General features: G+C 69.0%; 47 protein-coding genes, 2 pseudogenes and 1 riboswitch. Of the genes and pseudogenes, 22 read left to right on the top strand and 27 right to left on the bottom strand.

Annotated features, from left to right (window positions below; all coding sequences use genetic code 11):
* Positions 1-333 precede the first annotated feature (333 nt).
* A pseudogene (locus AB0J90_RS29795) lies at positions 334-552 on the top strand (IS3 family transposase); the annotation flags it as partial.
* Between the two features lie 73 nt (positions 553-625).
* Here AB0J90_RS29795 and AB0J90_RS29790 read toward each other — a convergent pair.
* Positions 626-1,369, bottom strand: a pseudogene (locus tag AB0J90_RS29790) (transposase); the annotation flags it as partial.
* Between the two features lie 148 nt (positions 1,370-1,517).
* Here AB0J90_RS29790 and AB0J90_RS29785 point away from each other — a divergent pair.
* The gene (locus AB0J90_RS29785; RefSeq protein ID WP_363601483.1) at positions 1,518-1,934 is read left to right on the top strand and encodes a hypothetical protein; all 417 of its coding nucleotides are present in this window, start codon (positions 1,518-1,520) and stop codon (positions 1,932-1,934) included.
* Between the two features lie 364 nt (positions 1,935-2,298).
* Here AB0J90_RS29785 and AB0J90_RS29780 read toward each other — a convergent pair whose 3' ends face one another.
* The 3 genes from AB0J90_RS29780 to AB0J90_RS29770 all read right to left on the bottom strand — a co-directional run bounded on the left by AB0J90_RS29780 (position 2,299) and on the right by AB0J90_RS29770 (position 5,149).
* Positions 2,299-2,781 (bottom strand): PD-(D/E)XK nuclease family protein, encoded by a 483-nt coding sequence (locus AB0J90_RS29780; protein ID WP_363601481.1) that lies wholly within the window; start codon positions 2,779-2,781, stop codon positions 2,299-2,301.
* A 581-nt stretch (positions 2,782-3,362) separates the two neighbouring features.
* A complete protein-coding gene (locus AB0J90_RS29775; protein WP_363601479.1) occupies positions 3,363-4,475 on the bottom strand; it encodes an XRE family transcriptional regulator in 1,113 nt (370 codons plus the stop codon).
* On the bottom strand, positions 4,472-5,149 hold the full coding sequence (locus AB0J90_RS29770; RefSeq protein WP_363601477.1) for a hypothetical protein: 678 nt from the start codon (positions 5,147-5,149) through the stop codon (positions 4,472-4,474). The genes AB0J90_RS29775 and AB0J90_RS29770 overlap by 4 nt, the downstream gene beginning before the upstream one ends.
* A 159-nt stretch (positions 5,150-5,308) precedes the next feature.
* On the opposite strand from AB0J90_RS29770, the gene AB0J90_RS29765 reads away from it, so the two are divergent.
* Complete coding sequence (locus AB0J90_RS29765; RefSeq protein WP_363601475.1) at positions 5,309-6,853, top strand: protein kinase; 1,545 nt, start codon at positions 5,309-5,311, stop codon at positions 6,851-6,853.
* A gap of 75 nt (positions 6,854-6,928) precedes the next feature.
* Here AB0J90_RS29765 and AB0J90_RS29760 read toward each other — a convergent pair whose 3' ends face one another.
* The 11 genes from AB0J90_RS29760 to AB0J90_RS29710 form a co-directional block, all read right to left on the bottom strand.
* Complete coding sequence (locus AB0J90_RS29760; RefSeq protein ID WP_363601473.1) at positions 6,929-8,236, bottom strand: hypothetical protein; 1,308 nt, start codon at positions 8,234-8,236, stop codon at positions 6,929-6,931.
* 3 nt (positions 8,237-8,239) lie between these two features.
* Positions 8,240-8,824, bottom strand: coding sequence for a SigE family RNA polymerase sigma factor (locus AB0J90_RS29755; RefSeq protein WP_363601471.1), 585 nt, complete (start codon positions 8,822-8,824; stop codon positions 8,240-8,242).
* 150 nt (positions 8,825-8,974) lie between these two features.
* Positions 8,975-10,798, bottom strand: coding sequence for an adenylyl cyclase (locus AB0J90_RS29750; protein ID WP_363601469.1), 1,824 nt, complete (start codon positions 10,796-10,798; stop codon positions 8,975-8,977).
* A gap of 211 nt (positions 10,799-11,009) precedes the next feature.
* Positions 11,010-12,035, bottom strand: coding sequence for a Dyp-type peroxidase (locus tag AB0J90_RS29745; protein WP_363601467.1), 1,026 nt, complete (start codon positions 12,033-12,035; stop codon positions 11,010-11,012).
* Between the two features lie 14 nt (positions 12,036-12,049).
* A complete protein-coding gene (locus AB0J90_RS29740; RefSeq protein WP_363601465.1) occupies positions 12,050-12,880 on the bottom strand; it encodes a glycosyltransferase family 2 protein in 831 nt (276 codons plus the stop codon).
* The gene (locus tag AB0J90_RS29735) at positions 12,877-13,791 is read right to left on the bottom strand and encodes a glycosyltransferase family 2 protein (RefSeq protein WP_363601463.1); all 915 of its coding nucleotides are present in this window, start codon (positions 13,789-13,791) and stop codon (positions 12,877-12,879) included. Before AB0J90_RS29735 ends, AB0J90_RS29740 begins: the two co-directional genes overlap by 4 nt.
* Complete coding sequence (locus tag AB0J90_RS29730; RefSeq protein WP_363601555.1) at positions 13,779-15,197, bottom strand: O-antigen polymerase; 1,419 nt, start codon at positions 15,195-15,197, stop codon at positions 13,779-13,781. Before AB0J90_RS29730 ends, AB0J90_RS29735 begins: the two co-directional genes overlap by 13 nt.
* 62 nt (positions 15,198-15,259) lie before the next feature.
* The gene (locus AB0J90_RS29725) at positions 15,260-16,336 is read right to left on the bottom strand and encodes a glycosyltransferase family 4 protein (RefSeq protein WP_363601461.1); all 1,077 of its coding nucleotides are present in this window, start codon (positions 16,334-16,336) and stop codon (positions 15,260-15,262) included.
* A complete protein-coding gene (locus AB0J90_RS29720) occupies positions 16,333-17,184 on the bottom strand; it encodes a glycosyltransferase family 2 protein (protein WP_363601459.1) in 852 nt (283 codons plus the stop codon). The genes AB0J90_RS29725 and AB0J90_RS29720 overlap by 4 nt, the downstream gene beginning before the upstream one ends.
* 1 nt (position 17,185) lies before the next feature.
* The gene (locus AB0J90_RS29715; protein ID WP_363601457.1) at positions 17,186-18,454 is read right to left on the bottom strand and encodes a hypothetical protein; all 1,269 of its coding nucleotides are present in this window, start codon (positions 18,452-18,454) and stop codon (positions 17,186-17,188) included.
* A gap of 281 nt (positions 18,455-18,735) precedes the next feature.
* Positions 18,736-19,767, bottom strand: coding sequence for an LCP family protein (locus tag AB0J90_RS29710; RefSeq protein WP_363601455.1), 1,032 nt, complete (start codon positions 19,765-19,767; stop codon positions 18,736-18,738).
* A 580-nt stretch (positions 19,768-20,347) separates the two neighbouring features.
* On the opposite strand from AB0J90_RS29710, the gene AB0J90_RS29705 reads away from it, so the two are divergent.
* Together AB0J90_RS29705 and AB0J90_RS29700 are read left to right on the top strand one after the other, a co-directional pair.
* The gene (locus AB0J90_RS29705) at positions 20,348-20,905 is read left to right on the top strand and encodes a hypothetical protein (RefSeq protein ID WP_363601453.1); all 558 of its coding nucleotides are present in this window, start codon (positions 20,348-20,350) and stop codon (positions 20,903-20,905) included.
* A gap of 110 nt (positions 20,906-21,015) precedes the next feature.
* Complete coding sequence (locus AB0J90_RS29700) at positions 21,016-23,106, top strand: glycosyltransferase (RefSeq protein ID WP_363601451.1); 2,091 nt, start codon at positions 21,016-21,018, stop codon at positions 23,104-23,106.
* Here AB0J90_RS29700 and AB0J90_RS29695 read toward each other — a convergent pair.
* Entirely contained in the window at positions 23,095-23,778 is a 684-nt protein-coding gene (locus tag AB0J90_RS29695) for a class I SAM-dependent methyltransferase (protein ID WP_363601449.1), read from the bottom strand. The two genes, AB0J90_RS29700 and AB0J90_RS29695, sit on opposite strands and share 12 nt — an antisense overlap.
* Positions 23,779-23,790: 12 nt before the next feature.
* Positions 23,791-24,963, bottom strand: a complete 1,173-nt coding sequence (locus AB0J90_RS29690) for a DUF371 domain-containing protein (RefSeq protein ID WP_363601447.1) — start codon at positions 24,961-24,963, stop codon at positions 23,791-23,793.
* Between the two features lie 240 nt (positions 24,964-25,203).
* On the opposite strand from AB0J90_RS29690, the gene AB0J90_RS29685 reads away from it, so the two are divergent.
* The 8 genes from AB0J90_RS29685 to AB0J90_RS29650 all read left to right on the top strand — a co-directional run bounded on the left by AB0J90_RS29685 (position 25,204) and on the right by AB0J90_RS29650 (position 34,767).
* Entirely contained in the window at positions 25,204-26,949 is a 1,746-nt protein-coding gene (locus AB0J90_RS29685) for an ATP-binding cassette domain-containing protein (RefSeq protein ID WP_363601445.1), read from the top strand.
* Positions 26,936-28,381: an aminotransferase class V-fold PLP-dependent enzyme gene (locus AB0J90_RS29680; RefSeq protein WP_363601443.1), complete on the top strand. Its 1,446-nt coding sequence runs from the start codon at positions 26,936-26,938 to the stop codon at positions 28,379-28,381. Before AB0J90_RS29685 ends, AB0J90_RS29680 begins: the two co-directional genes overlap by 14 nt.
* 130 nt (positions 28,382-28,511) lie before the next feature.
* Complete coding sequence (locus tag AB0J90_RS29675) at positions 28,512-29,216, top strand: Crp/Fnr family transcriptional regulator (protein ID WP_363601441.1); 705 nt, start codon at positions 28,512-28,514, stop codon at positions 29,214-29,216.
* 195 nt (positions 29,217-29,411) lie between these two features.
* Positions 29,412-30,269, top strand: a complete 858-nt coding sequence (locus tag AB0J90_RS29670) for a hypothetical protein (protein ID WP_363601439.1) — start codon at positions 29,412-29,414, stop codon at positions 30,267-30,269.
* A complete protein-coding gene (locus AB0J90_RS29665) occupies positions 30,266-32,557 on the top strand; it encodes a hypothetical protein (RefSeq protein ID WP_363601437.1) in 2,292 nt (763 codons plus the stop codon). Before AB0J90_RS29670 ends, AB0J90_RS29665 begins: the two co-directional genes overlap by 4 nt.
* Positions 32,547-33,716, top strand: coding sequence for a hypothetical protein (locus AB0J90_RS29660; RefSeq protein ID WP_363601435.1), 1,170 nt, complete (start codon positions 32,547-32,549; stop codon positions 33,714-33,716). Before AB0J90_RS29665 ends, AB0J90_RS29660 begins: the two co-directional genes overlap by 11 nt.
* Complete coding sequence (locus tag AB0J90_RS29655; RefSeq protein ID WP_363601433.1) at positions 33,709-34,248, top strand: hypothetical protein; 540 nt, start codon at positions 33,709-33,711, stop codon at positions 34,246-34,248. The genes AB0J90_RS29660 and AB0J90_RS29655 overlap by 8 nt, the downstream gene beginning before the upstream one ends.
* Before the next feature lie 21 nt (positions 34,249-34,269).
* Positions 34,270-34,767 (top strand): Pycsar system effector family protein, encoded by a 498-nt coding sequence (locus AB0J90_RS29650; RefSeq protein ID WP_363601431.1) that lies wholly within the window; start codon positions 34,270-34,272, stop codon positions 34,765-34,767.
* A 12-nt stretch (positions 34,768-34,779) separates the two neighbouring features.
* Here the strand turns inward: AB0J90_RS29650 and AB0J90_RS29645 are convergent, their stop codons facing one another.
* Positions 34,780-35,460, bottom strand: coding sequence for a hemerythrin domain-containing protein (locus AB0J90_RS29645; RefSeq protein WP_363601429.1), 681 nt, complete (start codon positions 35,458-35,460; stop codon positions 34,780-34,782).
* Between the two features lie 577 nt (positions 35,461-36,037).
* On the opposite strand from AB0J90_RS29645, the gene AB0J90_RS29640 reads away from it, so the two are divergent.
* The 4 genes from AB0J90_RS29640 to AB0J90_RS29625 are packed head-to-tail and all read left to right on the top strand — an operon-like array spanning position 36,038 to position 37,643.
* Positions 36,038-36,301 (top strand): hypothetical protein, encoded by a 264-nt coding sequence (locus AB0J90_RS29640; protein WP_363601427.1) that lies wholly within the window; start codon positions 36,038-36,040, stop codon positions 36,299-36,301.
* A gap of 13 nt (positions 36,302-36,314) precedes the next feature.
* Complete coding sequence (locus tag AB0J90_RS29635; protein ID WP_363601425.1) at positions 36,315-36,575, top strand: hypothetical protein; 261 nt, start codon at positions 36,315-36,317, stop codon at positions 36,573-36,575.
* Entirely contained in the window at positions 36,572-37,294 is a 723-nt protein-coding gene (locus AB0J90_RS29630; protein WP_363601424.1) for a hypothetical protein, read from the top strand. Before AB0J90_RS29635 ends, AB0J90_RS29630 begins: the two co-directional genes overlap by 4 nt.
* A complete protein-coding gene (locus AB0J90_RS29625; RefSeq protein WP_363601422.1) occupies positions 37,218-37,643 on the top strand; it encodes a hypothetical protein in 426 nt (141 codons plus the stop codon). Before AB0J90_RS29630 ends, AB0J90_RS29625 begins: the two co-directional genes overlap by 77 nt.
* A 255-nt stretch (positions 37,644-37,898) precedes the next feature.
* Here the strand turns inward: AB0J90_RS29625 and AB0J90_RS29620 are convergent, their stop codons facing one another.
* Positions 37,899-39,761: a DUF2075 domain-containing protein gene (locus tag AB0J90_RS29620; RefSeq protein ID WP_363601420.1), complete on the bottom strand. Its 1,863-nt coding sequence runs from the start codon at positions 39,759-39,761 to the stop codon at positions 37,899-37,901.
* Between the two features lie 185 nt (positions 39,762-39,946).
* Entirely contained in the window at positions 39,947-40,354 is a 408-nt protein-coding gene (locus AB0J90_RS29615) for a nucleotide pyrophosphohydrolase (protein ID WP_363601418.1), read from the bottom strand.
* Positions 40,355-40,682: 328 nt separating this feature from the next.
* On the opposite strand from AB0J90_RS29615, the gene AB0J90_RS29610 reads away from it, so the two are divergent.
* The 3 genes from AB0J90_RS29610 to AB0J90_RS29600 all read left to right on the top strand — a co-directional run bounded on the left by AB0J90_RS29610 (position 40,683) and on the right by AB0J90_RS29600 (position 44,401).
* Entirely contained in the window at positions 40,683-41,987 is a 1,305-nt protein-coding gene (locus AB0J90_RS29610) for a family 16 glycosylhydrolase (RefSeq protein ID WP_363601416.1), read from the top strand.
* Positions 41,988-42,103: 116 nt separating this feature from the next.
* On the top strand, positions 42,104-42,988 hold the full coding sequence (locus AB0J90_RS29605) for a DUF1996 domain-containing protein (protein WP_363601414.1): 885 nt from the start codon (positions 42,104-42,106) through the stop codon (positions 42,986-42,988).
* A 243-nt stretch (positions 42,989-43,231) separates the two neighbouring features.
* Positions 43,232-44,401 carry an AI-2E family transporter gene (locus AB0J90_RS29600; protein ID WP_363601412.1) on the top strand — a complete coding sequence of 390 codons (1,170 nt, stop codon included), beginning with the start codon at positions 43,232-43,234 and terminating at the stop codon, positions 44,399-44,401.
* A gap of 12 nt (positions 44,402-44,413) precedes the next feature.
* Here the strand turns inward: AB0J90_RS29600 and AB0J90_RS29595 are convergent, their stop codons facing one another.
* Positions 44,414-45,046 (bottom strand): NAD(P)-binding domain-containing protein, encoded by a 633-nt coding sequence (locus AB0J90_RS29595; RefSeq protein WP_363601410.1) that lies wholly within the window; start codon positions 45,044-45,046, stop codon positions 44,414-44,416.
* A gap of 76 nt (positions 45,047-45,122) precedes the next feature.
* Positions 45,123-45,794 (bottom strand): hydrolase, encoded by a 672-nt coding sequence (locus tag AB0J90_RS29590; RefSeq protein WP_363601408.1) that lies wholly within the window; start codon positions 45,792-45,794, stop codon positions 45,123-45,125.
* A gap of 522 nt (positions 45,795-46,316) precedes the next feature.
* Positions 46,317-46,446: riboswitch (cyclic di-AMP (ydaO/yuaA leader) on the top strand.
* Between the two features lie 3 nt (positions 46,447-46,449).
* On the opposite strand from AB0J90_RS29590, the gene AB0J90_RS29585 reads away from it, so the two are divergent.
* Positions 46,450-47,484, top strand: a complete 1,035-nt coding sequence (locus AB0J90_RS29585) for a hypothetical protein (protein WP_363601406.1) — start codon at positions 46,450-46,452, stop codon at positions 47,482-47,484.
* A gap of 17 nt (positions 47,485-47,501) precedes the next feature.
* On the opposite strand, the gene AB0J90_RS29580 is transcribed toward AB0J90_RS29585, so the two are convergent.
* From AB0J90_RS29580 to AB0J90_RS29560, 5 genes are all read right to left on the bottom strand, one after another.
* Positions 47,502-49,931, bottom strand: a complete 2,430-nt coding sequence (locus AB0J90_RS29580) for a glycoside hydrolase family 65 protein (RefSeq protein WP_363601404.1) — start codon at positions 49,929-49,931, stop codon at positions 47,502-47,504.
* Positions 49,928-50,680 (bottom strand): beta-phosphoglucomutase family hydrolase, encoded by a 753-nt coding sequence (locus AB0J90_RS29575; RefSeq protein ID WP_363601402.1) that lies wholly within the window; start codon positions 50,678-50,680, stop codon positions 49,928-49,930. Before AB0J90_RS29575 ends, AB0J90_RS29580 begins: the two co-directional genes overlap by 4 nt.
* A 296-nt stretch (positions 50,681-50,976) precedes the next feature.
* Positions 50,977-51,966, bottom strand: a complete 990-nt coding sequence (locus AB0J90_RS29570) for a hypothetical protein (RefSeq protein WP_363601400.1) — start codon at positions 51,964-51,966, stop codon at positions 50,977-50,979.
* Between the two features lie 62 nt (positions 51,967-52,028).
* Positions 52,029-53,345 carry an ABC transporter ATP-binding protein gene (locus AB0J90_RS29565; protein WP_363601398.1) on the bottom strand — a complete coding sequence of 439 codons (1,317 nt, stop codon included), beginning with the start codon at positions 53,343-53,345 and terminating at the stop codon, positions 52,029-52,031.
* 215 nt (positions 53,346-53,560) lie between these two features.
* Positions 53,561-55,573: a glycosyltransferase gene (locus AB0J90_RS29560; RefSeq protein ID WP_363601396.1), complete on the bottom strand. Its 2,013-nt coding sequence runs from the start codon at positions 55,571-55,573 to the stop codon at positions 53,561-53,563.
* Positions 55,574-55,932: 359 nt separating this feature from the next.
* Here AB0J90_RS29560 and AB0J90_RS29555 point away from each other — a divergent pair, with 359 nt between their 5' ends.
* On the top strand, positions 55,933-57,537 hold the full coding sequence (locus AB0J90_RS29555) for a glycosyltransferase (protein WP_363601394.1): 1,605 nt from the start codon (positions 55,933-55,935) through the stop codon (positions 57,535-57,537).
* The last annotated feature ends 134 nt before the right edge of the window (positions 57,538-57,671 follow it).

The following is a 57,671-nucleotide window of genomic DNA, read 5'->3' as shown; positions in this document are numbered from 1 at the left end:
CGTGGCGGCACCTGGCCGCAGCGGGTCTTCTACATAGCTATATCCAACGTCGGTCCGAAGTGTGCGGCTCCGGGGCGAACTGGGGTGGACGTCGGTGTAGGTCCTGGTCATCGCTACCGCCGATCACCTGCGCAGGGTGACCCGCCCAGGCTTTCCGCAACGCCGTGACCAGCCACAGTCGGATCAGCCACTGATCCTTCAAGGTTGTGGGTGAAGCCAGCGGGTGGGCCGAAACCGCCCGGACCTCCTAGAGACTTCCCCCAGTTTTGCGAAAGATCGAGAGGTGGCAGGAACGAAGCCGTTCCGCAGGAGTTGCGGGAGGGGGCGGTGCGGATGGTCACGGAGGTGCGGCCGACCTACGAGTCGAACTGGCTGGCGATCACCTCGCTGGCGGCCCGGCTGGGTATCGGCACGGCCGAAACGCTGCGCGAGTGGGCCCGTCAGGCGCACGCCGACGATGGCCGGCGGCCGGGGGTGACGTCGGAGTGGTCGGCGGAGCCCAAGCGGCTGCGGCCGGAGAACGCCGAGCTGCGTCGGGCGAATGAAGTCTTGTCGCGTCTGGGCACGTGACCAGGTAGGTAAGGATGAACGGGGCTACCACAGCGCTCGCCGAGAACCACGCAACACCGTGACGGGGTGGGCGGCCGGTCGTGCTTGGGGTGCGGGGTGGTGCGGGTCGGCGCAGGACGCGGTCGGACCGCATTCTCACCAGGACTTTCACCGGCAGGTCGGCGAGCAGGAACGCCAGCCGGGGCTCGTCGTAGCCGGCGTCCGCGACGATCCACAGGTCCGGGTCGTTGGGCTGCCACTGCCCGGCCGTGTCGAGCCGTTCGATCACGTCGCGGAGTTGGTTGGCGATGACCGTGGCGGTGTCGTCGCCGGGTGCCAGCCGGCGGGCGTCCAGCGGCGCGGTCCAGGAGCTGCGGCCGATCTCCAACGCCGTGACCAGCGAGTACGGCCAGCCCGGGACCACGATGTGGGTGTCCTTGCCACGCCCGTAGGTGTGACAGAGCACCCGCTGCGGCACGGTGTGCGCTTCCGGCCGCAGCCAGCAGGTCGCGTCCACGGCGAGGACGATCCGCCCGTCCGCGGCCTGCGGCACCGGCACTGTCGCCAGAGCGGTCCGCAACCGGTCAACATCGATGCGGCCCTGGTGCAGTGCTGCGTACAGCGAACTGTGGCCCCGCCGGTGTTCACCGGCCAGGGTCAGCTCCACCGGCGACCGCATCGCCGTGTCTCCGCACAGCAACGCGTCTACCAGCTCGAACAACGCGTCCGACCGCGCGGTCAGGCACCGGTAGAACTCGTCCCGGAACCCGGCCAGCCGCCTGACCGCGCCTGCCAGCCCAGCATCATGCACACTGATCACCAGACAGCCCTTGATGTGGATCTCTTCCCTCGACAAGAAGATGATCGATCAAGGGGTGTCTTCATGATCAGCCAGGGTCGAGGTCACCCAGCCGCACGTTAAAACTCAAGCTAGAACCAGCGAGGGTAGGGCGTAGGCTTGAGTTCCAGTGATCGCTGTGTTCAAGATCGGAGAACGCACCGTGGGCGAGGCACCAATCTCGCAAGACGTCCAAAAGGTACGTGAGCGGGTGGCGGGCAAGAAGATTGGGTCTTTCCGGGTGTACGGGATCAATTCGCTGAAGACCCTGGACCCTCCGCTGGATGCTCTCGTCGGCGACCAGGTCGTGGATCTCCTCGCCAAAGACGACGTCCGCCGGGTCGAGCTCGTCTGCCTTGATCACATCATCGACATCGATCTCGCGCGGACCGGGAGACTGACAGCCTTGGGCGAGGCCGGCGCCTGGAGCCCGGCTGGCGGCGGCTCCATGCCGACCGGACGACTAATATTCGACGACGGCACTGGACTCGACTTCAAGGAACCGGCAAAGACCAAGCGGGTGACGTTCGCCGTGCGTCGTCGGTGACCGTTCCTTGCCTGTCCACCGCCTCCGATCCAGATACGCCACCGATCGGCCACGGTCACGCCAGCACGCCGCGCCCGCCTCGATTTAACCTGACGATTCATCTTTGTAGTCCCTCTCGCCGACGACGAACAACTCCGACCTGGTCGTAAGCATCGACACTGGCGCGTTTATCTCGGATTCCTCGTCCCGTCGGATACCAAGGATGCGGAGTCTCTGGCCGGGTAACAGCGGACGCCGCGGTGGGGTGCGGACCAGCATCCGCTGGCGGCCACGAGCATTCTCCATCCACCAACTCTTCACGCCGTTCTGCGCACTCACGACGCCTTCGTAGTCGAACCACGCTCCGTTCCCAAGGCCGGCTGGATCAGGAACGGCCTCGTTCCAGTAGGCGTCGCAGAGGCTTCGGACCGAGCAGAAAGCGCAGTGTTCCCCGAGCGTCGCATCGGGGACCTCCGCCAACACCTTGCTGTCCGCCTCGGCGAACCCGCTCACCGGTGTTGGTGGCGAGCGCCACCAACTCCTCGGCACTAAGCGCGGAGATCATGACCTCGGCGGTGGGGTAGGACGCCGCGAGGGCCCCGACAGGAGTTAGATCCTGATTAGCGACCTCGTCTTGGTCCCAGAGCATCGCGTAGAACCGCAGTTGGTCCAGATGGCTCGGATCCTCAGCGCCGGTCTTATGGTCAACAATGTCGGCCCGTTCGGCCGTGACGTTGATGAGGTCAACGCGTCCTTTGACCCGCAACTCGTCCGAACACAGCAATGCCTCCGGATGTGAACCGACACCGAGCGCACGGCGCTCCGCCATAAGACCGCCACCGGTGCCAAGAACACCGGCGGGCTTCACACCAACCCTATTATCCTGCGTAGGCGGGGTTCTCGACGTGGTACAGAACCAGGATCGGGCCTGTCTCGTGAAGAATGTGAGACGGAGCCCCAAAATCCACAGACCCAGCGCTCGCTATGTACGAGTGGCTTATGGCCAGACGCGTCGACCTCTACGTGATGCAAGGGCGGCGGCAGTCGACGCCCAACCATGACCCGGCCGTCGTGATTCCGATGGACGTGGCCCCACGACGCCGACGACGAGTCGGCGAGTTGATCCACTAGTACCATCAGGCAGGCTTGATCGATCTCCGGAATTCCAGGCCATGCCGTTGAGCGAGTTGGGCACGGCACAGAACATCGTCCAACTATTGCGAGAGAGCACGCAACGACCATCGTTGCCCGCGAATGTGAGACATGGGCTCCGAAATTGCAGGTTGTTCGGCAACGATGCTTTATCGGGTTCCTGTTAGGAAACCGATGCTCTATCCCCTGAGCTACGGGGGCGCGAGTCATCAGGGTACCCGGCTGCGGTCGGTAGCCGTCATCAGGGAGCGGTGGCGTCGTGAGCCGCCGCTGACCATCGCGCCCCCACCCAGGAGCTTATGCAGACGTGAGCCGCAGCTCGGGGACGTGTTCGGTGGCGGCGTCGATGACCGTACGGGCGAGCATCGGCGGTAGCGCCGCCTGCGCCGCCAGCCAGGCAGGGGTGACCTGCTGTTGGTCGAGGAGTTCGACCGCCTTGCCGAGCAGTGACGGCTGTTCGCGTGGGCCGAGGTCGCCGGGTTCCGGGAACCCCCACTGGGCGAGCAAGCTCATCCCCCGCCGGTACGTGTGGTCCCGGTAGATTCCCAGCTCGTGCCCCCGATACACGAGCGCCTTGAGGCTGATCCCCCACCGGCGTTTGAGTTCGTGCAGCCGGTCGAAGTCGAGCCGGGCGGGCAGTTCGTCGCGCAGCACGGTGCCGGGTGCGAGGAACTCGGACGCGAACGCGGTCGCCTCCCGTTCGAGGATCTGGCTGCCCGGCTCCGCGTCGTGGTGCATCAGCAGGTGGCCAAGTTCGTGCGCGGTGTCCATTCGGGAGCGGGCCTTGTCGTCCTTGGCTGGACTCAGGAACACGAACGGGCGCTGCCCGTACCAGTGGGAGAAGGCGTCGACCCGTTCGGAGACATCGGGCAGGGCGAGCACGATCACCCCGTACGATTCCAGCAGCCGGACCATGTGCGCGACCGGAGCCTGTCCGAGGCCGAAGGCCTCCCGGGCGGTCGACGCGGCCGCGCGTACGTCCTCGGGGCTGGCTGGCTCGGCCAGGTCCAGGTGCGGTAACCGCAGCTCGGGCAGTCGCAGGTGCCGCTCGACCACCTCGACCACCCGCCAGGCGATTTCCCCGAACGCCTCCGCCTGGTCCCGCTCGGCCTGGGTGGCCGTACGGAGGCTGCGGAAATGTGCGTGCCCGGGAGTCACCGGGACGGGAAACCCACCGGCGAAGAACTCCACCGGCATCGCCAACGCCAACGCCAACCTGGCCAGCACCGACGCGGACGGGCGTACCTGGCCCAGTTCGTACTGGCTGACCGCGGCGGCGGTCACCCCGACCTGCCGGGCGAGTTCGTTCTTGCGCATCCGCCGCCATCGGCGGGCGAGCGCCAGGGCGTGGGGCTCGAACGCCGCGGCGGCGACGGCTGTGGGAACCGGCGGTCGTAGTGCCCGCGTCACGCCGATCGGCCGGAAGCCCGGCCGGGCTGCAGGGTGAGCAGGTCAAGCTCGGGAAGCGGCAACTCGTCGTGCCGCGGCTGCGGTACCGCCGTGGCGCTGTCCGCGACCGGCAACGGCGTATTCGGCAGGGCAGCCTCACCGAACCAGAGGGTCACCTCGAACCAGGGTGAGCCACCGTCACGGTTGTCCCTGGGCAGGCCGATGTACGCGACCGCCTCGCCCGTGTTGATGTCCCCCGTGTGCGCGATCCGCACGTGCCGCTTCGGTGGCACCACCCCCGCGAACACCTCCGGGAACTGGCCCTCGTCGTCGAACGCCAGCTGTCGGTCGCGGCTGTTCTCCACCGCCCCACCTAGCCGGGCCTCGCTGCCCTCCCACCGGATCGACTCGATCCCGCCCTGCAACGAGTAGAGCCGCACCACGTACCCCGCGCAGAGGATTTCCAGCGAGTTGTCGTCGAGCCGGGCCCGGACCCCGTCGACGCCGTTGAACTCGGCCTGACCGAGGTGGACCAGGTTGCGCCACACGGTGGTCCCGAAGCTCATCGCGTCGTCGCCGAGTTCGGGCTCGTGCCGGTCGGCCGCCCGCCGGTACACCTGCTGGATCAACCGGCCCAGTCGGTCCAGCACCCCGCGCTCGTCCAGCACCGCCACCGCGTCACCCAGCAAGCCCATCCCGAAAACCTAGCCGATCCACCAGTTGATATTGCCGAAATCAAGTGTCCGACACGCCACGGAGCCGAACACGGTTCACGACCGGCGGTTGCGGCATCGCCGAGGACGTCAGCCCGCCCCGGCAGCGGGCTGTCCGGGCGATGTGTCAGGGTGGGCCTCGTGGCCGGGCGTGTGATAGCTGACCGTTACGAACTACAGACGATGCTGGGCCGGGGCGGCATGGCGGTGGTCTGGCGCGGCGTCGATCTCCGGTTGGGCAGGTCGGTCGCCGTCAAGCTGCTCAACCCGGCCGGGATGGCCGACCCGAGCATGCTGGAGCGGTTCGACCGCGAGGCCCGTACGGCCGCTCGTCTGGGTCATCCCAACATCGTGGCGGTGCACGACGTGGGCAGCGACGGTGGCGAACCGTACCTGGTGATGGAGTTGGTCGACGGGCCGAACCTGGCGACGTTGCTCGGCAACGGCCCGCTCCCGCTCGATCGGGCGCTGGAGATCGCCGGCCAGGTCTGCGGCGCCCTCGCCACGGCTCACGCGGCGGGGGTGGTGCACCGCGACATCAAGCCGGCGAACATCCTGATCGACCCGGCCGGCACGGTGAAGGTGTGCGATTTCGGCATCGCCCGCCTCCTGCACGCCGGTCAGGCGACGTTGACCGCTCCGGCCACCACCGTGGGCACCAGCCAGTACATGGCGCCCGAGCAGGCCGCGGGCGATCCGGTGGACGCGCGAACCGACCTGTACGCGCTCGGCTGCCTGCTGTACGCGATGCTCACCGGCCAGCCCCCTTTCACCGGCGACAACCCGCTCCGCGTGCTGTGGCAGCACCTGCACGAACCCGCGCCGGCACTCGCCTCGGTCCGTCCCGGCACTCCGCCCGAACTGGATCGCCTGGTCGGGCAACTGTTGGCGAAGGATCCCGCCGACCGCCCGACGAGTGCCACCGAGGTACGGGACCGATTGGCAGCCGTGTCGTCCGTCGAACAGCGGACGGTGGTGGTGGAAGCACCGCCCCTGCCACCCGTGGCCCAGTCATCCGCGCCCGGACCGGCGGGACCGGTACGCGGTGCGGCGTCGGTGGTGGCCCGTACCCGAAAGATGCCGGCCCTCGACGACGGTGCCGGTCACACGATGGTCACGTCCCGTGATGGCGGCTCCGGCTCCCGCCGCGTGCTGACGGCGACGCTCGGCGCGATCCTGCTCGCCGTCATCGTGGTCGGCATACTGCTGGCCACCCGGGGCGGCGATGGGAACACCGGCCCCGAGGCCGGCGCGGTGTCCCCCAGCGCATCCTCCGACGCGTCCGCCGCGGCAGGCGCACCCACCACCGCCGCCGGCAACCCGGTCAGCCCGACCAGCCCCGCCAGCCCTACCAGCCCTACCAGCCGTCCGGCCGGGGGCACCACGGCGCGTCTGGTGGCCCTGCAGACGTCGCTCGACCGTCAGGTCCAGGCGCAGGAGGTGGACGCCGACGCGGCCGAGGATCTGAACGACAAGCTGGACGACGTCGCCCGCAAGCTCATCGAGGGTGACACGGAGGATGCCGCGAAGAAGCTCGCCGACGTACGCGACCGGCTCGCCGAGCTCCGCGATGACAACAAGGTCAGCTCGGACGCGTACGACGTTCTGCTGGCCAACCTCGACAGTCTCGCCGAAAGCCTGCCACCGACCGGGAAGAGGCGGGGCAACGGGGACGACGAGAACTGACCAGCCCCGCCCGGATCCCGAACCTGTCCCGTGGCGGACAGGACAGGCTCGGGACCGGTACGCGAACCACGCCCCTCAGCGGCAGTTCCAGACGACCGCCTGGATCACGTTGTCGGAGTCCTCACTCTGGCCGACGACGATCCGCCCGTCGTCGCTCATCGTCAGGGCTCGGTCCCCGTGCATCGGCTTGTGCGGCTCGATCAAGGGCAGCTCGACCGTGGTGGTGTCGGTGACCAGCGCCAGGCGTCCGTCCGGCAGCGAACCGTTGGCCCAGCCCTGCCCGTTGCCGTAGTCCGGGCCGAACGCGCCGGTCGGGAAGTCGACGAACTCGTTCGTCGGCAGGTAGTAGCGGGCGGCGGTCATGGCCTGGTCGCCGTTCTCGTCATAGCGGACCGCTGTGCCGATGATCCAGCCGTTGCGGATGCTCCTCGGTCGGAACTCGTCCGCCGGCTGGCCCTGCACGGTCGGCTTCGGCAGTTCCCGTACCGAACCGTCGGGCAGCCACAGGTAGCCCGACGCGCGACTCATGCCGGATCGAGGGTTCTTCGGCGTACCCGGATCCTGTGACGCGGGCGAGCCGGGGTTTCGGGGGATCTCCCACACCACACCGGCGACGGTGCCGTCCTCGTCGATGCCGGCGACCTGGCCTACCCAGCCGGCACCGGGCAGCGGCAGGTCGACCGGCTGGGCCGACGCGTTGGGCCAGAGGATCGGTTGTGAACCCACCACGGCCTCGCCTCGTACCCCGACGATCTGCCCGGCGTCGTTGATCCCCCGTGCCTGCGCGCTGCCCTTCGCGGGCAGCGGACTGACCTTCCCGTCCCGGTAGACGTAAGCGTGCGGCCCGTCGCCGAGCCAACCCGAGCCGACGGCCACGCCGGACGAGTTGATGTCGTCCAGGGCCTGGTCGGCGCCGGGTAGGACGACCCGGTGCGGTACCCCGTTGTCCCAGATCAGGATCGGATAGCCGGCCCGCTGCTTTTCCGGGTAGGTCCGGCCGGCGATGAAGCGCCCGCTCGGGTCGGCGCCGGTGACCAGGCTCATCGGTTCCTTGTCCGGCAGCGGCAGCCGTTTCACGGAGCAGCCCGTGGGCGGCGCCACGCTCGGCGCCGGCCGGGTCGCGGCGGGCGTGCTGGCCGCGGGCTCGGCGGCCTGCTTTCGCGGCGCGGACGGCTCCGGGCGCAGCGCGGTCAGCGCGACGGGCACGGTCGCGACCATGACCGCTACCAGTACGACCGCGCCCCCTCCGCCGAGCGCGCGTCGGGTCCGGCGGCGTCGTCCCCCTTCGATGATCGCCCTGTCGAGGTCCACCCGACTCGGGGTGCTCGGCTCGTCGTCGAGCCGGCGCAGCAGGGCGATCGCGTACTCGTCTTCGTTGTCCATCTCTCATCCTTCCCGTGTCGTTGCGACTGCTCCGCATGGGACTGGGACTGCTCCGCGTGGGACTGGGACTGCTCCGCGTGGCACCGTGACGGCGCCGGCGATCTCCTGGTCGCCCAGGAGTCGGCGCAGCGCTTTCAGCCCGTGCGAGGCCTGGCTCTTGACCGTGCCCGCGGAACAGCCGAGCATCTCGGCCACCTCGTTCACCGGCAGGTCGTGCAGGTAGCGCAGGACCAGGACGGCTCGCTGCCGCGGGGGCACCTTGGCCAGCGCGGCGTGCAGTATGGTCCGGTCCTCGGTGGGCTGGTCGACGCTGGCGTGCACGTCGGGTGTCGTGCCGAAGAGGCGGACCTTCCACCAGCCCTTGCGCTGACTGTCGAGGAAGACGCGTACGAGGATCACCCGTACCCAGGCGTCGAGCGAATTCGCCCTCGACGACTTCGCCCAGCTCAGGTAGAGCTTGGTGATCGCCTCCTGGACCAGGTCGTCGGCCTGGTGCTCGTCCCCGCAGAGCGAGTACGCCAGTCGGCGCAGTGCGGGCAGCCGTGCGGTGACGTACTCGACGTATTCCCGTTCCGATCCATCGCGCATCCGGCGCTACCTCCCTGGCATCCCCTCTTCTGACGGGCGCCACCGGGAATCGGTTGTACGGCTCCGCCACACACGACGGCCAACAGCAGCGGCGGCCGACCCGGTTGGTTCCGGGCCGGCCGCCGCCGGTTGTGCTGACCGCTGTCCCGGTCAGCCTTCGGGGTAGTTGACGATGGTGCTGGTGCCGTACGAGCCGACGACCGGGGTGCCGGCGTCGTTGATGGTCCGCTCGATGCCGCCGCTGCCGTCGAGGAAGACGGTGATCATGTTGTGGAACTTGACCTTCGGGGTCTGCGGGACCTCGATGCCCCGGTCCGCGCGGATGTCCACTTCCTGGTTGAAGTACGAGTAGACGCCGAGACCCCAGGCTTCGTGTTCGCGTACGTGCCGGCCGACCTTGTACGAGGCGTAGCCCTTGCCGGTGGGGCTGGTCCAGGCGGCCTGGCTCGGCGGGTCGTAGGGCAGTTCGCTCTGGTAGAAGATGGTCCGGCCGTCCTCGCCGTTCCAGATGGTCTGGTACTTCTGGTAGTGCTCGACGAAGAGCCCGTACGCGGTGACGTCGTCACCGTTGATCACGACACCGGTGTCGGCGGTGTTCTGCGACCAGCCGATGCCGTTGCCGTGGTCGCCGCGCCAGGCCCAGATGTTGTCGATGATGGTGTCGTCGCTGTTCACCACGAGGCTGGTCTTGGCCTTGCCGACCCAGGGCCCGCCGATGCGGAAGAAGACGTCCTGCAACGAGATCGGGTTGCTGGAGTGGTTCTTGCGGCTGTGCTTGTCACCGATCTCGACCAGTACGTCGGACTCGCGGGCACCGGCGTCGACCAGCACACCGGCGATCCGTACGCCGTCGACGTCGTCGACCCGCAGCGCGGCGTCACCGCGGTCCGGGGCGAGGCTCGGCATGCCGAGGCCGAGCACGATGGTGTTCTTGTGCTTGACCCGCAGGGCCCGGTCGAGGTGGTAGACGCCGGGGGTGAGCAGCAGGTGCTTGCCCCGGGCCAGCGCCTTGTTGATGGTGTGTTCGCTGTCGGACGGCTTGGCGATGTAGAAGTCGCCGATCGGCAGCGAGTAGCCCTGCTGGCGCTGTCCGTCGCCCCAGGTGGTGCCGGAGGTGTTGTGCCGCAGGGTCGGTACGAAGACCCGGTAGTCGCCCCGGGCGTCGACGTACAGGTAGGGCTTCTCGCGGGTGACCGGGCTGGTCGGCAGCGTGGTGTACGGCGGGTTCGGGAAGCCCGTCTCGGGTGCGCCGACGACGCCGGAGAAGACCTGGTTCCAGACGCCGTTGGTCCAGACGTCGCCGAGTTGGCTGTCGCGGGTGAGCCACTGCTGCTGGGAGCCGTTGATGGTGACCCCGTCGACCTTCGAGTCGGCGATGTAGCCGCCGCTGGAGAAGCCGGCGTTGCCGGGTTCGAGCCAGAGTACGCCCTTGATGTGCACCCGGCGCATCGGCGACGCCTGCGACACCGCCCACTGGTTGGACCAGTCGGTCGGCGTCACGGACAGGTTCTCCGCCGACCGCCAGAAGTTCGTCAGGGCGGAGATGCCGGCGGCGGAGCCGGGGTCGGGCTGGCCGATGACGCGTACGGCGCCGCGGATGTCGACGTCGTCCGGCGACTGGCCGAGGCCGGCGACGGTGGTGTAGTAGCCGAGTTTGCCGTTGACGTCGTACTGGCCGGGCTTGAACAGGATGGCGTACCTGTTCGTACCCATCTCGTTCTCTTCCTGCTGCGCGAAGAGTTCGTCGAACTTGGCCTGGATCTGGGCGACCGGGGTCGACGGGTCGTAGACGAAGACGTTGGGTCCGAAGTCGGGGCGTCCGCCCCCGTGTGCGGCGGCGCTGCCGGCCAGCGGCACGAGGCCGCCGGCGGTGAGCAGCGCGGCCGAGGAGATGACGGTGCCGAGGCGGCGCAGGGTGCCACCGGTACGCGGGCGCGCGGTCGTGCGTACGCCCTGGTCTTGAATGGGTTTCATCGACCTGCCTGTCGGGGACGGCGGCGAGTCGTCACCGGTCGACGGAGAGAGCGCTCTCTCCGTCGGCCCGGCCCGGTCCAAGCCGCGAAGGAAGGGATCGGTGTGTTTCTACCCCGTCGATCGTGTCCCGCGCTATAGCTGGCACGACCATTTGCCAACCCGATTCACGAACCGCCCGTGTCCACAGGGGACAGAGCTGCCATTAATCGCGCTATATCCGGCGGTGCTCCGCCGTGGCCTGGGTCGGCACCAGTCCGTCGGTCCGCTCCGCGGCCACGTACCCCGGGGCGTCGGGCAGATCGTCCAGGAAGTCGAGCGACGGTACGAAGAAGAGGTTTCCGGTCACCGCGGTCGAGAAGTCCAGGATCCGGTCGTAGTTGCCCGGCGGGTCGCCGACGAACATGTTCGTCAGCATCCGCTCGGTGACGTCCGGCGTGGCCGAGTACGCGATGTAGTACGTCCCGAACTCGCCTCGCCCCGGCGACCCGAATGCCATGTTGTCCCGCAGGACCTGCTGCTGCTGGCCGTCCGGCCCGGTGATCACGTTCAGTGCGACGTGCGAGTTGGCCGGCTTGACCGCCTCGTCCAGCTCGATGTTGTCGAGCTTGGTCCGCCCGATCACCTTCTCCTGCGCCTCGACCGGCAGCGCGTTCCACGCGGTCAGGTCGTGCAGGTACTTCTGCACCATCACGTAACTGCCACCGGCGAAGTCCGCGTCCTCGTCGCCGATCACCACCGCCCGGTGCGCGGCCGTACCGGTGGGGTTCTCCGTACCGTCGACGAAGCCGAGCAGGTCCCGCCCGTCGAAGTACTTGAACCCGTACACCTCGTCGACCATCCGCGCCGCACCGTCGAGCCGCTTCATGATCTGCGCGGCCAGTTCGAAGCAGAGGTCGAGCTGCCCGGCCCGCAGGTGGAACAGCAGATCGCCGGGGGTGGCCACGGCACGGTGCCGGGAGCCGGCGATCTCCCGGAACGGGTGCAGCCCGGCGGGTCGCGGCCCGGTGAAGAGCCGGTCCCAGGCAAGCGAGCCGATGCCGGTCACGCAGGAGAGCGCGGCCGACTCGGCGCGGGAGCCGACCGACCGTTGCAGCCCGGCGATGCCGCCGAGCAGGTCCCGTACGGCCTGCTCCCCGCCGGCGTCGATGGTGACGACGAGGAACATCGCCGAACTGGTCAGCGGGCTGAGTACCGACTGCGGCGTGACCGGCTCGACCGGATGTTCCGGCATCGTCATCGACGCTTCCTTCCCTACGCGCCGGCCGGGATGTGGGTGGCCCGGACCGGTGATCCGATCAGTGCCGCCGCGCGGGGATGCCGACGCGGCGCCGGTGGCATGCCGACCACGAATTCGGGGAACATGCCGTAGAACGTACGGGCGCTCTCGATCTCGAAGGTGTGTGCCTTCGACCAGCGGAACGAGTTGGTGGCGCGGGCCCAGTGGTGGGTCCACCGGACGTCGCCGATCAGCGCCACCGGTTCCCCGTGCCGCCAGGCGCGCAGACCGAGTTCGTGGTCCTCGTAGTAGAGGAAGAACCGCTCGTTCCAGCCGCCGATGCGCATGAAGTCCGCCGTACGCGCGGCGACCGCGGCGCCCATCACCCAGGCGACCCAGATCGCCTCGCCGGGGTCGGCGATCAACCGGTACGAGGCGTGCATCTGCGACAGCGGCCAGATCTTCCGGTTGCCCAGCTTCGCCGTGGCGTACGGGAAACCGCGCCCGTTGGGCTGCAGGGTGCCCGCCGAGGAGAGCAGCTGCGGGGCGGCCAGTCCGCCGTGCACCTCGAGATGCGCCCGCAGTACGTCGAGCCCGTCCGGGCCGACCTCCAGGTCCGGGTTGGCGAACAGGACGTACTCGGTGGTCACCTGACGTACGGCGACGTTGTTCGCCTTGGAGAAGCCGACGTTCTCCGGCAGCTTGATCACCCGCGCGCCCAGCTCCTGCGCGACCTCGACCGAGTCGTCGGTCGAGTTGTTGTCGACGACGATCCACTCGTACGGCTTCGCGCCACCCCAGCACTGCCTCAGCGCGTCCGCCGAGTTGTAGGTGACGGTCACGACACTCCACAGGTGACTGGTCATCCCGCTCTCCGAACCCTCAGGTAGCCCAACAGGGAGACGATCCCGAACCGTGCTCCGGTCCACTGCCGACGCGCACCCGGCCCCTCCCGGAGGCCGTGCAGCACGCCGCGCAGGAACGGCCGCAGCAGACCCTGCCGGATCCGCCGCAGGGCCAGGCCGCAGTGCGCCACCACGATCAGCGGGATCGCGAAGACCATCAGTGGCCAGGTGAAGGTCCTGGACGCGACCAGGACCCGATTGCGGGCGAGCAGGAAGGCCCGGAACCCGAGCAGCTTGTTGTCGCCCTCGACGCTGTGGCCGCCCGCGTGCGGCAGCACCAGGTCCATCTTCCGGGTACGCAGACCGCTGGCGTACAGCCGGAACGCCAGGTCGGCGTCCTCGCCCCAGGCGAACAGGTGCTCGTAGAAGCCGCCGAAGCGGCGGAAGAGTTCGGTCGGGAAGACGGCGGCGCCACCGGAGGGTCCCAGTGGTCCGCGCGCCGCCCCGGCCGGCCGGTCGATGAACAGCGAGATCGGGTTGAGGTCTATGCCGACGTACTCGCCGCCGTGCATGGCGAGACCGACCGCGATCGGTACGCCGGGGTCCTCCGCGATCGCGGCGCAGATCCTGGCCAGCGCGTCCTCGGGCAGCCACACGTCAGGGTTCAGCAGCAGCACGTGCCCGTCCGGTACGGCGGCGACCGCCCGGTTGCAGCCGGCCGCGAAGCCCGGGTTCGACGAGTCGGGCAGGTAGGTGTACCGGTCCTCGTCGAGACAGCCGGCGATCACCTTCTCGCAGCCGTCCTCGGGCCAGTTGTCGGCGAAGATGAAGTTCACCGGGAGCCCGGCGGCACTGCGTACCCAGGTTGGCAGCGTGTCGGCGAGCATGTCCGCGGAGCGGTAGAGCACCGTGACGACGGTCAGCGCTTCCACGCGGGCATCCTCAATCTCGTCCGGCTGCTGACCAGATAGAGCGCCACGAGTACGGGCACGATGGTCAGCCAGATGGGCTGCAACAGCGGGTAGTACTCGTACACCCCGAAGGTGGCGTAGTAGATGACGATCGCTCGGGCGATCTGCAGGGCCGGGTTGACCGAACCTTCGAGTCGACGATCGACGACACCGACGAGCAGACCGGTAAGGGCCAGGAAGACGGCCGCTCCGATCGGCCCGTAGTCCATCAACGGTATGGCGACGAACGTGGCGGTGTTCATGTAGAACGGCCGGCTCTGCTGGGCGGTGATCGCGTACAGGTCGGCGTGACCCCACAGGCGGTCGCCGATCGATCCGGTGAACGTCAGCGAGTAGCGCCCCCAGGCCGGCTCGTGCCGGTTACGGTCCTCCCACAGCCGGCCGAACGTCTCGGTGGACGAGCTGAGTGACAGATCCAGGGAGCCGACGCTGGTCGAGATCGCGCTGCCGCCGTACTGCGAACGGAACTGGTCCTCGAACTTGCCGGTGCCGGCGAGGGTGCGCTGACCACCGAGATAGACCGCCGCGCCGAGCGCGACCAGCCCGATCAGCAGCACCACGAGCGATGCCTTGAGCGGCGGTTTCCGTATCGCCGACGGACGCCGGGTGGAGAGCGCGGCCACCAGGGCGGGCACGATGCCGACTAGGACCGAGTTCTTGCTCGCGCCGAGGGCCGCACCGAAGGTGAAGACCACCACGAGCAGGAAGAACGCCACCCGGTTGTGACGCGGACCGCTCAGCGCCCGCAGCAGCGAGATCGCCATGCCGAGCGTCCATGCCTCCGAGAACACCCCGACGAAGATGTTCGACCGCAGCCGCACGATTTCCCGCGCCGCGTCCGGGTTTTCGGCGAACACCGGGGGCAGTTCGCCGCGGAACTTCAGCGCCGCCCCGATCAGGGCCATCACGAAGAGGACCAGCAGGAAGGCGGCCAACTGACGGTCGGTCGGCCAGCTCAGTTCGGGTCGCGGCAGACCGGCGAACATCCGGCGTCGCGGAGCGACAGCCGGTGCCCGCTCCGCCGGCTCGGCTTCGGGCGCTGCCGAACCGTGCGCGGTCGTACCGGGCCACGTCGCCGCCTCGGCCGGTGCCGCCAAGGGCTGCGCCCGGCGCCGGTCGGCGAGCCGCCGGCCGACGTACCAGGCGACCAGGAAACAGGCGACGAAGACGCCCAGCACCGGGATCGCGGCAGGTCCGGACGGGGAGTCGTACGGTCCCGGGATCCGCAGTACGAAGGTGAAGACCAACGCCCAGGCGGCCGTGCACACGGCCAGCCAGATGCTCGTACGGACGGCGATGATCGCCCCGGCGACGAACGCGGCCACCACACCGGCACCGGCGTCGAACAGGTAGATGGGGACAACCACCAAGACTGCCACCACCCAGAGGGCGATGTGCAGACCGCGCGCCGAGCTGGCTCCGATGGTCTTCACAGGAGCGACCGGTAAAGACTCTGCCATCGCTCCACGCATCGATCGAAGGCGTATTCTTTCGCGTACCATTCGGCGACCGCTCTTCTCCGCTCCGGCGGTGCCGTCGTGACCGCCTCGCGAATCCCGACAGCGATCGACGCGGGTGCCAGGTCGGTCCGGAAGGCCAGGGTTCCGGTGCCTTCCCGGGTGACCTCCGCCAAGCCGCCGACGCCCGAGTGGACAACCGGCACCCCGAGTGACATCGCCTCCAGCGCGCTGAGACCGAAGGCCTCGACGCGGGAGGGGACAACCAGGCAGTCGACCTGGCGCAGGAACTCCGCGGCGTTGACCCGGCCGACCAGTTCCAGATTCGGCTGGTCGGCGATGGGTAGCGCGCCGTTACCAGCGATCTTGAAGTCGAATTCGGGCATCAGCGCCGCGACCTCGGGCATCAGGTCGGCGCCCTTCTCCGGCTCCACCCTGCCCAGGTAGCCGACGACGAGCCGTCGGGACGGCGTCGAATCCCGCGGCTGCGGGCTCGGCCAACTGTCCGGCAGCGGGTTCGGGATCAGGTGCACGTTGCTGACCCGGCCCCGGTTGCGCAACTCCTCGGCCTCGAACTCCGACACCGCGACCGTCGCGTGCGGTCGCAGACGGCGCATCGCCAGATCGAGGCTGATATTGGACTGGATCGCGACCTTCCGCTTCAGCGAGGGTGCGGTGTCCCGGAACTGCCAGAGGCTGGTGTGCATGGTGACCACCAGCGGCGTGCGTCGGCGCTCGATGGTCAGCGCGGCCCTGGAGTGCATCGCGGCCGAGAGCAAGTGCGCACAGACCACGTCCGGCTTCACCTCGTTGACCAGACGACGCAACTCCCGTACGTAGGTCAGGTCGATCCGGCTCGCCGCGCTCAGATCCACCCACGGCACCCCGGCATCCCGCAGCGAGGCGCCCACCTCGTCGTCGGAGGTGGCGGCGACGACGTCGACGTTCGTTCGCGCGTGCGCCGGAATGATCTCCGTCAGGATGCGCTCCGCTCCGCCGAACTGGCGCCTCCCGGAGCCACCGGTGGTGCAGACGAACAACACCTTCATCGGGCGCGGAGCCCTTCGATCGCTCCACGGGCGATCGCCCGGCGCACCGAATTACGGCCCACCGCCGCCCGCAGGAGCACCCCGCCCACGAAGGCGGTGCTGGCGACCCGGCCCCGACGGCCGCCCATCTGGCGGCTGGCCCGGATGAACTCCCGCGTCCGGCGCTCTGAGATCTCCTCCTCGGACCAGCGTCGCTTCGCTGTGACGTCGTCCTCGTGCATGATCACGGCATCCGGCAGGTACGCGAGCCGCAGGCCGCGTTGCCGTACCGCCCAGCAGAGACGCATGTCCTCGGCATAAAAGAACGAGGTCTCGTCGACGCCGCCGATGAGGTCGAAGGTGCTCCGGCGGAGCGCCACGAACGGACCGGTCAACCAGTCCGCCTTCTCCGGCTCCGCGATGATGCGCAGGCTCGGCACGACCAGACTCAACCCGGTGGCGTGGGCGAAGCCGACGCGCATGCTCAGGAAGCGACCGCCCTCCGTCTGCGACACCCCCTGCGGCGTCACGACACCCGGGAACGCCGCCCCGACGGTGTCGTCTTCGAGGGCCTCCAGCAGCCGTGCCACGGCGCCGTCGTGGACGATGATGTCGTTGTTCGACAGAATGACGTTCGCCCGGTTTGTATGGCGTACACCCAGGTTCATACCCCGGGCGTACCCTAGGTTCGAACCGGACTGGACGTACGTCACACCCTGCTCGGCGCAGAATTCGCTGAGCGCCTGCCTGATTTCCTCGGAACTGCCGTTGTCGACCACGACGATCTCGGCCTCGGGCGGCAGCGACAGGACGCACCGTCGGGTCCGCTCGAAGTCCTCCCAGGCGAGGACAACAATCGAGACATCCATCTCAAACCGTCCCATGGCTAGGCGGCTGCGGCTTCCGCAGTCCCGCTCGCGAGGCATATGCGTGTACGGCGTAGGCGAACGACGATGCGAGCGCCGCCGCGACCACGCCGCCCCAGGGGATGACCGCGAAGTACGCGGGCACCGCCGCGGCGAGCGTGATGACGGCCACGACCGTGGTCGCGTGCTCGCCACGCTTCTTGAGCAGCATGGCGCTCCAGGTCTTGCCGGCCGAGGTGGCCAGCGAGCCCGGCAGCAGGCAGAGCCCGAGAATCCAGGCGTGCCGGTATTCCGGGTTCAGGAAGCCGAGTACGGCGAGCCCGACGACGGCCGCCAGCGCAATGGGTAGGGCCGCCTTGACCACCGCACCGGTCCGGTCCGGCCCGTTCTCGGCGTCCCGGTCGGCGAGGATCTGCTGGGCCCGTACAACGGCTCCGGCCTGCGCGAATTCCAACGCGGCCACCGCCAGGGCGTAGATACCGAGCGGTCCGGCTCCGACGAACCTGGCCACCAGGATCTGGTTGAACCGGAGCGTCAGCATCTGTGCGAAGACCCCTACGTGAAGCTTGCCCACCGCGACCAGATCAGCGCGGTAATCCGCGCCGGTGGCAGTTGCCGCCGGCATCGGTCCGGCGCGCCACGCCAAGCGCAGTACGACACCACATACCGCGATGGCGCCGAGCCACTGAACCGCGAGCCAGACGATACTCCACAGGCCACCGTCGACCTGTCCCCGGGCATAGAGGATCGCGTACCCACCGACCAGGATCGCGCCGCTGATCGCGCGCATCGAATAGACCAGCCAGAAGTGTTTCTGGCGCAGCGCGAACGACGAGACGGTGTTGAAAATCGTCAGACCGATTGCTGCGCCGACACCGATCACATAGCTGCCGATGCCGGCGGCCGCGGTGAGTATCCCGGCGGCCACGCCGGACAGCACCACCGACGCGGCGAGGATCGCGAGCACCCAGTTGCGGCCACGGGAGAAGACCCAGCCACCTGGACGGGACAACATGTAGGTGTCGAGGGACAAGCCGCCGATGGCCGCACCGAGGGTGGCGCTGACCATGTTGGCGGCGAGTTCACCCCGCTCCGCCGCCGGCAGCGTGACCGACACGACCGCAGCCAGGCCGGTGAGACCGAGGGCGGCGATGTAGAGGCGTTCGGGGGAAAGCAGCCGCAGAGGCCGTCGGGACTTCGGCGTGGAACCTTCTGGTTCGCCGTCCTGGGCCGTGGTGGCGCGGCGCCTTTTGAGCAGGGTAACGCCCCCCACCGGGTCCTCCCCTACCAGAAGCGCGACGTAACTGTGTTTGGAACTTGGGATACGACGCAGTTCCGTCGTATGTCGCTCGCACTTTCTACCCGACCGCGCGAAGCCCTGCAACCGCCCCCCGAGCAAGTTCACTCGGTCACCGTTACCATCGCCCCGCCTGGCGACCCGGACGTTCCGAACGATCCGCGACCCAGGCAACCACCGTACGGGTTGCCTCGGTCACGTACCGCACATGGACGCTCTTTGACGGGGTTCGGGAACCACTCCGTCGAAGCGGCGCCTTATTTCTTGACGCCGGCCGCCAGGATCTCGGGGACCGAGTCACGGCGCATGGCGTCGTAGAGAAGCTTTGCCTGCTCCGTATTTGCCAGCACGACACTCTCGGTGCCCCGCGTACCGGTGCCCTCGGTGGGACTCGTCATGAACGTCAGGTTGCTGCTGCGCAGGTGCCGCAGGCTCATCGCCATGTCGGTGAGGGAGAGGGTGTCGTCCACCTTCACCGTGTCCGAGGACGCCTTGACGAAGGAGTTGAGTTTCGCCGGGTTGGTGAGCAGACCGCCGGACGCGGCCTTGTCCAGGATGCCCTTGATGACGTCCTGCTGGTGCCGGATCCGGGCCAGGTCACCGTCGGCGAAGGCGTGCCGCTCACGGGCGTAGTCCAGAGCCGCCGCACCGTCGAGGGTCTGCAATCCCTTCGTGAAGGTCCGCTTTCCGCTCGGGCTCAGCGAATAGGCGGTGGTGAAGCTCTTCTCCACGTCGACCTTGACCCCGTCGAGCGCGTCGACGATGTCCTTGAAGCCGGCGAAGTCGATGACCGCGACGTGGTCGACGCGTACGCCGGTGAACGACTCGACCGTCTGCACCATCAGCGGAATGCCGCCCCAGGCGAACGAGGCATTGATCTTCGCCTCCTTGTTACCACGGCGGCCGTCCTTTGACGCCGGCACGTGCACCCACGTGTCACGGGGGATCGAGACTAACTGCGCACTCGACTTGTCACCCGTCAGGTGGGCGAGAATGATCGTGTCGGTCCGGGAACCGGATTCGCTGCTGGGGTCACGGGTGTCACTGCCCAGTAGGAGGATGTTCATCGCGCCGTCGGCGACCTTCTCCGGCCGGGACTCCTCCGGCACCTCGTTGAACGCGTCGACCCGGGCGATGCCCGACTCGAGCGAGCGGAGGTAGAGGCCCGCGGCCATCGCGCCGCCGCCACCGAGCAGCGCGAACACCAGCGCGGTGATGAGGATGATCCGCTTCGTGCGTTGGTGCTTGGAGGGGGCTTTCTTGGTCTTCGCCCCTCCCCCTCCGGACATGTCGATAACCTGTGTCGAGTCGCGCTCCGCAAGCGGCGTACGGCGTGGCATGGACCCGATGCTACTGACTCCGTTCGCAGGACGCGTACCCTCGGTCCGCCCGTAGCACGACACTGGCGCTTATACGACTTTCGGTTCACGCAATGCCACCTTGGCGACACTGTCCGAACGCGGATCGGGGCGGCGGATTCGCCTGCCACGCAATGGAAACACGACCGTCACGACCTCTGGCGACCGGTCGTCAACCGCCAGGTGGGGAACGGCCGCGGGCCGGCTGCCATCCCCCACCTGGTCGGCGTACGGACAACAATTCACCCATCGACGGGTGACGTGACGTACTCGGTGTGCGACCGTGCGGAGCGATCTCCGCCGTCGCGCAGGAGGCGGTGCGGACCGGGACGTCGACGTCGAGGCGGCGGGCACCATCGAATAACCCGGTTCACTGCACTTAACCCGACAGACAGACGATCCGTGTGGACATGATCGGACTCCGCTCGGCGACGTCGGGCCCCGTACGGGCATTTGGACCAACCGATTTTGTTGATCACGAGCCACGACCTCCTGATTAGGCTCGCCGGACGTGACCGAATCCCACACCGTCGTACTCGCCGCCGTAACCGAACCCCCTCCGGTGTTCGTCGATACGACCGGGCGGCGGCGGCGATTCGTGCGCTACTTCGCGTACGGCGTGGGCGGGCTGGCCCTCACGTACACCGCCCTGGTCGGGGTCAGCCTGGCCGGCGGGCCGGTGAATCCCGGCTCCGTGCTGCCCTTCGCGGAACTGGTGGGACGACCACAACCGCCGCTGCCGAACCCGGTCCCCACCGCACCGGCCGACGCGACACCGACGGCGCAGCCGAGCACCAGCGGTGGCTCGGCCGTCCCCGACCGCTCGGTTCGACCGAGCGGGACCGCCACCGGCACCCCCGCCCGCACCGCGACCGCAACCGGCGGTCCGACCGTCACCCCGCCGGGAGCGACGGCGCCGGACCCCCACCCGCCGGTGATACCGGTGGTGCCGGTCGAGCCCACGCCGGCCGTCCCCGAGCCGCCCACCGAGCCGGACCCGACCCCGCCGACCGTGACCGAGCCGACCGGAGAGCCGCTCACCGACCCGGTGGCCGAGTCGGCCGCGTGATGTCCACTGCCCCGACCACGTCCGGCCGCCGCAAGCACACCGCATCGCCGGCATCCTCGAACACACCGAATCGGCGCATGGTGCCCCGCCCCAGCCGCGTCGTCCCCGCCATGCTGCTCGTCGTCCTCGTCAGCCTGCTGGCCGTCGAGGCGTACGTGAACGCGCAGTTCACGCCGGACGGCACCCACGACCGCCAGGGCCAGACCTCCGTCCCGGACGCGGTACGAACCGGCGGCCCGATCATCAACACCGGGTACGAATCGGTCCAGTCCTACCGGTTGCCGGCCAAGACGATCGCGCTCACCTTCGACGACGGCCCTGATCCACTGTGGACGCCGAAGATCCTCGACCTGCTCCACGAGCACCAGGTGCCGGCCACCTTCTTCGTCGTCGGCTCGCAGGTCGGCCGCTACCCCGAGCTGACCGCACGGATCGCGGACGGCGGTCACGAACTCGGCGTGCACACCTTCACCCACCCGAACCTGGCCGAGTTGCCGAGCTGGCGTCGGCGGATGGAGTACAACCAGACCCAGTTGGCGATCGCCAAGGCGACCGGGGTGAAGACCTCCTTGATCCGCTTCCCGTACTCGTCCCGAGCCGACGCTATCGACGACCGCAACTGGCCGCTCGTCCGCGAGGCCGGGGAGCTGGGCTACCTGACGGTGGTGAACGACACCGACAGCGTGGACTGGGCCCGTCCCGGTGTCGACGCCATCGTCCGCAACGCCACCCCCACCGGTGACAACGGCGCCATCGTCCTGTTCCACGATGCCGGTGGCGACCGTGCGCAGACCGTCGCCGCGCTGCACCGCTTCATCCCGGAGCTGAAGGCAAAGGGCTACCGGTTCACCACCGTCAGCCAGGGGCTCAACCTGAGCCTGGCGGAAACGACCACCCCACAGCAGGTGGTCGGGCACACCTCCGCACCGAGCGCCGACCGCTGGCGGGGCGCGGCACTGGTCTGGGCGGTTCAGATAGCCGACGGCACCATCGACGTACTCGGTGTGCTCTTTGTCGTCGTGGGCGTGCTGGCCATCGGGCGTACGGCGCTGCTCTTCCTGCTCGCCGGCCGGCACGCGCGCCGCCGGCGCTCCCCCGACTGGTCCTGGGGTCCGCCCGTGACCGAACCGGTCTCGGTGATCGTCCCGGCCTACAACGAGAAGGAGGGAATCGCCGCCGCGGTCCGGTCGCTCGCCACCGGCGACCATCCCGGCATCGAGGTCGTGGTGGTGGACGACGGTTCGACCGACGACACCGCCGACATCGCCGCCGCGCTCCGGCTACCCAACGTCCGGGTGGTCCGCAAGCCCAACGGCGGCAAGCCGAGCGCGTTGAACACGGGTGTGGCCCTGGCCCGGCACGACCTGATCGTGATGGTGGACGGCGACACCGTCTTCGAGCCCGACTCGATCCGGCACCTGGTCCAGCCGTTCGCCGACCCCCAGGTGGGCGCGGTGGCCGGCAACGTCAAGGTGGGCAATCGGCGCAGCCTGGTCGCGAAGTGGCAACACATCGAGTACGTCATCGGCTTCAACCTCGACCGCCGGCTCTACGAGACGCTGCGCTGCATGCCGACCGTACCCGGGGCGATCGGCGCGTTCCGTCGCTCCGCGCTGATGGGTGCCGGCGGCATGACCGACGACACCCTCGCCGAGGACACCGACATCACCATGGCCCTGTGCCGGGCCGGCTGGAAGGTCGTGTACGAGGAGAAGGCGCGTGCCTGGACCGAGGCACCGTCGACCCTCGGGCAGTTGTGGAAGCAGCGCTACCGGTGGAGTTACGGCACCATGCAGGCGATGTGGAAACACCGGCACTCGGTCACCGAACACGGCGCGTCCGGCCGGTTCGGCCGACGCGGACTGCCGTTCCTGGCCCTGTTCGGGGTGGCGTTGCCGCTGCTCGCCCCCGTGATCGACCTGCTCGCGATCTACGGCCTGTTCTTCTTCAACAGCATCGAGACGCTGCTCGCCTGGTCGGCCATGCTCGGGCTGCAACTCGTCACCGCGGTGGTGGCGTTCCGGCTCGACCGGGAGAAGCTCGGCCCGCTCTGGGCCCTGCCGCTGCAGCAGTTCGTCTACCGGCAGATGATGTACCTGGTGCTGATCCAGTCACTGGCCACCGCACTGACCGGGGCACGGTTGCGCTGGCACAAACTGCACCGTACGGGCCAGGCACTCGGCGCCGGCTCAGCCGGGTGAGCCGGCGGCGACCTCGGCGGGGGTGACGGCGGTGGCCCGTACGTGGATGACCACCTCGGGGTTGCCGGAGCCGAGCCGCCGGGCCCAGGAGGAACTCATCCGGTCCATCTCGGCACCACTGATCACCTCCGCCCCGGTGACCTGCCAGCCGTAGCCGGCCAGCCGCCCGGCGAGAACGGTGTCGACGTACTCGGGGGTGAGTTCGGGCAGCTCACGGATTTCCAACGGCACCGGGTCCCGCCAGATGCTGGTGCCGACGGTGATGTCGAGGCTCGCCCCGGGCCGGGCTACCGCCCGCAGCCCGGCGCAGACGTCCCCGTCGCCGTGCACGACGCCGCGCAGCAGCTTGCCCCAGGGCATCAGCACGGACACCTCGTCGGCGATCCCGTGCAGCTCGGCCGGCACGGTCTCGATCGCGGAGTTGACCAGGAGCAGGTTCGGCGCACCGCCCTTGGCCGGCTTGCGGCTGGCCCGCACGCTGGTCGGCGACATCCGCTGCCAGGCCGGGTCGATCCCGACCACCAGCCACTCCGGCTGGGCCTTGGCGAGCCGGTACGCGGTGCGCGCGTCGCCCGTACCGACGTCGACGATCACCCGAGCGGCTCGGGACCGGAGTTCGTCGAGAACCTCGCCGTCGGGCGTGACCAGGTGCTTGCCCTGTACGACCTGCATCCGACGATTCTGTCAGGTGCGTACGCCCGGTCCCGCCGCACCGCCCGCGGACCGGTCCGAGCCGAGCGCGTCGTACACCCGGCGCCGGTTGAGCCCGAACGGCGCCAGCGCCTCACTGAGCGTCCTCGGCGACACCCCGGCGGTGGCGAGCGCCCGGACCAGGGCGTCCAGGTCGACCGGCTCGTCGGTGGCCGGCGAGGACGCCAGCACGATGGTGACCTCCGGGGTACCGAGCCGGCGTACGGCGGCACCGGCACGCTCGGCGGTGGTCCACCGCATCGCGGTGCCGACATCCGCCTGCCCGTCCGGTACGGCGACCCGGCGCGCGGGTGTCGCCGCGACCACGTTTTCGAGCACCGCGTCGACCTCGTCGGCCGGCACCACCAGCACGGTCGGCGCCAGGGCGGAACGCAGCGACACCTCGACCTCGGGACGGCGTACCGCCCGCCGGTCCACTCGCCCCAGCAGCAGCGCCGGGGTCGGCGGCAGGCCGGCGGCGAACAGCGCCTCGGCCGGACCGCCCGCCGCGCCGAGCAGGGCGAACCGGGCATCGGCCCCGGCGGCGGCGGAGAGCCAGCGCAGCGCCGAGGGCGACACTGCCTCCTGCGCCGCGGGCAGCGTCACGGCGACGATCCCGGCCCGGTCGAGAACCGCCCCGGCGGACACCGGCTCCCGCGACCCGCCGAGGTCGACCGCCGCCTCGGCGTGCCGCCAGAGCAGATCGAGCCGACCCGCGGGTACGGCCTGACCGGCCGGCCGGAGCAGGACCAGCGGCGCGGGCGGGGTCAACTCGACCAGGGTCAGGGTCACCGCCGTCGCCGGGTCGGTCAGCGCGGCGGCCAGGTCGCGGTCGAGGTCCTCGGCGGTCAGCGTGGCCGCCACGGCCAAGGTGCCGGAGTCGGTGTGGTGGCTGCGGCGCAGCACCAGCCCGTCGCGTACGGCATGGTCGGGGTTGATCGTCGCCTCGCCGGTCGCCTCGTGCCCGGCGGCCTCGACGGTGAAACGCACCCGGCCGCGCAGCAGGCCGAGCTCGCTCGGATCCAGCTCCGCGGCGACCCCGACCACGCAGGTGGCCCGTTCGGTCACCTCGGTGTCGTGGGTGAACTCCAGCGTCTTGGCGTGGGTGGCCCGGATCCGGGGATGCCCGTGGCCCCGTACCAGCGCATGGCGCCTCGTCCTCGCCACCGGTCAGCTCCTCCTCGATCGCCGCCCCGACACGGGCGAGCCAACGCCAAACGATATCCCGTACGGATCGACGACCTGCGGCGTTACCGCGCACGCCGATATCCGACTCCGATGGACGCTGACGAAATGTGAACGACGTGCCATATTCGGCAGACCGCAGGCCGGCGGTCGACAGACCGTGGGTCCGTATTAACCACACCGCAAACTGAACTGATCCACCCCTCGCAGAAATCGACGGACATGAAGCCCTCCGAACCGATCACGGCGCCACCGGCCGGCGTACGCATCACCTCGTCCCGACTGGGCCAGACCGTTCGCGGCGGTCGGCAGACCCTGCGCGACGTGTCACTCACCATCGAACCGGGCGAACTGGTGGCGATCATCGGTGCCAGCGGTGCCGGCAAGACCACGCTGCTGGAGACCCTCGCCGGGATACGACCGGCGAATTCCGGCACAGTGGACAGACGGCACAGCACGGACCGTGCCCAGGACCACGACACGGCCCGTCCACAGGACACGGACACCGACCGGGCCGACGGACCGGCCACCGTCGGTTACGTGCCGCAGGACGACATCATCCACCACGAGCTGCCGCTGGAACGGACCCTGCGGTACGCCGCCCGGCTCCGGTTGGCACCGGGGACCGACCCGACCGCACTCGACCGGCGGGTCCACGAGGTGATGGCCGAACTGGGCCTGACCGAGCGGGCCGGAGTGCCGGTCGGGCGGCTCAGCGGCGGCGAACGCAAACGGGCCAGCATCGCGGTCGAACTGCTGACCCGGCCGGGGGTGTTCTTCCTGGACGAACCGACCTCCGGGCTGGACCCGGCGATCGCCGTCGAGCTGTTGCGCGTACTGCGGGGGCTGGCCGACTCGGCCGCCACGGTGGTGCTGACCACGCACCAGGTCACCGACGTGGAGTTCTGCGACCGGGTGGTCGTACTGACCCGGCAGGGTGCGCTGGCGTTCGCCGGCACCCCGGCCGCGGCACGGGAGTTCTTCGGGGTGACCACGCTCGCCGAGGTCTACCTCAGGCTTGACGAGGAAACCGAGCCGGCCACCTGGCCCGACCGGTTCGCCGCCGGCAACGAGCAGCCGGCCCCGGAGCCGCCCGTCACCACATCGGCGGCGGTTCGCCGACCGGGCCGGCGGGTCGGGCCGCTGCACCAGTGGGTGGTGCTGACCGGCCGCAACCTGGAGATCGTCGGCCGTAACCGGCTCACCCTGGCCATCCTGCTCGGCTCGCCGCTGATGGTGCTCGGCATGTTCGCGCTGCTGTTCCGGCCCGGTGCGTTCGAACCGGCCGACCCGAGCCCGAACGTGATGGTGATGATCCTGTTCTGGATCGCGTTCGGCGGCTTCTTCTTCGGGCTCACCTACGGGCTGCTCCAGATCTGCACCGAACTGCCGATCGTACGGCGGGAACGGCTGGCCGGCGTACGCGTCGGACCGTACCTGTTGGCCAAGGTCGCGGTGCTGCTGCCGCTGCTGGCCCTGGTCGACCTGGCCCTGCTCGGGGTGTTGCGCGGCATCGACCGGTTGCCGGCGGCCGGCGGCGGCGCGTTCGCCGCCCTCTACCTCACCCTGCTCCTCTCGTCGGCCGGCGCGCTCGCCCTCGGCCTGCTCTGCTCCGCGTCGGTGGCCGACGCCGCCCAGGCGACCCTGCTGCTGCCGATGCTCTGCTTCCCGCAGGTGCTGTTCGTCGGCGCGATCCTGCCGGTGCCGGAGATGGCCGCCGGAGGTCGGTGGCTCAGCTACGCCATGTCGAACCGGTGGGCGTTCGAGGGGCTCGGCCACACCGCCGAGCTGGAACGGATCTGGCGTGACGGCGCGTCCCCGCTCGGCCCGCCGCTGCTGGCCAGTTACGGCGACAGCTTCGCCCGCCCGGTCTGGGTGGACTGGGTGATCCTCGCCGGATTCCTGGTCGCCTTCCTCGCCGCGGCCTGGGCCGTGCTGGCCCGGAGGGACTCCCGTGGCACGGCCTGACCTGCTGACGGCGGACAACCCGGCGTACGCGGCCACCCGCCGCATCGACGAGCTGCGCGCGACCGAGTACGCCCACCTCGACCAGGACGGGCAGGTCTACCTCGACTACGCGGGAGCGGGGGTGCCCGCGCGGGCCCAGATCGAGGCGCACCACCGGCGGCTGACCTCGGGGCTGTACAGCAACCCGCACTCGGAGAACCCGACCTCGATGGCGGCCGGCACCCTGGTCGAATCGGCCCGGCGCGCGATCCTCGCCTTCTTCGACGCAGACCCGGCGCAGTACGCGGTGATCTTCACCCCGAACGCCAGCGGCGCCTGCCGGCTGGTCGGTGAGGCGTACCCGTTCGGGCGGGGTATGCCGCTGGTGCTGACCGCGGACAACCACAACTCGGTCAACGGCATTCGCGAGTACGCCCGTACCGCCGGTGCCGCCTTCCGCTACGTGCCCCTACGCGGAGAGGCGTTACGGGTCGAGCAAACCGACGTGGAGTCCGCGCTGGCCCGCCGGAGCATCCGGTGGGGGCGACGACAGCAACGGCGGGGGCTGTTCGCCTTCCCGGCGCAGAGCAACTTCAGCGGAGTGCAGCATCCCCTGGAGTGGGTCGGGCTGGCTCAGCAACACGGGTACGACGTACTGCTCGACGCGGCCGCGTTCGTACCGACGAGCCGGCTGGACCTGAATGCGGTGCAGCCCGAGTTCGTCTGCCTGAGCTGGTACAAACTGTTCGGATACCCGACCGGCATCGGCGCGCTGATCGCCCGCCGGGACGCGCTGGCGCGGCTGCGCCGGCCGTGGTTCGCCGGCGGCACCATCCGGGCGGTCAGCGTGCAGGGCGACTGGTACGAGTCAATGGACGACGAGTCCGCGTTCGAGGACGGCACGCTCAACTTCCTCGGCATCCCCGACGTCGAGTTCGGCCTGAAGTGGGTCGACGGAATCGGGATCGACGTCGTCCACGCCCGGGTCGACGCGCTGACCGGCTGGCTGCTGGACAACCTGACCGCGCTGCGGCACCGCACCGGCGAGCCCCTGGTGCGGGTCTACGGCCCGGCGACCAACGACCGCCGAGGCGGCACGATCTCGTTCAACTTCCTCCACCCGGACGGCACCCTGGTCGACGAGCGGCTGGTCGCGGCCGAGTCGACCGCCGCCGGCCTCTCTTTGCGTACGGGCTGCTTCTGCAATCCCGGCGCGGGCGAGGGCGCGTTCGGCATCACGAAGTGGCGGCTGGCCCGGACGCTAATGCGCAACATCACCACCGTCGACGAGTATCTCGACGTGATGCGGGTGCCGACCGGTGGCGCGATCCGGGTCTCGTTCGGCCTGGCGTCGAACGCCGCCGACGCGCAACGGTTCCTCGCCTTCGCCGAGTCCACCTACCTGGACCGGGACCGGCCCGATGTGGCCCTACCGCCGCGGCTGCGCTGCTGAACTCTCTGACCGGAGTCGGCAGAAATACTGCACGATCGGGTCGTGGCACCGCAGTACGCTGCTGAAACACTTGAATCTCGGCTGACTTCAGGTGAAATCCAAATCTGGACCGCATTGTCCGGAGGTCGTTGTGGACAACCAGCAGCAGGATGATCGGCCCCGCCGGTCGGGCAAGCCCTCGGAACTCGATCAGGTGCTGTTCCGGGAGTTGTTGCGCGAGGGCCGCAAACGGACCTACGCCCGGGGAGCCGTCCTGTTCCATCAGGGCGCGCACTCGGATCACGTGCTACTGATCGAGGAAGGACTGGCCAAGGTCACCTCGATGTCCATGAGCGGATATGTCTCGGTCCTCGCGTTTCGCGGTCCGGGTGAACTCGTCGGCGAATTCGCCGCCATTGACGGCAAGCCGCGCGCGGCCACGTGCACGGCGGTCGAGCCCCTGGTCACCACGGTCGTGACCGCCCGACGGTTCCTGTCCAGCCTCGCGTCCCGACCCGAACTCGCACTGGCCCTGTTGCGTCGTACGGTCAGCAGGATCCGGGAGGCCGACAATTGGCGAAGCGAGTTCGGTGGCTGCTCGGCCACCGACCGGGTGGTACTGGTACTGGACTCGAGGGCGCGCCATCATGGGCGGCCAGTGCCCGGGGAGCCGAAAGCGGTGGCCGTGATGGCCTCGCATCGGGAGATCGCAGGTGCCGCGGGCACCTCGCGTGACTCCGTCATTCGGACGCTTCGCACCCTGCAAGCGGAGAAGATTCTCTACACCCGACGTGAATGTGTGGTCGTGACCGACCTGCCCGCGTTGGCTGCTCGGGCAGCGCCGCATCGCTTCTGATCCATTGGCCCGGGCCATTCCGTTGATCCTCGGTGTGCGTTCCGGCACATCACCGTGGCTCAGCAGCATTTGCTACTCAGGCCGGCCGGGCGCTGCCCTACCAAGGAGGGGTGCACTGACGGGCGTACTTCCGCAGCAGCGGTAGTTCGTACGCAGGCCCGCACGATCCTTCCGATTCGTCAGGGAGCGTCCTTTATGGCCGAGTCGTATTACTACGCCATCCTCGTGTTTGACATCGAGCGCTTCGGTCGTCGCAGCGACGTCGACCAGCATTGGCTGCGCACCCAGCTCCGGCAGATCATCGGCCGGGTGTGCGCCGAGTCCGGCGTGCCCCAGTCCGATCTCGGCTGGCAGGACACCGGGGACGGCGGCTTCTTCCTCGTACCGGCGGCGCTGCCCAAGCGACTGCTGGTCGATCCGCTGGTGCCCCGACTGCACGCCGCGCTCCGCGAACACAACGTCCGGTCGTCGAGTGAGGGCCAACTGCGGCTGCGGGTCGCGCTGCACGCCGGAGACGTCGCGACCGACGTCAGCATCGACGGCAGCACCGGGTACGTCGGCAGGGACCTGAACTTCGCCTGCCGCCTCGTCGACGCCACACCGCTGCGGGAGCGCCTGCAGGCCCATCCCGAGGCGCAACTCGTCTTCATCGTCTCCGGCGTGGTGCACCGCTCCGTCATCCAGCGGGGCGACGGAGCGATCGACGCCTCCCGCTACGTGCCCGTACGCGTCAAGGCCAAGGAGGTCGACGAGATCGCCTGGATACACGTACCCGGTGTGGTCGAGACGGCCCAGGTCCCGTCCGATACGACCCGGTCGAGCCAGGCCCCGCCCGCCGACCCGCAGGTTCCGCCCGCCGACCCGCAGGTTCCGCCTGTCGGCCCGCCCTCCGCTCGTACCGCCGGAGACGGGTCCACCGGTGGTACCGCCGCTCACGACAGCCGGCCCGCCGATCCGCCGAGCGCGGGGGTCCACATCCACGGTCCCGTGACCGCCGGCAACGACGTCGTGATGCGCGACAAGATCGAGTACCACCACGAGGCCCGACGATGAGCGGCGAAACGAATACCGGGCCCGCTGCGGCCGGCGCCAGCCCTGCTTCGGTCGGCACCGACCAGCAGCTCTCCGAGGCGCTGGTCGAGGGGCTGCGTGGCGGCCATGGCGGGGCGGAATCCCTGGCCGGCTCCGACACGGGCGCTCTGCCCGGGGACGGATACGGCGGCCGGGGCGAACGCCTCGTGATGGCGGGCGGGACCCACATCGACGAGGTCGCCGCCGAGCAAGACGTGGTCATGCGGGACAAGAAGGTCAACAACAACCACTACTACGGCAGCGGCCCTCCCGGTGGAGGACGGGAGCCCGCCCCACTGGCCGTCAGCCGGGAGATCCTGGACGAGGTCCGGCACGCCTTCGTACCCCCGGCGGGCTTCGACGACCTGGTCGTCAAGCAACGGCTGCTCATCCTGCGGGTGCCCTCCGGTCGAGGCGGCGGGACCGCCGGTACCCGGCTGCTGCTCGACGCCGGCGCGGTCGCCGTCAACGAACTCGCGCCGGACACCGCGCTGCGCCGACTCACCGTCGACCAGCTCGAACAGGGCGCCGGTTACCTGCTGCGCAACGCGGCCACGCCGGTGATCGCCGAACTTCAGGAGTTCGAGATCGGGCGGCTCTGCGAGGACCTCACCAAGCGCGGGAGCTGGCTGGTGATCACCGTCGACCCCCGGAACCGGTTCCCCGACGGTCTGCTCTCCCGATACCTCGCCGAACTGGGCGACTCACCGGCGGCCGTGGAGGTACTCACCTCACATCTGCGCCGCCGCCTCGGAGACCACGAGTCGGGCAGCGAGCGGGCGAACGAGATCCTCAACGACGCCGAGGTGCTCGCACTGCTGGGTGATTCGTTCGACCGTGAGGACCGGGTTTCCCGGATGGCGGGCTTCTCCCGGATCCTCGCCGACGCGGCGAAGGCCGACGACTTCTCGCTGGAACGGATCCGGTCCCAGCTCACCCGGCTCACCAGCGCCAGCTTCGAGACCTGGTTCGACGGGCTGGACACCGGCACCCGTTGTTTCGTGATCGCGCTGGCCACCCTGCCGGACTTCGGCTACGAACTCGTCACGGACGCGGCGACCCTGTTGGAGAAGGAACTCGTGCCGCCGCCGACAGAGCAGAAAGAGCAGGAGGCGCGGGATCCGTTCGAGGTCCGCCGGACCGTACGACTGGAAGCGGCACTGGCCAGGATCAGCTACCGCCCGCACCAGACACGGTACGGCTCCACGCCGATGGAGATGGTCCGGTTCATCGACCCGAGCCTGCCCCGACAGGTCCTCAACCGGGTCTGGACCGAGTACGCCGAGGTCCGCCTGACTCTGCTGCAATGGCTCCGTACGCTGGCCCGGCACCCCGTCCCCGCCGTCCGGTACGGGGCGGCGCACGCCGTCGGGGTTTTCGCGGTACAGGCATTCGACTACGTACGCCGGATGGTCATCTTCCCCTGGGCGGCCAGCGGTAACGCGTACGACCGGCAGGCTGCCGCGCTGGCGGTCACCGTACCCGCTCAGGATCCGGCGTTGAGCGCGGTGACCCGACGCATGGTGAACGAGTGGCACCTGGACACCTTCGGGTCGCACTGGCGCAACACGGCGGCCCGCGCGTACGGGCAGTTGGGGTTGACGGATCTCGACGGCGCCCTGAATGCCTTCGACCACCTCGCCACCGAGACCGATCACGGCCTCCCAGCGGTGATCTCGAACAGCGTCACCCTGCTGATCGTGCAGGGGGACGAGGTGACGGTCCGACGGGTACTCAGTCGGTTGCGGGTATGGACGACAGGCCTGGTGATCGAGGCACCACCGCAGTCCCAACGGGCGGAGCGGATCGACACCCCGCAGGACGTGCGTAACGACACGCGGGCGCGTACGTTCAGCGGCTTTTCCGCCTTCCTGACCGCTGCGCAGGACGCGACCCTGATGAACCCGGTCGACGACCGCCCGGACGCCACCGCGTGGCACGGCCTGCTCTGGCTTGCCGACGGCGACCCGGAACTGCACAGGCTGATCGCGGCGCTGTGGGCCGACGCCCTGGTGAGCCCGATCGCCCACGAGGCCGCGGGCGAGGTGCTGACGGAGTGGGCGAAACGTGTGGACGGTGACTCACGTGGACGGGCCGCGCTCGCCGCATTGATGACCACGGCCGTCGGCGGACCGGAGCGCGGGCGGGCCCGCGCCACCGTCCTGAGACACGCCAGATCCTGGGCGAGCGGCAAGAAGCCACTCGCCCCGCACACCTCGGAAGTGCTGACTGCGCAACTGCTCGGCAAGGGAGACGACAATGACGGCTAGCCCGGTGAAACTCATCCTCTCGGAAACCCGGCTGCGGCGGTTCCGGCCCTTTGGCGCGTCGGTCCAGCCCAGGGCCGGGATCAGCCTGGTGGTCGCGACCAACGGCGGCGACGTACGCGTGGTCCCGGACCGCCGAACCCTCGGTGAGCTGGCGTTCGCGCCGCACTCGACCCAGTACGAGGTCGACGTCGCGCACCACAGTTCGAGCTTCACCTTCGAGCTCAAGAGCGACAACGACGGCTACGCCTTCACCGCCGCGGTGGAGGTGACCTGGCGCGTGCATGACGCGGCACAGGTCGTACGGCAGGGCATTCAGGACGGTACCGACATCGTCCGTCAGCAGATCCGGGGCCGGATGCTACGACTCAGCCGCCGGTACGACATCGAGAAGAGCCTCGACCTGGAGACCGCGATCCAGGCGGAGTTCGAGAGTTCGAAGGGTCGCCTGCTGGACGAGTGCCTCTGGGTGCACAGTTTCGCGGTCGAGATCACCCTCGACGAGGCGGGTCAGGAATGGTTGCGTACCCGGCGTACCGCCATCCGTGATCGGATCCTCATCCAGGAGACCCACGACGTGGAGGTGGAGAAGCAGCGGCAGGCGCAGGAACTGGAACAGTTGCAGGCCGAGGCGGAGGTCGCGCGGGAGGAGATCCGGCAGGCGTCCGCGCTGAAGACGAAGCGGCTCGAACAGGAGCAGGAACTCGACCGCCTGCAGCGGGAGAAGCAACAGGAACTCGATGCCGAGCAGCAGCGCGCGAAGTTGTTCATGGAGGCGATGGAGCGGGGCGACGCCGCGGTGCTCGCCACCCATCTGGGACGTACTCCCGATGACGCGAAGGACGTCGTCCGGATGATCATCGAGAACAAGGCTGTGGCCGAGGAACGGCAGGCCAAGCTCCTGGCCGAAATGATCGACAAGGGGATGATCCTTCCCGCCGACATGGAGGGCGTGAACACCGAACTGATCCGGACCGTGATGGGCCTGGTCTCGAAACAGTCGGCCGGCGTCTTCTCGCTCACGAAGATCCTCGACGTACCGATGGCCGAGCTGACGCAGCGATCCGCCGATGTGGTGCTCCAGCCCGATGACGCGCACGACGACGAATCGGACGACAGCAGTCGGACCAGCACCGATCGGGACGAGGTGCACAATGATTGACGACGGACTTCCGATCGTCGACTGGCTGCTCTCCTGGCTCCCGCCAGACACGCGGGTGCTGATCGCGCTGCCGGTGCTCGTCGTACTCCTGTTCATCCTGGTCACCGTCGTACTCCGGGCGTTGACCTCGGCCGATCGGCTGCTCCGCCCGGTCTGGTCGGCGCTGTTCACGCTCACCGGTCTGATCGCCGTCCTGCCGGAGTACCTCCTGACCACGGTGCTGCGCCGGATGGGACAGCGTCCTCCGAACACGGTCTACCTCTACGGCGAGATCGTGGAGAACGTCGTGCAGATCGGACACCGGCTCAGCCAGGCGGGCATCAGCAGCCTGACCGAGGAGACACGGCTCCGGCGGGTGCTGATCGTGGTGATAGTCGGACTGATCGTCGGGCTCGGCAACTCCGAAACCTGTGCCGACAATTCGCTCCAAGCCTGTCAGACACCCGTATCTGCCTGGTGGAGCGAGGTCAGTGACGCGACCCGGAGCGAGCAGACCGTAACTCCCCCGTCGGACCAACTGCCGCCGGGCTGAACGGAAGGAGGAAGCCGGTCCATGCCCCGGGATCGGAGCGAAGCGGTGAAACTCGCCTGGCAGTTCCACCAGAGTGTGGTGGAGTCGACGGCAAAGGCCGACACGAAGGCCTCCGTCGTACTCACGCTGCACGCGGCACTGCTGGCCGCGATACTCACCGTGCTGTCCGGTACGCCCACCGTGGCACACGGCGCACTGACCTTGGCAAGCGTCGCCATGCTGGTACTGGCCATCGTGATTGCCGGTGCGGCGATCTTCCCCCGGCTCGACCGCCGGGGGAACGCCGCACCGTACACGGTCGGAATCGGCTACTTCGGCGCGCTTCGTTCCGGCACCGCCAGCGAACTGGCGCAGGTCCTGGTCAGCGAGCCAGACGACGACCAGCTGGTGCTCATCTGCCAACAGGTGATCGCGGTGGCCCGGATCGCATGGCGCAAGCACACCCTGTTGCAGGCGTCGATGCTGTCCGGGCTCACCGCCTGGCTACTACTCGGAATCGCCGCGCTGGTACGCCTATGACCGCCGCGCTGCTCAGTGAGCTGCTTGGCGGGCAGGGGTTCGGGTGCCGTGGATCCGCTTGGAATGCGAGGCGAACAACCGCCGCGCGATGGTCGGCATGAGCAAGCGCGGCAGGAGCGGCATCGTGTCGAGGACCTCCTTGATGACCTCGGGGTCACCCTCGTACATGACCATGCCGAAGATCAGGGGCAGCCGCTTCTTCGGCATCCCCGCCATGGAGTGCTGCCCGAGTTGCTCCCACTCCACCGCGGTGATGTGCTTCTCTGCCAGCGGAAGGATCCGCTCCTCCTCCATGCCCAGGTGCTCGACCAACGACTCGTTCAGCCGGTCGAGCGCATCCGCCAGCGTCTCCCGACCCGACACGGAGGCGTTGCCACGCCACAGGGGCAACGTTGCGTTGATCTCCGTGATTGCCTTGTCGACCGCCTCGTGCTGTGCCTCCATCAGGTGTACCAGGGGTGCGGTCTCCTCGGCACCGCGCTCCAGCAACTTCGGCCACAACAGCTCGTCCTCACCGCTGTGGTGGGAGTGCAGCGCGGCACAGAGCAACTCGACGTGATCGCCGAGCAGTGCCGCGCGTGCGGTGTCGCCGTCCCCGACCGCCCGTACCAACGACGCTAGCTGGCCGAATTCACGCCGAAACGCAATATGTACGGTGTACATGTCGCGGACATCGGCCATCTTGACGCTCATGGTTGCTCTTCAGCTCTCTCTGCTCGTTCTGACTCGGACCCGGCTTCTACACGGTCGCGGGCCGTCGGCGGTTCAGCTCCCGCCCGAGGCATGGTCGCGCCAAGGCCTGCGCTGGATCCCCTACGCCGCGAAGGACGACTGTTCCACAGCATCCACGCCGGGACAAAAAGGGTATTAGTGACTCATCACACAGCCGTCGGCTGCTACCGATCGCGGGCCCCACACCGTCGAGAGCGCCCGACTAGGTTGCCAGACGGTTGTCCGGCCGGTGCCTCCGAGACCATGGCATCCTTGCGCGCCCCGGCTTCCCCTCCAGGGCACGCGTGTCCTGCCGACGGCACCCGGTCCGGCGCGGGCTGTGGTCTTCCACTACCCCTGTAGGGGCACCAATCCGCCACACCCCGACGTTGGTACCCCAGCCGAGGCCGCTCAGCGGGTCGGTTTCGGGGCTGCGACACATTGCCCACTCCCGATAGTGTTCGGTCGACCACGCAAACGTGACATGCGCTCAGCTTCGACACGACGGCGCTCGGCACAGGTGGTCTGCGACGACGACGGCGATCCGAAGGGGAGCGGGATGGCCAGCATCGAGGAGGTCAAGGCGGCGCTCATACAGGCCGCAGAGCAGGGAAACAGCACCGTCAACCAGATCCAGGGCGCGATCAGCAGCACCGAACAGTTGCTCGCCCGACTCCGCGCTGTCGCGGCCGGCACCGGCCACCAGACCATCGGCGAAGCCATCGCCAGAGCCGAACAGAGCAAACAGCGCCTGACCGAAGCCGCAACCCTGATCCAGGGCAGTGGACAGGCCGCCCGCGCCTACATCGGCCTGCTCGGCTGACGGAGCCGAAGCGGTGAACGTCAGCGAGGTGAAAGCCACCCTCCGCGAAGGCATCCACGCGACGAAACAGGGGCAGGAGACCTTCGAGCAGGCCGCGAGCAGCGCAACGGACGCGACCTCACGCGCCCTACAACTCCTGCACGACAGCCGCAACGAAGACGTCGAGAAGGTACGGAAGCTGTTGGACGAGGCCAAGGACGAGGTCAGCCCGACCCTCAGCCGGTTCAGCGCCGCAGTCGACAGCGCCGACGACTACCTAACCAGCCTCGGATGACAGCCAGCGTCGGGGACGTCGTGGCGCAACTGCGTGCCGTACTCGAAAGCCTGGACGCCGCGGTTGTCACGGCACTGCGTGCCCAGGCCGACGCCGACCAGGCCAAGGCCCACTTCACCGAAGTGGCGACCGGCACCGACCACAGCAAGATCCGGGCTGCCGTCACCGCCAGCCAGACCGCCAGCGAGAAAGTCGCCCGCTACGCCCGACTACTGGCCAAGGCAAACGAGAGCCTGACCATCTACCTGAACACCATCGCGCCCGGCTCCGCGCCGACGCACCAAGCCTCCGATGGCACGGCCCCCTCGGGGGAAAGGCTCGTGGCCGAAGCGGAGAATGCAAGCAGCGGGGTCGCCGCGTTCCTGCGTCGACAGGTGAAGAAGGCCGACGATACCCAGGACACCCTCAAACAAGTCGAGCAGGCCGTAACAACCGGCCTCAAGGAGCTGCTCAGGGAGTACAAGGAGGGGCCGGGGCCGACGGCCAACACCACCGCGACCACCTCGCCTGGTGCAGATACACAGGTAGCACGTCCGACCGTCGATCATCCCGTTGCCGGCGTCGTCATGGCGGTTGGCGCAGTTGCAGTGGGGACAAAGGGTCTCTGGAACATGATCAAGAAACGCCGCGAAAGGAAGCACGATGAAGATCAAGCCCGAGATGGTCGAGTACATCCGGACGATGGTGAAGGGGGATCACGAAGCCAACGATCGGATTGAGGCCGAGCTCGATGCGCAAGGGTGGGACAACTTCCCGACCCTGCTCGGCGCTGTCTTCTACTTCTCGGTGAACCGACGCCTGAGCCCGAAAGCGACTGCCGGCGAGATCATGTTGTTCGTGGCAGAGATGCGCGCCGCCGCTCCGAGTGGATCGCAAATCGACCCGACCGCTGCGGAGAAACTGGTCAGGGCAGCTCTTGACCCCAGCATCGACATCAGCGTCGAACCGCAGATGGTCGGCCGGATCCAGGGCATGACCATCCTTCACATCCTCAGCAACCCCGAGGTCACCGATCAGGATCTCGAAACTCTGTTGGCAAATTCCGTAGATGCGTCAAACCAGGCCTGAGTGCCACCGAGGATGGTTCGCCATGGTTGACCTGACCAGCGACAAGTGGCGCAAGAGCACCCGTAGCGGCGACAACGGAGGCGACCGGTCGACGTACGCGACAGCGAAGACCGGACCGACCCGACCCGGCCCGGTCCTCGCCTTCCGCCCGTACGCCTGGTCGGCCTTCGGCTCCGGATTTCAAATCCGCCGAAGCACGCCCGCTGACCGACCCGAATTGCGTCGTACTCGGTCTCATGTAGTCGCCTGTCGCCGCTACAGCTTCTGTACGCGGTAGACCCCGTCGGTGATCGGCTCGTACAACGTCTCCAGGGTACGGCGCGGTTGCACCAGCTTCGCCAGGTAGTCGCGGGTCTCCGGGTCGGTGGAGTAGAGCATCGTGCCCCGCATTCCCCGAGTGAGCAGCACCTTGTAGGTATTGCGGATAAGCCGGTCGGCCTCTTCGTCCGTGACCGACTTGCGGCTCTTGAATGACGGGTCCTTCGACTCGCCCCGCTGGGTGACCAGCCGACCGTTTCGTGCCACGAGATCGGGGCCGATGATCACGCCAGACCATTCGTACTCGAAGCCCTGCGCGGTGTAGATGCATCCGACCTGGCCAAAGCCGTTCGGGTCGGTGGCCCAGAGGGCGCTGCCCGGTGCTTCGCCGACGCTACGTTCGCTTTTCACATTCCAGGGGCGGGACCAGGCGCCCACCTGCACGTCGGGCACGAGCGAGTCGTCCGGGCGCGGGTCGCTCCACGGCCAACAGTAGCCGGCCGAGATCCTGGCCGTTTCTCCCCGCGCCTGTTTCTGCGCGAGGAAGGATTCCGCTTGCTCCGGGGACTCAGCCAACCGCAGGTCGAACCGGCCGTCACCCTCCCAGGTCGACGAGCCTTCGCCGCTAAGTCCAAGCAGTTCCAGCACCCAGCGCTCGTACATCTCGCTGCCGCCGCACCGGTACTGGTCGTGCAGTGATACCACCTCGACGCTCAGGCCGAGCTTCTCCGCGTGGGACGAGATGACGTCGACGCTGCCCAGCTCACCAGGCTTGACCACCTGGTGTTCGTCGAGCAGAAAGACCGGGACCCGTGCGGCGGCGATCAGCTCGTCGAGCTGCGGTCGGGCGGAGTCACGCTTTGTCTTCGGGGTGTACCGATTGACCGACGTTTCCCGGATCCTATGTGCCTCGTCGCAGATCAGCACGTCGAAGCCGTTCCGGTCCGCGTCCATGAAACTGTTGAAATACTTGAACATCGCCTGCAGCCGAGTTGATCCGCGGCCGGCGTACCGGCGCAGGGTCTGGGTGAACGATCGCGACCCGGTCGCGTGCATCACCGGGCGCTGCTGGCGGGCCAGTTCGCCGAGCACCGACAGGGCGATGACACTCTTGCCACTGCCGGGCCCGCCGGCCACCACCACAATCCGCTTATGGTCCGCCGAACGCGCGCGCTCGACTGAGTGCAACACCAACTCGTACGCGACCCGCTGCTCGTCGAGCAGGGTGAAGTTCGATCGTTCCTTCAGTTCAGCCGCAGCGTGGGTGAGCAAATGCTTGCTCGGCCGTACGGAACTACTCAGGAACCGGTCCGCAGCCGGAGCACCCGGTTCGGGAGCGAGACGCGCGCGAAGGTAGTCGAGCAACTGCCCCCGCCTCTGCTTCGTGAAGATCAGGCTCTGCTCGCTCGGCGGCCGTTGGAACAGATCGCTGACATCTCGGTCGACCGCGTTGTGCAGGTACGCCAGCCCGTGCACCGGGTTGCGCCGGTCGTGCAGCACTCCGAGAAAGTCGGTGAGATACTCGCAGTAGTCGGCAACCTGTTCACCGGGATGTAGTCGCGGGCCTCGGACGTGCTCGACCGCGACCAGGGTGGACGAGTCCTCGTAGGCGGTCGCGTAGGACCACTGTTTCAGCTCGACCACGACATACGAATCAGCCCCGGTACGGGGATCGACTCCCGCCAAAATGGCGTCGACCCGTTTGCTGGTGAGCGGCAACTGGTACTCCGCAAGCACCTCTACCTGGCCAAGCCCGGCATCCACGAGGTCCTGAGCCAGAACGGAGAGGCTGCGCGACCAGGACCGCTTCTCCGCGAGGCCGACTCCGTGACCGCGTGCCATCGTGACCTGCTCGTTCACTCGGTCAGCGAGGGTGCCCTCGGTGGCCAGACGCAATAGACCAGCAGCGGACGTACGGTACGCCGACATCGACAGTTGCCCCCGGGCAGCACGAATTGATCGTGCGGATGGGGGGCATATCCAGACATCGGAAGCCCGTCGGACCGCTTTGTTGCCACGACTGTAGCCAGAAGATCAACCGAGGGCTACAACCCGGACGGTTGGTTTGGCGGGACCTTCGCGACCGAGCCGTACGACCGCTCGACCGTGTAGCGCAGGGCCGAGTCGTCGAGCTTGTCGTGGGCGGCGGCCACGAGGTCGATGTCGAGTACGTCGGCCAGCCGGGTCAGGTAGATCATCACGTCGCCGATCTCGGCGCGGATCCGCGCGCCGGCCGCCGGGTCGTCGGCCATCACCCGTGCCGCCTCGTCCGGGGTAAGCCACTGCAACTCGGCCAGTAACTCACCGACCTCGCCGGCCAGTGCCATGGACAGGTTCTTCGCGGTGTGGAACTGCTGCCAGTCACGCTCGGCCACGAACTTCCGCAGCCGCTCGGTCAGCTCCGGCACGGTCGTGCCGCGCCCATCGGTCGTCGGCGAGGGTTCGATGCTCATGCCACAGCACGATATCGGCGAAATTTTGAGAAATCTGCGGCGCCGGGGCGGGGCGCCGTGATCGGTCGGGCGGGCGTTTGTTGCGGGAGCGCTCTCTACCTGGCAATTCAGACCTTTCGCTGACCCGGCGAGGTCGCTGCCAGCCCGTCTTCCAATCACCCACCTGGGAGCGCTACCCACGACGGAGAGCGCTCTCCGATCACCTCCCCGAATTGACAGTGGTGATGATCCGGTTAAGAGTGGGTTGCAAGGGAGCGCTCTCTTAGTCCAGATGACACCAGCCCGTCATGGGTTGATGCCATTCGTCCTACTCCGCGAAGGAGGACTGATGGATCGGGCCCCTACTGTTCCAAGCACCGTTCGGTGGCGTGGGATCGCCACGCTGACCGCGTTACTCGCCCTGCTCGGCGGCTACCTGAGCGTCACGCCGGGGGCGGCCAGCGCCGCCGAGGAAGGGCTGCTGTCGTACGGCAAGCCGGCGGTTGCCTCGACCGACCAGAGCGACGTGAACTGCTTCGAGTGCACGCCCGACAAGGCGTTCGACCTCGATCCGGCCAGCCGCTGGGCGACGAGTTCCACCACCGGCTGGGTCGACCCCGGCTGGATCTACGTCGACCTCGGCGCCACCGCCACGGTGAACCAGGTGGTCCTGCAGTGGGACCCGGCGTACGCGGCCGCGTACCAGATCCAGGTCTCGCCGGATGCGACCACCTGGACCACGATCTACTCCACCACCACCGGCCGGGGCTTCAAGGAGACGATCAACGCCACCGGCACCGGTCGCTACGTGCGGATGTACGGGACCGCCCGCTCCGGGCCGTACGGCTACTCGCTCTACGAGTTCAAGGTGTACGGCACCGGCGGCAACCCGACCGCCCCGCCCGCGCAACCGGCCGACCCGACGTTCCCGGCCACGGAGTTGGTCTGGAGCGACGAGTTCAACGGTGCCGCCGGCAGCAAGCCGGACCCGGCGAAGTGGACCATCGACCCCGGCACCGGGCAGAACAACGAGGTCCAGTACTACACGAACAACAACAACGCGAACATGGACGGCAACGGTTCGCTGGTGATCGAGGCACGGCGGGAGACCGCTGGTGGGCGTGACTACACGTCGCACCGGATGAATACCGGCGGCAAGTTCACCGTGCAGTACGGGCGGGTCGAGGCGCGGGTCAAGGTGCCGAAGGGCAACGGGCTCTGGCCGGCGTTCTGGATGATGGGCGCCGACTTCCTCACCGGCCGCCCCTGGCCGTACAACGGCGAGATCGACATCATGGAGGTCCTCGGCCGCAACACCTTCGAGGGCTACTCCACCCTGCACGCACCGGCCTACAACGGCGGTGGCGGCTACGGGCAGAAGTATCCGGCGCCCGGCGGGGTGGACCTGGCCGATGACTTCCATGTCTGGGCCGCCGAGTGGGACAGCCGCGGCATCACCTTCAAGCTCGACGGCCAGACGGTCTTCGTGGCGAGCAAAGAAACGGTCGAGGCGACCCGCGGACCGTGGATCTTCGACCACCCGTTCTACATCATCCTCAACCTGGCCGTGGGCGGCGACTTCCCCGGACCGGTGGACGGCACCACGCCGTTCCCGTCCCGGATGCTCGTCGACTACGTACGGGTCTACCAGTAACCGTCCCGCGCTTCGGGGGCCGGTCACCCCGGCCGGTCCCCGCGGGCGTCCCCCTCGACGCCCCGGCACTCCACCGCACGTGCTCCCCCACCCGTGAGCCCCCAAGGAGTTTCCGTATGCACCGGAGATCCGCTCTCGTCACCCGGCCACGACTGCGCCTGGCCCTGCTCTTCGCTGCCCTGGTCGCGCTGCTGGGCAGCTACCTCACCGCCGCCGTGTCGAAGGCCGATGCCGCCGCCGAACCGGTCAGGGTGGCGGAGTTCCTCGCCGACTGCCCGTTCAGCCACCGGCTGCCCGACGACCCGATCGTCTTCCCCGGCCTGCCCGGCGCCTCGCACATGCACAGCTTCTTCGGCAGCGAGGCCACCAACGCCCACACCGAACTGCCCGACCTGCTCAACGCGAACAGCAACTGCAACCCGGCGGTGGACAAGTCGTCGTACTGGGTGCCGACCCTGTACGTCAGTGACCAGCCGGTCGAGCCCGAGATCACCACGTTCTACTACCTCGGCGAGGGCGTACGCGACGACGTGATCGCGCAGATCCAGCCGCTGCCGCTCGGGCTGCGGATCGTGGCCGGAAACGCGCGTGCGACCGCGCCGGACGATTCCACCAACTCCCGCTGGTCCTGCCTGCACCACGGCGAGGTGGGTGCGTCGAAGGACTTCGTGAATTGTCCCGCCGGCAGCATGATCGAGTCGTATCTGGACTTCCCGCAGTGCTGGAACGGCGTGGACCTCGACTCACCCGATCACAAGAGCCACATGGCGTACCCGGTCAACGGTGGCTGCCCGAGCACCCACCCGGTGCCGGTCCCGAAGCTGCGCCAGGTGCTGCGATACCCGGCCAACGGTGACCCGGCCCGGTTCCGGCTCGCCTCCGGCGCCGGCTACACCATGCACGGGGACTTCTTCAACGCCTGGCCCGAGGCCGAGATGGCACGCCGGGTGCAGGACTGCATCCGGCCGATCATCAAGTGCGGGGCCGACGGCCGTCCCTGAACCGACTCGACCCTGAACCGACTCGAACCAGGCTGGGGCTCCCGCGCCACGCGGGAGCCCCAGCCGCCTGTCCTGGTCAACGGCCAGAGCGATATTCAAGACGAAACCCGGAGCTATCGCCTCATCGCGTAGGCTTCTGGACGCCCCGCCCAGACGTGTCGACACACCCCTGACCGGGTAATGCCCCTCCGCCGACATCGAGAGGGGTCACCGTGACCATGGCGAGCGAGCGAGGGGCCGACCGTGTCTGACGGCACCGCGGCACCCGATCCGGACGCCGTCGGGGCGGGCCCGGCGGCGCCGGAGCCGGAGGCGCCGCTGCACGGCAGGCTCGAACGGATCCAGGGTGCCCAGCAACGGGTGCACAGCACCTGGGACAGCCTGCCCTGGTTCCTGCGCTGGTCGGTGGTGTGGAGTGCCTGCCTGCTGATCATCGCGGGCGGGGTCTACCTGCTCGCCACCCTCGCCTCCCGGCTCGCGCCGCTGACCATCGCGCTCGCCGCGACCCTCTTCCTGGCCGCCATGCTCGACCCGCTGGCCGTACGGCTGCGCCGGTTGCGCCTGCCCCCGGCGCTGGCCGCACTCATCTCCCTGTTCCTGCTGTTGGCGGTGATCGGCGGAGCCGCGTACCTGGTGTGGACGCTGACGGCCGACCAGTTCTCCAGCCTGAGCAAGCAACTGGACGAAGGGCTGGACCGGACCAGGGACTTCATCACCGGTTCGCTGCCGGTCAGCCCGGAGCAACTGGACCGGTGGACCAAGCAGGCGACCGACGGGCTGCGTAAATCGACACCGGACCCGGTGGCCGGAGCCCGTACGGCAGCCGAGGTGGCCGGTGCCGTACTGCTGATTTTCGTACTGCTGTTCTTCCTGCTCAAGGACGGGCGGCCGATGTGGCACTGGGTGCTGAGCCGGGTCTCCGACCGGTCCAGGCCGGCGTTCGTCCAGGCGGGTCGCAACGGCTGGCACACGCTCAGCGCGTACACGCGGGGCACGGTGGCGATCGCGGCGATCGACGGCATCGGCATCGGGCTGGCGCTGGTCCTGCTCGGAGTCCCGCTCGCCTTTCCGCTGGCGGTGGTCACCTTTCTCGGCGGGTTCATCCCGATCATCGGTGCCACGGTCGCCGGCAGCGTCGCGGTGCTGGTCGCGCTCGCGGCCAAGGGTCCGACCACCGCCCTGCTCGCCCTGCTGGCGGTGATCGCCGTACAGCAGACCGAAGGCAACCTGCTCGAACCACTGATCATGAAACGGCAGGTACGCCTGCACCCGGTGGTGATCCTGGTGGCGGTGACCGCGGGCACGCTCTTCGGCGGGATCGCCGGTGCCTTCGTGGCGGTGCCGGTGACCGCGGTGGTGTACCGGGTGGTCGACACGGTCACCGCGCTGCGTCAGGGGCGGGACCCGGCGTAACCCGGACAATGGTCAGGAGTCCAGGCGCAGCGCCTCCACCAGCTCGTCGGCGGTGAAATCGGCGTCGTAGGTCACGCCGCCCGGCTGCTGCTTACGCCCACCCGTCGCGAGATCGCCGGCATCCACCGGCTGGAAGCCGAGTTCCTCGACCAGATCCGCGACGGCCCGTTTGGCCTGCGGATCGTCGCCGGACATGGGGATGCCGTACCGCTCCTGGGCCGAGGACTGACGGGCGTGGTCGCGCATGTCCTCGGCGTGCAGGGTGTTGAACGCCTTGACCACGTGCGCGCCCCGCAGGTGCTGCTGCACCATCTCGCTGGAGGTGGTCCTGTCCTCGTCCAACTCGGGAATGTTCCCGTCCCGCTCCGGTGTGTAGTTCCCGGTGTCCATGACGGTCTTGCCCTTGAACTCCGCCGTGGGCAGTTCGTTGTACCGGCCGAACGGCACGGCGACGATCACCACGTCGCCGAAGCGTGCCGCCTCCGACGGAGGCACCGCATGGGCCCGGTGTCCGAGATCGCCCATGAGGTCCTGCATCTTCTGTGGGCCGCTCGCGTTCGCGATCGCGATCTCGTGGCCCGCCGCGGCGAGACGACGGGCGAGCGTTCCACCAACGTTTCCTGCGCCGATGATTCCGATGTGCATGCCAGCGGGTTACCCGCCAATCCCGCTGACGAACGGGCCGGGCGGCGGCGGGACGGGGCACGGACCGAGGCACCGGTCAGGGTGCGGCGCCGAAGCTGGGCAGGCGGTCGGCGAACCAGCCAGCGGCCTGGTCGGCGACCTGCTCCAGCGCTCCGGGCTCCGGGAACAGGTGGGTCGCGTCGGGAATGATCCGCAGTTCCACCTCCCCGCCGAGCGCGTCGCGGGCCTGCTGGTTGAACTGGATCACCTGTTCGTCCCGACCGCCGACCAGCAGCAACGTCGCCGCCCGTACGCGGGAAAGGGCTGGACCCGCAAGGTCCGCGCGGCCGCCGCGGGAGACGACGGCCGGTACGTGCTCCGGCCGCTCGGCTGCGGCTACCAGAGCCGCCGCCGCACCCGTGCTCGCGCCGAACAGCCCGATCGGCAGGGCAGCCGTGTCGGGCTCGGCACGCAGCCAGTCGATCACGCCCACCAGTCGGCCGGCGAGCATAGGGATGTCGAAGCGAAGCTCCGCGGTCTCCTCGTCGGCCTGCTCCTCCTCGGGCGTGAGCAGGTCCACCAGCACGGTTGCCAGGGCTCGCTGGTTGAGGACCCGGGCCACCGCGACGTTGCGCGGGCTGCGCCGGGAACTGCCGCTGCCGTGCGCGAACAGCACCACCCCGACCGTCCCCTCGGTGGGGGTGACCAGGTCGGCGGTGAGCTGCACCTCCCCGGCCCAGATCGTGGTCTCGGTCGTCACTGTCTCCACCCGCTGTCCGGTACCCGCGCGTGCCTGGAACAACCCGGCGGCGGGCGGGCAATCCCCGTTTGCCGGCTTGCCGGTCGGGAAGGCGAACCGGGTCAGGCAGGAAGACCAACGGCGGCCGCGGCAGCGGCCCGCGCTGAGGCGATCGTGAGGATGCCATGACCCACCACAAATCCGCTAAGTCGGAGTCCGGTCGAGCCGGCACCAGCCCGCCGAGGGACAAACGCGACAAGCGCGAGGGCGCGCGGCGGGACTGGGCGGACGAGGCGGCACAGGCACGGGCCTCGGACGACCCGCGCCGGGTGACACCGCACGACCCTTCGGGTGTCCCCTCCACCGGGGACCGCCGCTAACTGACCGGGTACTCCGACGAACCCCGACGGGCACTCCTCACCGAGGCCCGTCGGGGCACGTACGCCTAGCAGGAAAAATTACCGGTAGCGACCGTGAAATCAGGTACTAAGTCCATCTGATCCGGTAATGTCACCCTCGGTTCCGACCCGGTGGTACCCCCTCTGCTGTCGGCGACGACCGCCGCCCAATCGCCTTGTGCGAGCCGGGGAACCAGGTAGTCGGGGTGAGTCCGCACATGCGGTAGGGCCTGTTCCGTCCCGAACCCGTCAGCTAACCCGGTCGGCGGCCGACGGGAGGAACGTGCATGACGAGATCTATGCGTCAGCGGTTCTCGCTGGCCCTGACCCTGCTCACCGCGGTGAGTCTGCTGGCCGGTGCGGCGCTAGCCACCGAGCCTGCCGCAGCCGCACCCTCCTCGCCGAGCGCACCCGGAGACGAGGGCGGCAACCCCCTCTTACGTGACGTACTCGAGTCGGCCGGGCGTGGTTACGCCGCCGCCAGCGTCGCAGTGGAAAACGCCCGCAAGCGCCAGGTGGCGCTCGCCGACGAACTCCGCCAGATCGAGACGCAGCTCGACCAGCTCGCACCCGAGGTCGGAGAGGTCGCCGTGAGCGCCTACCGGATCGGCCGGATCGGACCGCTGACCGCGTTGCTGGGCAGCGCCTCGCCGGACGACTTCATGGACCGGGCCGGCGGACTCGACCTGATCGCGCAGCGCGACAACAGCAAACTTCGCCAACTGTACGAGGCGCGCGACCGGGCCACCCGGGCAAAGGCGGCGGCCGACGCCGCGATGGCCGAGGAACAGCGCCAACTCGCCGTGATGGCCAAGCAGAAGGAAGCCGCCGAACGCGCCCTCTCCCAGGTCGGCGGCACCACGACCGAAGGCTTCGTGAACGCCAGTTCGCCGGTCGCGGAACCCACACCACGCAACCGGGACGGCTCCCTGCCGGCACAGTCCTGCAACCAGAACGACCCGACCACCAGCGGCTGCCTCACCCCGCGCACGCTGCACGCGCTGAACGAGACCAAACGGCTCGGCTTCACCCGGTACGTCTCGTGTTACCGCAGCGGCGGGCCGTTCGAACACCCCAAGGGCCGAGCCTGCGACTTCTCCGCGAAGGCCGGCGGCTTCGGCGGGGACGCCAGCGGCGGCGACAAGACGTACGGCAACAACCTGGCCGCGTTCCTGGTCCGCAACGCCGAGCGGCTCGGCATCCTGTACGTGATCTGGTACCGGCAGATCTGGTTCCCGGCAACGGGTTGGAAGGCGTACTCCTCCGCGAAGGGTGACCCGTCCAGCGACCACACCAACCACGTACACCTGTCCCTGCTCTGACCGGGACGGCCGCTGACCTATTTCTGGGCGCGGGGGCGCTGGGGCTCCACCTCGGACTTGACGGTCGGGCCGGCGATCTCGGCCACCGAGGCCCTGCGGGCCGGGGCACGGCCGGGCGGCTGCTTCGGTGCGGGACCCGCGGGGCGCGCCTCCGGCACCGGTTTGGTCACCGGTTCGTCGGAGGTAACGCGGACCTTCTCCCCGTGGTGGAACAGTTCCACCACCCCGCCGCTGCGGTCGCCGTCGCGCAGCGAGTACGTCGTCTCGCGTTCGCGTACGTCGACCCGGAGCCGGTGCCCGTGCCAGACCAGCGAGAACTCCAACCGGTCGATCCGGTTCGGCAACCGGGGCGCGAAGGAGAGGGTGTCGCCATGGTCGCGCATCCCGCCGAAGCCGGCGACGAGCGCGATCCACGCCCCGGCCAGTGAGGCGACGTGCACCCCGTCGCGGGTGTTCTGGTTCAGGTCGTGCAGGTCCATCAGGGCGGCCTCGCCCAGGTAGTCGTGGGCCAGTTCGAGATGCCCGACTTCGGCCGCGAGGACCGCCTGGGTGCAGGCTGACAACGACGAGTCGCGGACCGTACGGCGTTCGTAGTAGGCGAAGTTGCGGGACTTCTCCTCCGGGGTGAACGCGTCCCCGCGCCAGTGCATCGCGAGCACCAGGTCGGACTGCTTGACCACCTGCTTGCGGTACAGGTCGAAGTACGGGTAGTTCAGCAGCAGCGGGTACTTCTCCGGCGGCGTGCCCGCGAAGTCCCACTCCTGGAGCCGGGTGAAGCCCTCCACCTGCTGGTGTACGCCCAACTCCTCGTCGTACGGGATGTGCATTGCGCTCGCCGCGTCCCGCCAGGCGGCGGTCTCCTCGTCGTCCACACCCAACCGCCAGGCGTGGTCGCTGTGCCTCGACACAGCGTCGGCGGCGGCGAGCAGGTTCCGCTGCGCCATCAGGTTGGTGTAGACGTTGTCGCTCTTCACCGCGGTGTACTCGTCCGGGCCGGTCATCCCGTCCAGGTGGAACTTGCCGGCCCGGTCGTGGTGCCCGAGCGAACGCCACAGCCTGGCCGTCTCGACCAGCAACTCCAGCCCGATCTCGCGCTCGAAGTCCTGGTCGCCGGTGGCCTGCACGTAGCGGCGTACGGCGTCGGCGATGTCCGCCGCGATGTGGAACGCGGCCGTACCCGCCGGCCAGTACGCCGAGCATTCCTGGCCCCGGATGGTCCGCCACGGGAACGCGGCCCCGTTCAGCCCGAGGGTCCGGGCCCGTTCCTGGGCCATCGGCAGGGTCGAGTGCCGCCACCGGAGCCCGGACGCCACCGCCGACGGCAGCGTGTACGTCAGCACCGGCAGCACGAACGTCTCGGTGTCCCAGAACACGTGCCCGTCGTAGCCCGGACCGGTCAGCCCCTTGGCGGCGATCGGGCGCAACTCGGCCCGCGCACCCGCCTGGAGTACGTGGAACAGGCCGAAGCGGACCGCCTGCTGCACCTCCGGGTCGCCCTCGACCCGTACGTCCGAGGTGTCCCAGAAGGCGTCCAGGTAGTCGCGCTGCTCGGCGAGGAGCCCGTCCCAGCCGGAGAAACGGGCCCCGGCCAGCGCGGCGCCCACCTGGTCCCGCAGGGCGGGTCGGGACCGCTCGCTGGACCAGCCGTACGCGACGTACTTGTCCAGCCGGATCCGCTCACCCGGCTGGAGTACGCAGGTGATGGTGGTCCTGGCCCAGTCGTCGAAGGTCTCGGTGCTCAGGGTGGTACGGGCCGGAGCCTCCAGTTCGTGACCCATCGCCGCGGCCAGCCGCAGCCCGCTGGCCCGGGTGGTGTGGACCAGCAGACCCCCGTCCTCCAGGGCCAGGTGCTCCTCGGACTGCAGCGGCGACTCCAGCACCGCCGCGACCCGCGGATCCTTGCTCTGCGCCGGCAGCACCTCGTTGGCGACCAGTTCCGACTGCACGATCAGCCGCAGCGGCTCGTCGACCGGCTCCACCTCGTACCGGATCGCCGCCACCGAGCGCTGGGTGAAGGACACCAGTCGGGTGCTGCGGATCCGTACCCGCTTGCCGGCCGGGGAGCGCCAGAGCACCTCCCGGTGCAGGGTGCCGGCCCGCAGGTCGAGCACCCGTTCGTGGTCGAACAGCTCGCCGTACCGGACGTCGAAGGGTTCGTCGTCGACGAGCAGCCGGATCAGCTTGCCGTTGGTGACGTTGACGATGGTCTGCCCGGACTCGGGGAAGCCGTAACCGGCCTCGGCGTACGGCAGCGGCCGCAGCTCGAAGAACGAGTTGAGATAGGTGCCGGGCAGCCCGTGCGGCTCGCCCTCGTCCAGGTTGCCGCGCAGTCCGATGTGCCCGTTGGCGAGCGCGAACACCGATTCCGACTGGGCCAGCACGTCGACATCGAGGCGGGTTTCCCGGACGTGCCAGGGCTCGACCGGATAGGCCCGTTCCCGGATCATGAGGCATCCTCGCCGGTCAGCAGCTCGGCCAGGTCGGCGACCACGATCGTGGCACCGTGCTCGCGCAGCGCCGTGGCCTGCCCGACCCGGTCCACGCCGACGACGAAGCCGAAGCCACCGCCTCGGCCCGCCTCGACTCCGGACAGCGCGTCCTCGAAGACGGCGGCCTGGTCGGGCTTGACGCCGAGTTGCTCGGCGGCGGCCAGGAAGGTATCCGGATGCGGTTTGCCGCGCAGGCCCCGCTGGGCCGCCACGATTCCGTCGACCCGGACCTCCAGCAGGTCTTCGAGTCCGGCGGAGGCGACCACGTCCCGGCAGTTCGCGCTGGCGGACACGACTGCCCGGCGCAGCCCTGCGCGGGCGGCGGCGTGCAGGTACGCGACCGAGCCGTCGTACACCTGGACGCCATCGGTGTGGATCCGGCGGAGCAGGATCTCGTTCTTCCGGTTGCCGACGCCGTTGACCGTGTTCGCCGAGGGCGGGTCGTCGGGTGTCCCCTCCGGCAGTTGGATGCCGCGGGAGGCGAGGAAGGTCCGTACGCCGTCGGCACGAGGTCGGCCGTCGACGTACCGGTTGTAGTCCGGCCCCGGGTCGTACGGCACGAACGGCTTGCCGTGGGCGTCGGCCCACTGACGCAGGAAGGCGTCGAACGTCTCGGCCCAGGCGGAGTTGTGGACCCGGGCAGTCTGGGTCAGCACTCCGTCGAGGTCGAAGAGGCACGCGGTCACATGAGCGGGTAGACCCAGCACGCTCTCAACTTATCCGGGGGAACCGGTCGGATAAACGTCTTTCCTCGATGGTGTTTCCCACCTCGTCCGAGGTCAGCGCCGGCGCAGGGTCCAGATCACGGTCATCTCGGCGGTCAGTTCGCCGGCCTCCGCATCGAGCATGCCGGCCGCGATCTGACGCGAGTCGATGGTCATGAGCCGGAGGCTACTCGCCAGTAATTTACCTCGGCAATACCTGACGGAAACCTGTCTTCCGTACTGCCCGTGCCCCGACCCGGCACAGGTCGCTGGGCCGGGGCGGACAGGCCGGACGACGGTCAGAGGTTGGCGATGGTGCGCAGGATCTCGGCGTAGAAGTTCCCGTCGATGCTGCGGAAGAAGGCGAAGTCCTGCCCCGGGCTGCCGAAGAACGGTCGCAGCGTCCAGGCGAGTTGGGTGCCGACGAACCCGAACAGCAGGATCCAGATGTAGAGCAGGGTCATGCTGGCCGGCCGCTGAGCGGTACCGGTCGACGCCACCCTGGCCCCCGGGTGCGGCTGCCGGTATCCGGGCGGAAGCTGGTACAGCGGCCAGGTCGGCTGGGCTCCCACCGGCACCGGGGCGGCGACCGGAGCGGGTGCGGTGGCCGCGGCGACCGATACGGGCTCGGCGGCCACCGGTACGGGCGTGGCGAGCGGCGCCGCGCCGTCACCGTTCGCCGCGCCGACCGTGACCGGCGCGGGCACCAGCGCCGGCGCGGCGGTCACCGCGGCGGGAGCGGCCGGCACCTGCGCCGGCTGCTGCTGGGGTTGCGGCTGCACCGGGGCGAGCAGGCCGTGCTCGTTGAGCACCTGCATGCCGCCGGTCAGGAATTTCAGCCCGACAAATGCGGAGAGCGTCAGGATCGCCACGTTGAGCAGTTTGAAGAATCCGTAGTCCGGCGCGGTGATCAAGAAAAAGAGACTGATCGGCGCGAACGCCACCGCCAACATCGAGGTGACCGTGATCGCGACCATCACCATCGCCACCGCCTGGCGTACGGAGAGCCGGGCGCCGAAGACCAGATTGAACAGATACAGCGTCGGCAGACAGATCGCCAGCGTGATCAGGAACAGCAGCGGCAGTTTGACGGCCGAGGTGAGCGCCATCAGGAAACTGTGGAAGGCACCGAGCACGGCACCGTAACAGGCCAGGGCGATCGCGGACGCGGCCAGCATCTTGCCGGTCAACGCGTTCAGGTCCCGCTCCTCGACCACCTGCTGCCAGATGCCGTGCCGATCCCGGAGAATGCGCTCGATGACGAGCAGGCCGGAGCCGTCAGATGCCACGGATGATCCCCTTCGGTGGAAAAGCGGAACTCAGCACATTGACGCTAAGTGGTGGGGGCGGGTTACCGCCACCCCACGTCGATCCGGTCGCCGCGTTCGTCGAAAAAGTGCAGCGCGTCCATGCGTACCGAAATGGCCAGTGGATGTCCGGCCGCGACCGCCGGGTACGGCGCCAGCCGGACCGCCAGTTCCGCCGGGCGGCGATGGTGGCGGCCCGGATCGTTGAGCACGCTGGTACGCGCGCCGGGGCCGACCGTCTCACGTTCGGCGCCGGGCTGGTTCGGCACGGCGGCCCGACCGGTGAGCCGCTGCACGGCGTGGCCGAACCGGCGCAGCCGGCTGCCGGTGGCGGCCTGCTCCCGCGTCGGCCCGCCGAGTTCGTCCACGACGATCGCGGTGGCGCCGATGTCCAGGAAGGCGAGTGACTCGTGCCCGTGGTGTTCCAGGTAGCGGATCCGGCCCTGGAGCACGTCACCGGGGGCGTCCGCGGCGACCGGGGTCAACGCCTCGGCCCGCATCCCGACCACGATCCGCTCGCCGTGGTAGTGCGCCACCGCCCGCGAGCGGATGTCGTCCCAGGGCAGGTAGAGCGACTGTTCACCGAGGTTGAGGGTGACGTACCGGTCGAGGTGGACGTAAACCGACGCCTCCAGCAGGTTCATCCTCGGGCTGCCGAGGAACGCGGCGACGTAGAGGGTGGCCGGGCGGCCGTAGACCTGGGTCGGCGTGCCGACGTCCTGGAGTACGCCCTTGCGCATGATCGCCACCCGGTCGGCCATGGTCAGCGCCTCGGCCTGGTCGTGGGTGACGTAGATGGTGCTGACGCCGAGTTCCCGGACCAGGCCGGAGATCTCCGCCCGCAGTTCGGCCCGGAGACCGCTGTCGAGGTTGGACAGCGGCTCGTCCATCAGGAACAGACCGGGACGGCGTACGATCGCCCGCCCCATCGCCACCCGTTGCCGCTGCCCGCCGGAGAGCTGGCTCGGCTTACGGGCGAGTACGTCGCCGATGCCCAACGCACCGGCCACGTCGCTGACCCGTTCGGCTCGCGGTGTCGGCTCGACCCCGGACAGCCGCAGCGGGAACGCGATGTTGTCGCCGACCGTCATGTGTGGATAGAGCGCGAAGTCCTGGAAGACCATGGCGATCCGGCGGTCGCGCGGCGGCAGGTCGTTGGCGAGTTCGCCGTCGAGCAGGATCGCACCGCTGCTCGGCTCCTCCAGCCCGGCGACCATACGCAGCACGGTGGACTTGCCGCAGCCCGATGGTCCGAGCAGCACCATGAACTCGCCGTCGTTGACGTCGAGATTCACGCTGTCGACCGCGACCGTTCCGTCCGCGAACACCTTGGTCACGTCTTTGAGCGCGACGGTTGTCACCGTCACCTCCCCGCAGCATCGAGCCGGCCCCCGAGATGACTGTGACGAGGATCATCGCCCACGCCCATCGGGTAAACGTGCCATGCTCATACTGTGACGACGCGGTAACTCGCTCGCAAAAGGACTCTGCTAGCGCTCGACCAACTCTGCCGGGTACCTACGGGGCCTTCGCGCGCTACGCCCCAAGGTCACCGACCAGGACGCATCGACCCTGGTCAGCGCCGATGCGCCACCCACGGTTCGGTGTCCTGGTCGACCCCCAACCCGGTCAGCCCGGTCAGGCTGGACTCGGTGCCGAACTCCCGGTGCCGGGGCAGACCGGACCACTGCATGCCGGCGCCACGCAGGAAATATTCCAGACCCGGATCCCAGGTGTGGCCGTCCGAGCGCCGCTGGTAGACGTAACCGAGCGGGTGGGTCCGGTAGATCAGGCCACCGGCGTGGCGGACCCGGTCGAGCAGACCCCGGTCGATCGAGCGCGGCACCGGGCGCCAGCCGCCGACCTGCTCCAGGTCACCCCGACTGATCAGCATCGTGCCGCCGGCGACCACCGAGATGTACTCCTCGGCCAGGCCGACGTCCCGGCGGACCGTGGTGTCCAGGGTCTGCAGGTAGACGAACTCCGCACCCTTGCCCACCATCGTCGCGCCCGAATAGTGCCGGGCCAGCACCAGATCCCAGACATGTTCCGGCCCGTACGTGTCGTCGTCGTCGAACTTCGTCACCAGGCTGCCGCGGGCACGGGCGGTGGCGGCACCGATCGCCTCACCGAACCCATGCTCCGGCGGCAGCGTCATGATCTCGATCGGCCGCGAACTGCGCGCCACCCGGGCGCGCAACTCCGCCGGCAGTTCGACGCCGTGCAGGCAGAGCACGATCTCCAAGTTCGGGTACGTCTGGTTCTCGATCGCGTTGACCGCCTCGATCACGTGCTGGAGACGCTTGGTGACCAGCAACGCGCTCACCGACGGCACCGCCGGCAGGCTCGGGAAGGTGCTGGCGGCGAGCCGGGGCAGCACGAACCCGCTGGCGTGCAGCCGCATCGCCGAGCGGCGCAGGGCGACCGTGCGTACCTCCCACTCCAGGTCGTCGTCGCCACGGGCGGGCAGGTCCTCGCGCAGCGCGTCGCGTACCTCGTCGGCCAGGTGCGCGCCGACCTCGTCCGGCAGCCCCGGTACGTGCACCAGCAACCCGGCCAGGACCAGGTGCACCAGGAACGCGGCCTCGGCGACCGGATGCCGGGCCGGCACCCGGGTACAGTGCACCACCCCGGTCCGGGCCAGCGCCGCGAGCGCCTCCTCGCCGAACCACGGCCGGTCGATCCGGCCCTCGCAGAGCAGACCGTCCGGGCCGGTGAGCCGGTAACCCCAACCGTCCTCGGCTTCGGTGAAGGTCAACTCGGCCCGATCCGCGGAACGGCCGAACGGGCCGTAGCGGTGCTGCACCACCGAACGTTCGAGATCGACCAGGACCGTCGCCGGCCGGGAGGCGGCGCCGGCCGCGTACGGGCCGGCGGCAAGGGTGGTCGCGTACAGGTCGCTCGGGGTGGGTGCGGCCACCGCGGAGTCGACCACCTCGACGACGCTGGTCTCGGTGGCGGCCGGCTGCTCCAGCGGTCGTGGCTCACCGCTGGCGGTGAGCACCACGTCGTGCGCCCGGATGTCGTTGTTCTCCGGCAGCGCGCCGGACACCCCGGCGGTGTTCTGTCCTCCGCCGAGCCAGGCCGGCAGTACGTCCTGGGCGATCACGTCGGGGCTCGCCGGCTGCGGCAGCGGCCGGACCGGGGTGAACAGTGGGATGACCGCGGCGAGTACGGAGCGTAGCGGGGTTGACCAGCGCACCTCGATGTCGACCATCGCCCGGCCCTCGCCGGAACGCGGGAACCGGGTCCGGTGCGCGAGCACGTGGCGGATCGCGCCGAGCCGGCCGGACCAACCGCCCTGCGGGATCCGCCAGGAGTCGACCACGACGGTGACCCGGCGCACGTGGACCATCGAGAAGGGGTGTTCGAGCAGGTGTCGCAACCAGTCGACCGACTCGGCCGCGATCGCCACCCGGCCGACCTGGTCACCGGGTCCGGGTGCGGGCCGGTTGCCGGGCCTGCCCGGCACCTCGGTCAGCCCGGAGCCCATCATCGCGACCGGCCACCGCCGACGGCGTAGACCCCGCCGGTCACCGACCACCAGCCGCCAGTGGCTGTACATCTCCGGCGTGTCCTTGCTCGACAAACCCGGTCCCTCTCTGCGTCTGGTGGCGGCCGAGGGCGGGCTCGCCGCCGACAGCCTGTGACGCCGGACAGACGCCGCCACAGCCGTACTGACAACCCCGAAGATCCCACGATAGCCCGTCAAAAGCGTACGCGCCGAGTTGCCCGCAAGCCCGGAGGCGAACCGCTTCGGCTGCTCATCCGATGTGCACGGGGTGCTCCGGACCGGTTACGTTCGGGTCGGGTCAGCCCCGCCGGACCGGTGTACGGGTGACTCCGGCCGGCGAGCACCGCCCGGTACGGCGGTTGCACATCGTTAGACTGTGGTTCGTGTCGAGCCGGAATCGTGTCCCATCGGATGTGCACCCACATCAGGTCAAGTTGGTCCGCAACGATTGGAGCCCGCTCAAGCCAGGCGAAATAGGCGAATGGCAGCCGACGAGGTCGGTCTCGGTCGTTATACCCGCGTACAACTGCCAGGAGTCGCTGAACCTCACCCTGGCGTCGCTGAGCCATCAGACGTACCCGGAGCACCTGCTTGAGGTGATCGTCGCCGACGACGGCAGTGAACCACCGATCGAACTGCCGAAGATCCGGCCGACCAACTGCCGGATCGTCCGAGTCCCGGACCACTCCACCGGCTGGGGCCGATCCAACGCACTGCACGTCGGTGCGATCAACAGCGACGGCGAGATCCTGCACTGGCTCGACGCCGACATGGTCGTCTTCCCGGAGCACGTCGAGGCCCAGGTCCGCTGGCACCACGTCTCCGAAGAAGCCGTCACTCTCGGTTACAAACGGTTCGTGGCGAGCGACTTCCCGACACCGGAGGAGGTTTCCGAGCGGGCCACCGCCGGCACCCTCGACAAGCTCTACCGGATCCAGGACACCGAGCCGCACGACTACGTCGAGAAGCTGATCAACGACACCGACCAGCTCCGGGGCGGCGACCACCTCAACTTCCGGGCCCACGTCGGCGCGACCGCCGCGCTCACCCGCACCCTCTACCTCGCCGCCGGTGGCCTCAACACCGAGCTGCGGCTGGGCGAGGACACCGAATTCGGCTACCGGCTGACCCAGCTCGGTGCCGTTTTCATCCCCGAGCCACGGGCCGGAAGCTGGCACATGGGCGCCACCCACATGATGACCAAGGGCGACGCGCTACGCCGCTACAACCACCCGTACCTGGCCGAACTGATGCCCCACCCGCGCTACCTGCGACCGGCCGCGAACCGGTCCTGGGCGGTTCCGCTGATCACCGCCGTGGTCCAGGCCGAGGGATCGTTCGAACTGGTACGCGCCTGCGTCGACCGGCTGCTCGCCGGGGACCAGACCGACCTGCGGATCAAGCTGGTGGCGGACTGGGACGCGATCGACGACAACCGGCGTTCCGTACTCGCCGATCCGCTGCTCGACCGGCGGCTGCTGCAGGTCACCTACCGTTCGGAGTCCCGGGTCGAACTCGTACGCCAGGCGCCGGACACCGTGTTCCCGTCCCCGTTCCTGCTGAACGTCCCGCCGCACCTGGGCGTGGACGTCAACACCGTACGGCGGATGGTGGCGGAGGCCGACGAGTGGCAGGCCGGCCTGGTCCGGTTACTGCCGACCGGTGCCACGTCGCCGGCCGAGGCACTGGCCCTGTGGCGTACCTCAGCACTGAGCCGTGCCCAGCGCGTACGCCGACCGGGCGAGCAGTTGGACAAGGTGGTCGCCGAGGTGGCCGGCGAGCGCTGGGTCAGCGGCGACGAGTTCGGGGTGGTCAACCTCGCCCTGCTCTCCCCCGCCGGTCTGACCTCGCCCCGACCCCGGTTGGTCCAGCCGACCGGCAAGCGCGCCCGCCGATCGTTCGGCGACACCGAGACCATCCCCGTCGGCGGCGTACGGTCCCTGGCCAACGCCACCCGCTTCGTCGCCCGCCAAGCCGCCATCGGCGTAGCCCGCAAGGTCCGCCGCCGCGTAACCCGCCCCACCCCACCCTCGACCTGATCACCCTCCCCGCCCCACCCTCCCGCCCCACCCTCCCCGCCCCACCCTCCCGGCGATCTTGCAGTTGTGGCGCCCAGATTGCGTGAGTAGTCGCATTTGCGCACCGCCACAACTGCAAGATCGCCGCGTTCTGG

Source organism: Micromonospora sp. NPDC049523 (assembly GCF_040676775.1).
Taxonomy (GTDB): Bacteria; Actinomycetota; Actinomycetes; order Mycobacteriales; family Micromonosporaceae; genus Micromonospora_G.
This window is presented reverse-complemented; position numbering and strand designations above follow the sequence as displayed.

What these genes read in the sequence shown, in the direction of transcription:
- AB0J90_RS29725 (WP_363601461.1), bottom strand. Translation starts at nt 16,336, where the DNA reads ATGAAGGTGTTGTTCGTCTGCACCACCGGTGGCTCCGGGAGGCGCCAG.
- AB0J90_RS29750 (WP_363601469.1), bottom strand. Translation starts at nt 10,798, where the DNA reads ATGAAACCCATTCAAGACCAGGGCGTACGCACGACCGCGCGCCCGCGT.
- AB0J90_RS29645 (WP_363601429.1), bottom strand. Translation starts at nt 35,460, where the DNA reads ATGAGCGTCAAGATGGCCGATGTCCGCGACATGTACACCGTACATATT.
- AB0J90_RS29695 (WP_363601449.1), bottom strand. Translation starts at nt 23,778, where the DNA reads ATGCAGGTCGTACAGGGCAAGCACCTGGTCACGCCCGACGGCGAGGTT.
- AB0J90_RS29760 (WP_363601473.1), bottom strand. Translation starts at nt 8,236, where the DNA reads ATGGACAACGAAGACGAGTACGCGATCGCCCTGCTGCGCCGGCTCGAC.
- AB0J90_RS29595 (WP_363601410.1), bottom strand. Translation starts at nt 45,046, where the DNA reads ATGCACATCGGAATCATCGGCGCAGGAAACGTTGGTGGAACGCTCGCC.
- AB0J90_RS29625 (WP_363601422.1), top strand. Translation starts at nt 37,218, where the DNA reads ATGAAGATCAAGCCCGAGATGGTCGAGTACATCCGGACGATGGTGAAG.
- AB0J90_RS29755 (WP_363601471.1), bottom strand. Translation starts at nt 8,824, where the DNA reads ATGCGCGATGGATCGGAACGGGAATACGTCGAGTACGTCACCGCACGG.
- AB0J90_RS29740 (WP_363601465.1), bottom strand. Translation starts at nt 12,880, where the DNA reads ATGACCAGTCACCTGTGGAGTGTCGTGACCGTCACCTACAACTCGGCG.
- AB0J90_RS29665 (WP_363601437.1), top strand. Translation starts at nt 30,266, where the DNA reads ATGAGCGGCGAAACGAATACCGGGCCCGCTGCGGCCGGCGCCAGCCCT.
- AB0J90_RS29720 (WP_363601459.1), bottom strand. Translation starts at nt 17,184, where the DNA reads ATGGATGTCTCGATTGTTGTCCTCGCCTGGGAGGACTTCGAGCGGACC.
- AB0J90_RS29700 (WP_363601451.1), top strand. Translation starts at nt 21,016, where the DNA reads ATGCTGCTCGTCGTCCTCGTCAGCCTGCTGGCCGTCGAGGCGTACGTG.
- AB0J90_RS29605 (WP_363601414.1), top strand. Translation starts at nt 42,104, where the DNA reads ATGCACCGGAGATCCGCTCTCGTCACCCGGCCACGACTGCGCCTGGCC.
- AB0J90_RS29580 (WP_363601404.1), bottom strand. Translation starts at nt 49,931, where the DNA reads ATGATCCGGGAACGGGCCTATCCGGTCGAGCCCTGGCACGTCCGGGAA.
- AB0J90_RS29660 (WP_363601435.1), top strand. Translation starts at nt 32,547, where the DNA reads ATGACGGCTAGCCCGGTGAAACTCATCCTCTCGGAAACCCGGCTGCGG.
- AB0J90_RS29770 (WP_363601477.1), bottom strand. Translation starts at nt 5,149, where the DNA reads ATGGGCTTGCTGGGTGACGCGGTGGCGGTGCTGGACGAGCGCGGGGTG.
- AB0J90_RS29610 (WP_363601416.1), top strand. Translation starts at nt 40,683, where the DNA reads ATGGATCGGGCCCCTACTGTTCCAAGCACCGTTCGGTGGCGTGGGATC.
- AB0J90_RS29615 (WP_363601418.1), bottom strand. Translation starts at nt 40,354, where the DNA reads ATGAGCATCGAACCCTCGCCGACGACCGATGGGCGCGGCACGACCGTG.
- AB0J90_RS29655 (WP_363601433.1), top strand. Translation starts at nt 33,709, where the DNA reads ATGATTGACGACGGACTTCCGATCGTCGACTGGCTGCTCTCCTGGCTC.
- AB0J90_RS29710 (WP_363601455.1), bottom strand. Translation starts at nt 19,767, where the DNA reads ATGTCCGGAGGGGGAGGGGCGAAGACCAAGAAAGCCCCCTCCAAGCAC.
- AB0J90_RS29745 (WP_363601467.1), bottom strand. Translation starts at nt 12,035, where the DNA reads ATGACGATGCCGGAACATCCGGTCGAGCCGGTCACGCCGCAGTCGGTA.
- AB0J90_RS29585 (WP_363601406.1), top strand. Translation starts at nt 46,450, where the DNA reads ATGACGAGATCTATGCGTCAGCGGTTCTCGCTGGCCCTGACCCTGCTC.
- AB0J90_RS29670 (WP_363601439.1), top strand. Translation starts at nt 29,412, where the DNA reads ATGGCCGAGTCGTATTACTACGCCATCCTCGTGTTTGACATCGAGCGC.
- AB0J90_RS29640 (WP_363601427.1), top strand. Translation starts at nt 36,038, where the DNA reads ATGGCCAGCATCGAGGAGGTCAAGGCGGCGCTCATACAGGCCGCAGAG.
- AB0J90_RS29630 (WP_363601424.1), top strand. Translation starts at nt 36,572, where the DNA reads ATGACAGCCAGCGTCGGGGACGTCGTGGCGCAACTGCGTGCCGTACTC.
- AB0J90_RS29650 (WP_363601431.1), top strand. Translation starts at nt 34,270, where the DNA reads ATGCCCCGGGATCGGAGCGAAGCGGTGAAACTCGCCTGGCAGTTCCAC.
- AB0J90_RS29685 (WP_363601445.1), top strand. Translation starts at nt 25,204, where the DNA reads ATGAAGCCCTCCGAACCGATCACGGCGCCACCGGCCGGCGTACGCATC.